This is a genomic window from Streptomyces sp. NBC_00569, assembly GCF_036345255.1.
In the GTDB taxonomy this organism is placed as follows: domain Bacteria; phylum Actinomycetota; class Actinomycetes; order Streptomycetales; family Streptomycetaceae; genus Streptomyces.
In genome coordinates this window covers 9199902-9256774 of the sequence record NZ_CP107783.1, presented here as the reverse complement: position 1 = coordinate 9256774, position 56873 = coordinate 9199902, and the positions used below count along the sequence as shown (strand labels likewise).

At 69.3% G+C, this 56873-nt stretch carries 53 protein-coding genes and 4 pseudogenes (1 of these 57 only partly in view); 28 read left to right on the top strand and 29 right to left on the bottom strand.

Annotated elements, in window-relative coordinates; all coding sequences use genetic code 11:
- The 9 genes from OHO83_RS41830 to OHO83_RS41790 form a co-directional block, all read right to left on the bottom strand.
- Positions 1-253, bottom strand: the beginning of a protein-coding gene (locus tag OHO83_RS41830) for a DUF4158 domain-containing protein (protein ID WP_266676066.1). It extends 422 nt beyond the left edge of the window; only the first 253 of its 675 coding nucleotides appear in the window; the start codon lies at positions 251-253; its stop codon lies off the left edge, out of view.
- A 397-nt stretch (positions 254-650) separates the two neighbouring features.
- Positions 651-1106, bottom strand: a complete 456-nt coding sequence (locus OHO83_RS41825) for a DUF4913 domain-containing protein (protein WP_266666270.1) — start codon at positions 1104-1106, stop codon at positions 651-653.
- A 4-nt stretch (positions 1107-1110) separates the two neighbouring features.
- A complete protein-coding gene (locus tag OHO83_RS41820) occupies positions 1111-5103 on the bottom strand; it encodes a serine protease (protein WP_266666272.1) in 3993 nt (1330 codons plus the stop codon).
- Between the two features lie 15 nt (positions 5104-5118).
- The gene (locus tag OHO83_RS41815; protein WP_266666274.1) at positions 5119-5427 is read right to left on the bottom strand and encodes a trypco2 family protein; all 309 of its coding nucleotides are present in this window, start codon (positions 5425-5427) and stop codon (positions 5119-5121) included.
- A 164-nt stretch (positions 5428-5591) separates the two neighbouring features.
- Positions 5592-6290 (bottom strand): HAD family hydrolase, encoded by a 699-nt coding sequence (locus OHO83_RS41810; RefSeq protein WP_266666276.1) that lies wholly within the window; start codon positions 6288-6290, stop codon positions 5592-5594.
- 82 nt (positions 6291-6372) lie between these two features.
- On the bottom strand, positions 6373-7254 hold the full coding sequence (locus tag OHO83_RS41805) for a hypothetical protein (RefSeq protein ID WP_266666278.1): 882 nt from the start codon (positions 7252-7254) through the stop codon (positions 6373-6375).
- A 110-nt stretch (positions 7255-7364) separates the two neighbouring features.
- Positions 7365-7913 carry a YciI family protein gene (locus OHO83_RS41800; RefSeq protein WP_266676068.1) on the bottom strand — a complete coding sequence of 183 codons (549 nt, stop codon included), beginning with the start codon at positions 7911-7913 and terminating at the stop codon, positions 7365-7367.
- Between the two features lie 187 nt (positions 7914-8100).
- On the bottom strand, positions 8101-8595 hold the full coding sequence (locus tag OHO83_RS41795; RefSeq protein WP_266666280.1) for a carboxymuconolactone decarboxylase family protein: 495 nt from the start codon (positions 8593-8595) through the stop codon (positions 8101-8103).
- Positions 8596-8776: 181 nt separating this feature from the next.
- On the bottom strand, positions 8777-8941 hold the full coding sequence (locus OHO83_RS41790) for a hypothetical protein (protein WP_266666282.1): 165 nt from the start codon (positions 8939-8941) through the stop codon (positions 8777-8779).
- Between the two features lie 215 nt (positions 8942-9156).
- Here OHO83_RS41790 and OHO83_RS41785 point away from each other — a divergent pair, with 215 nt between their 5' ends.
- On the top strand, positions 9157-9501 hold the full coding sequence (locus OHO83_RS41785; RefSeq protein ID WP_266666284.1) for a VOC family protein: 345 nt from the start codon (positions 9157-9159) through the stop codon (positions 9499-9501).
- 57 nt (positions 9502-9558) lie between these two features.
- Here OHO83_RS41785 and OHO83_RS41780 read toward each other — a convergent pair whose 3' ends face one another.
- From OHO83_RS41780 to OHO83_RS41765, 4 genes and pseudogenes are all read right to left on the bottom strand, one after another.
- Positions 9559-10122 carry a dihydrofolate reductase family protein gene (locus tag OHO83_RS41780; RefSeq protein WP_266666286.1) on the bottom strand — a complete coding sequence of 188 codons (564 nt, stop codon included), beginning with the start codon at positions 10120-10122 and terminating at the stop codon, positions 9559-9561.
- A 135-nt stretch (positions 10123-10257) separates the two neighbouring features.
- A complete protein-coding gene (locus OHO83_RS41775) occupies positions 10258-11256 on the bottom strand; it encodes a class I SAM-dependent methyltransferase (protein ID WP_266666288.1) in 999 nt (332 codons plus the stop codon).
- A gap of 234 nt (positions 11257-11490) precedes the next feature.
- Positions 11491-12033, bottom strand: a pseudogene (locus OHO83_RS41770) (GDP-mannose 4,6-dehydratase); the annotation flags it as partial.
- Positions 12030-12221, bottom strand: a pseudogene (locus OHO83_RS41765) (transposase); the annotation flags it as partial. The pseudogenes OHO83_RS41765 and OHO83_RS41770, both read right to left, overlap by 4 nt.
- Positions 12222-12261: 40 nt before the next feature.
- Between OHO83_RS41765 and OHO83_RS41760 the strand changes: the two are divergent.
- The 3 genes and pseudogenes from OHO83_RS41760 to OHO83_RS41750 all read left to right on the top strand — a co-directional run bounded on the left by OHO83_RS41760 (position 12262) and on the right by OHO83_RS41750 (position 15298).
- Positions 12262-13500: an RNA-guided endonuclease InsQ/TnpB family protein gene (locus tag OHO83_RS41760; RefSeq protein WP_266666290.1), complete on the top strand. Its 1239-nt coding sequence runs from the start codon at positions 12262-12264 to the stop codon at positions 13498-13500.
- Positions 13501-13533: 33 nt separating this feature from the next.
- Positions 13534-14589, top strand: a pseudogene (locus tag OHO83_RS41755) (HAMP domain-containing sensor histidine kinase); the annotation flags it as partial.
- Between the two features lie 211 nt (positions 14590-14800).
- Entirely contained in the window at positions 14801-15298 is a 498-nt protein-coding gene (locus tag OHO83_RS41750) for a hypothetical protein (protein WP_266666292.1), read from the top strand.
- A 65-nt stretch (positions 15299-15363) separates the two neighbouring features.
- Here OHO83_RS41750 and OHO83_RS41745 read toward each other — a convergent pair whose 3' ends face one another.
- Positions 15364-15888, bottom strand: a complete 525-nt coding sequence (locus OHO83_RS41745) for a hypothetical protein (protein ID WP_266666294.1) — start codon at positions 15886-15888, stop codon at positions 15364-15366.
- A 56-nt stretch (positions 15889-15944) separates the two neighbouring features.
- Here OHO83_RS41745 and OHO83_RS41740 point away from each other — a divergent pair, with 56 nt between their 5' ends.
- Complete coding sequence (locus tag OHO83_RS41740) at positions 15945-16361, top strand: cytidine deaminase (RefSeq protein ID WP_266666296.1); 417 nt, start codon at positions 15945-15947, stop codon at positions 16359-16361.
- Here the strand turns inward: OHO83_RS41740 and OHO83_RS41735 are convergent.
- Entirely contained in the window at positions 16358-16711 is a 354-nt protein-coding gene (locus OHO83_RS41735; protein ID WP_266666298.1) for a VOC family protein, read from the bottom strand. The genes OHO83_RS41740 and OHO83_RS41735 overlap by 4 nt on opposite strands.
- A 299-nt stretch (positions 16712-17010) precedes the next feature.
- On the opposite strand from OHO83_RS41735, the gene OHO83_RS41730 reads away from it, so the two are divergent.
- The 5 genes from OHO83_RS41730 (at position 17011) to OHO83_RS41710 (ending at position 21883) form a co-directional block, all read left to right on the top strand.
- Complete coding sequence (locus OHO83_RS41730) at positions 17011-17910, top strand: aminoglycoside phosphotransferase family protein (RefSeq protein ID WP_266666300.1); 900 nt, start codon at positions 17011-17013, stop codon at positions 17908-17910.
- A gap of 130 nt (positions 17911-18040) precedes the next feature.
- Positions 18041-18784 carry an ABC transporter ATP-binding protein gene (locus OHO83_RS41725; RefSeq protein ID WP_405603058.1) on the top strand — a complete coding sequence of 248 codons (744 nt, stop codon included), beginning with the start codon at positions 18041-18043 and terminating at the stop codon, positions 18782-18784.
- Positions 18781-19578: an ABC transporter permease gene (locus tag OHO83_RS41720; RefSeq protein WP_266666302.1), complete on the top strand. Its 798-nt coding sequence runs from the start codon at positions 18781-18783 to the stop codon at positions 19576-19578. The genes OHO83_RS41725 and OHO83_RS41720 overlap by 4 nt, the downstream gene beginning before the upstream one ends.
- A gap of 150 nt (positions 19579-19728) precedes the next feature.
- On the top strand, positions 19729-21102 hold the full coding sequence (locus OHO83_RS41715) for a sensor histidine kinase (RefSeq protein WP_266666304.1): 1374 nt from the start codon (positions 19729-19731) through the stop codon (positions 21100-21102).
- 136 nt (positions 21103-21238) lie between these two features.
- A complete protein-coding gene (locus OHO83_RS41710) occupies positions 21239-21883 on the top strand; it encodes a response regulator (RefSeq protein WP_266666306.1) in 645 nt (214 codons plus the stop codon).
- 67 nt (positions 21884-21950) lie between these two features.
- On the opposite strand, the gene OHO83_RS41705 is transcribed toward OHO83_RS41710, so the two are convergent.
- From OHO83_RS41705 to OHO83_RS41680, 6 genes are all read right to left on the bottom strand, one after another.
- On the bottom strand, positions 21951-22328 hold the full coding sequence (locus OHO83_RS41705) for a hypothetical protein (protein ID WP_266666308.1): 378 nt from the start codon (positions 22326-22328) through the stop codon (positions 21951-21953).
- The gene (locus OHO83_RS41700) at positions 22325-22981 is read right to left on the bottom strand and encodes a QcrA and Rieske domain-containing protein (RefSeq protein ID WP_266666310.1); all 657 of its coding nucleotides are present in this window, start codon (positions 22979-22981) and stop codon (positions 22325-22327) included. The genes OHO83_RS41705 and OHO83_RS41700 overlap by 4 nt, the downstream gene beginning before the upstream one ends.
- Entirely contained in the window at positions 22978-23580 is a 603-nt protein-coding gene (locus OHO83_RS41695) for a 4Fe-4S dicluster domain-containing protein (RefSeq protein ID WP_266666312.1), read from the bottom strand. Before OHO83_RS41695 ends, OHO83_RS41700 begins: the two co-directional genes overlap by 4 nt.
- Before the next feature lie 9 nt (positions 23581-23589).
- Complete coding sequence (locus OHO83_RS41690) at positions 23590-25890, bottom strand: molybdopterin oxidoreductase family protein (RefSeq protein WP_266666314.1); 2301 nt, start codon at positions 25888-25890, stop codon at positions 23590-23592.
- Entirely contained in the window at positions 25887-26990 is a 1104-nt protein-coding gene (locus OHO83_RS41685; protein WP_266666316.1) for an MFS transporter, read from the bottom strand. Before OHO83_RS41685 ends, OHO83_RS41690 begins: the two co-directional genes overlap by 4 nt.
- 81 nt (positions 26991-27071) lie before the next feature.
- Positions 27072-28292 carry an MFS transporter gene (locus OHO83_RS41680; RefSeq protein WP_266666318.1) on the bottom strand — a complete coding sequence of 407 codons (1221 nt, stop codon included), beginning with the start codon at positions 28290-28292 and terminating at the stop codon, positions 27072-27074.
- A 121-nt stretch (positions 28293-28413) separates the two neighbouring features.
- On the opposite strand from OHO83_RS41680, the gene OHO83_RS41675 reads away from it, so the two are divergent.
- Together OHO83_RS41675 and OHO83_RS41670 are read left to right on the top strand one after the other, a co-directional pair.
- On the top strand, positions 28414-28635 hold the full coding sequence (locus OHO83_RS41675; protein ID WP_266666320.1) for an AsnC family protein: 222 nt from the start codon (positions 28414-28416) through the stop codon (positions 28633-28635).
- Positions 28632-29348 carry a Clp protease N-terminal domain-containing protein gene (locus OHO83_RS41670; RefSeq protein WP_266666322.1) on the top strand — a complete coding sequence of 239 codons (717 nt, stop codon included), beginning with the start codon at positions 28632-28634 and terminating at the stop codon, positions 29346-29348. The genes OHO83_RS41675 and OHO83_RS41670 overlap by 4 nt, the downstream gene beginning before the upstream one ends.
- A 25-nt stretch (positions 29349-29373) precedes the next feature.
- Here OHO83_RS41670 and OHO83_RS41665 read toward each other — a convergent pair whose 3' ends face one another.
- Both OHO83_RS41665 and OHO83_RS41660 read right to left on the bottom strand, forming a co-directional pair.
- Complete coding sequence (locus tag OHO83_RS41665; RefSeq protein WP_266666324.1) at positions 29374-29547, bottom strand: hypothetical protein; 174 nt, start codon at positions 29545-29547, stop codon at positions 29374-29376.
- 31 nt (positions 29548-29578) lie between these two features.
- Positions 29579-31033 (bottom strand): ferredoxin reductase family protein, encoded by a 1455-nt coding sequence (locus tag OHO83_RS41660; protein ID WP_266666326.1) that lies wholly within the window; start codon positions 31031-31033, stop codon positions 29579-29581.
- 558 nt (positions 31034-31591) lie between these two features.
- Between OHO83_RS41660 and OHO83_RS41655 the strand changes: the two genes are divergently transcribed.
- Positions 31592-32971, top strand: a complete 1380-nt coding sequence (locus tag OHO83_RS41655) for an NAD-binding protein (RefSeq protein ID WP_266666328.1) — start codon at positions 31592-31594, stop codon at positions 32969-32971.
- Positions 32972-33148: 177 nt separating this feature from the next.
- Here OHO83_RS41655 and OHO83_RS41650 read toward each other — a convergent pair whose 3' ends face one another.
- Positions 33149-36337, bottom strand: a complete 3189-nt coding sequence (locus tag OHO83_RS41650; RefSeq protein ID WP_266666330.1) for a beta-glucosidase — start codon at positions 36335-36337, stop codon at positions 33149-33151.
- Between the two features lie 178 nt (positions 36338-36515).
- Here OHO83_RS41650 and OHO83_RS41645 point away from each other — a divergent pair, with 178 nt between their 5' ends.
- The 5 genes and pseudogenes from OHO83_RS41645 (at position 36516) to OHO83_RS41625 (ending at position 41843) form a co-directional block, all read left to right on the top strand.
- Entirely contained in the window at positions 36516-37670 is a 1155-nt protein-coding gene (locus tag OHO83_RS41645; protein ID WP_266666333.1) for an ROK family transcriptional regulator, read from the top strand.
- 224 nt (positions 37671-37894) lie between these two features.
- Positions 37895-39085, top strand: a complete 1191-nt coding sequence (locus tag OHO83_RS41640; RefSeq protein ID WP_266666335.1) for an ROK family protein — start codon at positions 37895-37897, stop codon at positions 39083-39085.
- A 392-nt stretch (positions 39086-39477) separates the two neighbouring features.
- Entirely contained in the window at positions 39478-40455 is a 978-nt protein-coding gene (locus OHO83_RS41635; protein ID WP_266676070.1) for an aldo/keto reductase, read from the top strand.
- 18 nt (positions 40456-40473) lie between these two features.
- Positions 40474-40614: pseudogene (locus OHO83_RS41630) on the top strand (aldo/keto reductase); the annotation flags it as partial.
- Between the two features lie 158 nt (positions 40615-40772).
- A complete protein-coding gene (locus OHO83_RS41625) occupies positions 40773-41843 on the top strand; it encodes an NAD(+)/NADH kinase (protein WP_266666337.1) in 1071 nt (356 codons plus the stop codon).
- 90 nt (positions 41844-41933) lie between these two features.
- Here OHO83_RS41625 and OHO83_RS41620 read toward each other — a convergent pair whose 3' ends face one another.
- Positions 41934-42209: a hypothetical protein gene (locus OHO83_RS41620; RefSeq protein WP_266666339.1), complete on the bottom strand. Its 276-nt coding sequence runs from the start codon at positions 42207-42209 to the stop codon at positions 41934-41936.
- Between the two features lie 393 nt (positions 42210-42602).
- Here OHO83_RS41620 and OHO83_RS41615 point away from each other — a divergent pair, with 393 nt between their 5' ends.
- Positions 42603-43820, top strand: a complete 1218-nt coding sequence (locus OHO83_RS41615; protein ID WP_266666341.1) for an MFS transporter — start codon at positions 42603-42605, stop codon at positions 43818-43820.
- Between the two features lie 618 nt (positions 43821-44438).
- Here the strand turns inward: OHO83_RS41615 and OHO83_RS41610 are convergent.
- A complete protein-coding gene (locus OHO83_RS41610) occupies positions 44439-45356 on the bottom strand; it encodes an endo-beta-N-acetylglucosaminidase H (RefSeq protein WP_266666342.1) in 918 nt (305 codons plus the stop codon).
- Between the two features lie 838 nt (positions 45357-46194).
- Positions 46195-46530 (bottom strand): carboxymuconolactone decarboxylase family protein, encoded by a 336-nt coding sequence (locus OHO83_RS41605; protein WP_266666344.1) that lies wholly within the window; start codon positions 46528-46530, stop codon positions 46195-46197.
- 152 nt (positions 46531-46682) lie between these two features.
- Between OHO83_RS41605 and OHO83_RS41600 the strand changes: the two genes are divergently transcribed.
- From OHO83_RS41600 to OHO83_RS41565, 7 genes are all read left to right on the top strand, one after another.
- Positions 46683-47576 (top strand): helix-turn-helix transcriptional regulator, encoded by an 894-nt coding sequence (locus OHO83_RS41600; protein ID WP_266666346.1) that lies wholly within the window; start codon positions 46683-46685, stop codon positions 47574-47576.
- Between the two features lie 2 nt (positions 47577-47578).
- Positions 47579-48565 carry an aldo/keto reductase gene (locus tag OHO83_RS41595; RefSeq protein ID WP_266666348.1) on the top strand — a complete coding sequence of 329 codons (987 nt, stop codon included), beginning with the start codon at positions 47579-47581 and terminating at the stop codon, positions 48563-48565.
- Between the two features lie 89 nt (positions 48566-48654).
- Positions 48655-49089, top strand: coding sequence for a cupin domain-containing protein (locus OHO83_RS41590; protein ID WP_266666350.1), 435 nt, complete (start codon positions 48655-48657; stop codon positions 49087-49089).
- Positions 49086-49943, top strand: coding sequence for an aldo/keto reductase (locus OHO83_RS41585; RefSeq protein WP_266666352.1), 858 nt, complete (start codon positions 49086-49088; stop codon positions 49941-49943). Before OHO83_RS41590 ends, OHO83_RS41585 begins: the two co-directional genes overlap by 4 nt.
- Positions 49944-50609: 666 nt before the next feature.
- On the top strand, positions 50610-50771 hold the full coding sequence (locus OHO83_RS41580) for a hypothetical protein (protein ID WP_266666354.1): 162 nt from the start codon (positions 50610-50612) through the stop codon (positions 50769-50771).
- The gene (locus OHO83_RS41575; protein WP_266666356.1) at positions 50768-51865 is read left to right on the top strand and encodes a baeRF2 domain-containing protein; all 1098 of its coding nucleotides are present in this window, start codon (positions 50768-50770) and stop codon (positions 51863-51865) included. Before OHO83_RS41580 ends, OHO83_RS41575 begins: the two co-directional genes overlap by 4 nt.
- A 421-nt stretch (positions 51866-52286) precedes the next feature.
- The gene (locus OHO83_RS41565) at positions 52287-52931 is read left to right on the top strand and encodes a protein-L-isoaspartate(D-aspartate) O-methyltransferase (RefSeq protein ID WP_266666370.1); all 645 of its coding nucleotides are present in this window, start codon (positions 52287-52289) and stop codon (positions 52929-52931) included.
- Between the two features lie 5 nt (positions 52932-52936).
- Here the strand turns inward: OHO83_RS41565 and OHO83_RS41560 are convergent, their stop codons facing one another.
- Positions 52937-53389, bottom strand: coding sequence for a YbhB/YbcL family Raf kinase inhibitor-like protein (locus OHO83_RS41560; protein ID WP_266666372.1), 453 nt, complete (start codon positions 53387-53389; stop codon positions 52937-52939).
- Between the two features lie 572 nt (positions 53390-53961).
- Between OHO83_RS41560 and OHO83_RS41555 the strand changes: the two genes are divergently transcribed.
- Together OHO83_RS41555 and OHO83_RS41550 are read left to right on the top strand one after the other, a co-directional pair.
- The gene (locus tag OHO83_RS41555) at positions 53962-54891 is read left to right on the top strand and encodes an NmrA family NAD(P)-binding protein (RefSeq protein ID WP_266666374.1); all 930 of its coding nucleotides are present in this window, start codon (positions 53962-53964) and stop codon (positions 54889-54891) included.
- Positions 54892-55342: 451 nt separating this feature from the next.
- On the top strand, positions 55343-55807 hold the full coding sequence (locus tag OHO83_RS41550; RefSeq protein ID WP_266676072.1) for an MFS transporter: 465 nt from the start codon (positions 55343-55345) through the stop codon (positions 55805-55807).
- Between the two features lie 78 nt (positions 55808-55885).
- Here OHO83_RS41550 and OHO83_RS41545 read toward each other — a convergent pair whose 3' ends face one another.
- Positions 55886-56629, bottom strand: coding sequence for a hypothetical protein (locus OHO83_RS41545; RefSeq protein WP_266666376.1), 744 nt, complete (start codon positions 56627-56629; stop codon positions 55886-55888).
- Positions 56630-56873: the final 244 nt, after the last annotated feature.

Genomic DNA, 56873 nt, shown 5'->3' with positions numbered 1-56873 from the left:
AGTCCACCACGGAGTCGGAATACTCCTCCGCCCGCGGGAAGCGGCCCAAGCGCTGGTAGGACTTCAACGCCAACAGGAGCGCGAGCTGGTGGCTGTCGGAGTCCGTACACTCCGCGGCCCACGCTGCTTCGTCCCGGGTCGGGGCGAAGAGCAGGTACACCTCGTGCGCACTGATCAGGCGCTTGAATCGCGGATACGCGATCCGCTCGATCGAGGTCACCATCGCGCCCGGGCCCAGACGACAGCTCAACATCACCACCAACGACTCTGGGCCGAACGGGTGGCTGGTCGGGCCTTTCAGAGGTTCAAGATCATCCCGCGGACCGTTTCTGCCGTATCTGGGTCACACTCCTGGGCGTGACCGACCAGCGCTGCCCGACCGTCACATGACGCTTGCGCGAGGGCTCACGACCGAGTCCGGGTCCCCCGATGTCCATACCGTGTCGCAGGAAGTGCAGGCGAATCTGTTGGACAGGCCATCGGTGTGGCAACCGCAGCTGGGGCACTGTTCCGTCGTGAAGTAGGCGTTCACGACATACGAGGGTAGTCGCGAATGCCCCTGATGGTCCCGGCAGTTCGTGCGCTTCATGGCGCCGACGACTCCGTTGCCGGGCGGACGAGAGGTCTCGGCAGGAGACAAGACAGGCCGGTCAGTCCAGGGAGAACGGGTCGTTCGACCGCGGTGTCGTGTGTTGATCGAACAGACCGTCCGGCACCTCGTCGATCGGCAGGGGCTCACTCCTGCGATGGCCGTCGGCGCACCCGGCGAACGGCCCCGTGACCGGGTCCATCAGGACGCTCAGATGCGGGTCGACATGGTGGAGCCACCAGTTCGACATGCCCAGCGCGCCGTCCCAGCGCAATGTCTCCCACGCGCGCCACAGGGAGTCCAGCCGGGACAGTGCCTGAGCGTGGGCGTACCAGCTCGGGCACCACACCCGCCCGGATTCGGGGGTGGGTCGGGGGACGAAATAGATGAACCGGTCGGCGACGAACTCGACCACGTTCGGGTAGAACAGCTCTGCCGGCCGGGTGGCGCTCTCCTCGTCCCGCCGGATGGCCTCCAGCGACTCGTCCCTCTCGCCGTCGGGCAGTGGTGATGTCACGGCGTCATGCTCCCTTTCGCAGCTGTACGTCGATTGCCTCGGCATGGCGGCCAAGGCGTTCCAGGACTCTGGTGAGCGTGTTGAGGGCTCGTGTCAGGTCGGCCTGGTGCGCGCTCGGGTCCTGGTCCACGAGGCGGCGGTAGATGCGGACGGCCCGTCGCGCCGGTCGCTGCGCACGGGCGGCCCTGCTCCAGTCGCGGCGACCGCACAGGCTCAGCGCTCTGGCCAGTCGGCACAGGAGCAGCGCGCGCTCGGCCTGCGGCTCGCCGGGGCGGTCGACCAGCGTCAGGCAGGCCTGCTCCGCCTGGAGTGCGGTGCGCCATGCCTCGGCCTCGTTCCCCGCCGACGCCCGCCCTTCGGCCAGCCGTAGGAGCGCGAAGCACAGCGGGCGCTCGTGGCGCGCCCTGTTCGTGCCGAGCAGGCGGCTGCGAAGGCTCACCTCGTGCTCCGCGATACGCACGGCTTCGTGGAAGGAGCTCGTCATCAGCAGGGCGCGGGCCAGCTGCGCGCAGGTGCCGGCCAGTTCCTCCTCATGTCTCGCGTCGCCGGCCGACAGCTGTACGCGCAGCTCGTACGCCTCCCGTAGGGACGTGACCGCGCGGTCGGCCGTCGCCCGGGACGTGGCGTAGCTCGTGCCGAGGTCGTGCAGACACCACGCCAGCCCCTCGCGCCCCTCCTCGGTGACGCGGGCCAGCCGGCGATAGAAGGGTTGCGCCTGGCGCAGCAGGATGCGCTCCGCGACCGGACGGTCGTACTTGCGGTACAGGTCGGAGAGGTCGTGGAGAGCGGTGGCGTACCCCTCGGTGTACAGGCTGGGGGCGTACTCCCCGAGGCGGTGCCGGACGGCGAGGGCCTGGTTCAGGGCGGTGAGCGCGTCCGCCGAGCGGCCCAGGGCATCGTAGGAGCGGGCGAGTCTGAGGGCTGTCCCGGACTGGTTCATCAAGTCACTGGCGCTGAGCGGGATTTCGGTACGGTCGTAGGTCGCCAGGGCGTCCTCGTATCCCTCCACCGCCGCCCGGTGGTCGCCGGCGCTCGCGTGGTAGGTGGCGAGCGCGCTCACCGACTGGGCCAGAGCGGGAACGGGCGTCCCGTACGGTTGGCGGGTCAGGGCCCGGCGATGCTCGACGGCCTCCGCGATGGACTCCCGGGCCGCCGCGGCGTCCCCCGCGTCGGACTGTTCCCAGGCCAGGTTGTGCAGCATCTGCGCCAGAGTGGAGCGGTGGACCCCGGGAAGATCTTCGGCCAGTGGGCGCAGCAGTTCGATCGCTTCCCGTACGAGCGCCATGGCCTCGCCGGGTGGCCGTGTGGCGTTGCTGTAGTCGACCGCCAGTCCCATCAGCGCGCTCGCGAGGTCGGCGGCGTAGGCGTCGGGGTTCTCCCTGGCCAGCCGGCGCGCTGTCCCGGCCGCCTCCTCGCTGAGCGACAGCGCCTCCGAATGCCGTTGGAGGCGCCACAGGTTCGCCCCTCGCTCCGCCAGCGCCTTGGTGAGCAGGAGGGGATCCAGATCGGGGTGCCGGGCCACCAGAGCGCGGGCGCGTCGGACGGCCTCGTCCGTGTGGTCGTCGGACCTGGCGATCTGGTCGAAGGGAATCGCGCTCGGGTCGAGTCGCCAGACCACCTGTGACTGGTTGATGAGCGCCCGCACCAGGCCGCGCTCGCGTTTCTCCCCGTCCTCGCCGCCCTGTGCCGCGAGCGTGCGGAAGAGGTCCAGCGCCTGGCCGCCTGCGTCGTGGGCCTCCATCAGGTGCCTGGTCATGCGCCGGGCCTGCGAGAGCGCCAGCAGCGAGTCGGCCCACTCCGTGCGGTGCGTGCTCGCCCCGTCGACCGCCGTCGTCCTGCGGATCGCGGCCGCGTCGCCGGCCGCCACCCGGGCCGCCTCCCAGTCGCCGACCGCCATGTGGCGCTCCGCCAGGTTGTGCAACGCCCACGCGCGGTCGCGCAGCGCCTGCGGGCCGTCGCCCGTGGCTCGGCACAGACGGCTCAGTTCGCGGGCGACGTCGAGGGCGTACTCACGCAGCACATGGGACTGTTCCGGCAGGGCGTCGGAGTGCGCGCGCAGGGCGGCGGCTGTCAGCGGTTCAGCGGCTGTCAGGCTGCTGGTGGTATGCGGCTCGCCGGTGTGCGCCGGGCGCACCGCCTCGCGGAGCCGGTCGACGAGGATGCGGGCCTCGCGGGTACGGCCCTCGTTGACGTGGGCCACCGCAGACCGGGCCAGTACGGTGAGCGCCTGCACCTGTTGATGGTCCGGGGCTCCGGCGAGCAGCCTGCCCAGCAGCCCCGCATCGTCGATGACCTGCTCGGAAGCCTGGTACTCCGCCAGCCGGTCCGGTTCGAGCCGGCCCCAGTAACGGCCCTCGGGCGGCGGATAGAGATCACGGAGCCAGGCGGCGATCTCCGCGGTCAGCCATGCCGGTTCGTCGGGGAGCAGCCGGGCGATGGTGGCTCGGGCTTCCCGTTCGTCCTGCGCGGGACACAGCACGGCCGCCGCCACGGCCCGCGCCTGCAGCCGCTGCGCCCGTCGGCCCATGCCCCACTCCTCGGCGGAGTCCTGCCAGTACTTCTGCTCGTGCCACAGGAGTTGGGACTCCAGCACGTCCCCGACCGGCTGGGGGACCCGTACATGGCGCAGCAGTGCGGCAAGGGCCGCCATCTGAACGGTCAGCGCCGTCTCGCCCCGCGGGCCCGCATCTCGGACCGCTGCCGGGAGGGTGTCGGAGAGCCGGGCCCAGTCGATGTCCGTCTCACCGGTCACCTCGGCCAGGCGGCCGGAGAGGTCGCGGGCCGCCGTCAAAAACGCGTGCTCCCGGTCGACGGCACCGGTGCTGAGCGCGCGCAGACGGGTCTCGGGGAGGGCGCCGGTCGCCCTGGTCCGCCAGGAACCGAGGGAGCGGGCGAGCAGCAACAGGCGTACCGGATGTCTGGCCTCCTCGGTCTGCTCCCGCAGTTCCCTGACCAGCTCGGGCCGGGTCTCGGCGTAGTCGACGACGAGGAGCAGCGGGTGCTGCACGGTGCGCAGCGCGTCCAGGTCGCGTGGCTTGTGGCGTACCTGCCCGGCCACCCAGCCGCGGTTGCGCAGCCGCGCCATCACCTGTCGCGCCAGTCGGGTCTTGCCCTGACCGCCGGGGGCGGTGATCACGCGGACAGCGGTCGCGCCGTCGGAATCCGCCAGGCACCACTGCTCCAGGTCGGCGAGGGTGTCCTCCCTGCCGTGGAACGACACGACCTCGGTGTCGGCCCGCAGCAGCATGGTGGGGGACGTCACCTCCCGTTTGGGCGGCGCCGACTCCAACAGGCCCGCGAGCTCGGCCGGTTCGGGCTGCGGATCGACGGAGGTCGCCTCGCGGACCACCGCGCGGAAGTCGTCGTGGGCCAGCAGGTCCTCGCTGCGGGTGTACGTCAGCCGGGTCCCGTGGCGCGGCCGGCGGTCCGCGCGCACCACGCCGAGCAGCAGCTTCCCGCGTTCCTGGAAGAGGGCCGCGCCCGACATCCCGGACCATGAGGTGATCTTCGCGGCGGTCTCGTGGTCGAGCCCCGTGGTGTCGAATCCCAACAGGCCCGCGTCGTCGATGATTTCGGAGACCCTGCCGCCGTGCGGCCTGACCCGGCCGAGCAGTTGCTCGCGGTCGCGGCCGCCGTCCGCGGCCCGCTGCTGCCGGGGGAATCCCGTGGCGGTGACCCGCATCTCGGAACCGCCCGTCACGCACCAGCCCCAGCGTTGCGGGCGACGGCCGAGGGCGCCGCGCAGTGTGGCGGGCGTGGACCACTGCGGGTCAGCGGCGGGGATCTCCAACAGGGCGGCGTCCACGACCTCGTCGAGCCGTCGCCACCGCACCACCACCGGGCACCGCGCCGCCGAATCCCGCAGCGCCACGGTGATCTCGGCCCGCGTCTCCGGCGGCGGCAACAGATGCGCGGCGGTCAGGACGAGCCGCGGCGCGATCAGATAGCCGCTGCCGATCCCGGCGCCGCGGACGAGAACGACCTGTTCCTCCTCCATCACCCCACCGCCGTACTAGTCGACGTCGCCCACGGCCACGTCTCCGCCGCCGCGGCGTTCCGGGTTCAGACGCAGGGTCACACGTTGGGCGGACCGCTTCGACCGCTCCTGGCGGCCGTTGGCCTCCACGACGCCGAACCGCAGGGCACCGCCGCCGTTGCGCGTGCGCACCAGCTCGATCTCGAACTCCGCGGTGATCTCGCCCAGCACGAAGCGCAACTCCGATCCCTGGCCCCGGCGTTGCGCCTCCGACAGCTGGGAACGCAACACCTCGATGGCGTCAGCCAGGTCCAACCAGTCCTCGTCGCGCTCCCCGCTCGCCATGCCCCACCCCTCGTCACGACTTCAGCACGGACAGCCATCCTAGCGATCCCGGGGCACGATCACCCCAACGAGCCGCCATCCCCCACGAAAGGCAGATGACGATCCGCGAAACGCAGAACCCCGGCCGCTCCGTCGACGCTGACCGAAGAGGAGGTCACCGCAACTCACGCTTCCTGTACGAGGTCAAGAACGGCCCGCAGCGCGTTCGGGCGTCGGTCGACGGGCAGGTGGTCGACCAGATGGACCCGGCATCCGAGCGCCGAGGCCCCGGCGTCCGCGACGCGATCGTCGCCGACCATGAGGACCTCCCCGGGCGGCAGTCCGAGCTTGTCGCAGGCCGCTTCGAAGAGCCTCGGATCAGGCTTCTGCACCCCGTGTTCGAAGGAGAGGATGTACGCGTCGACAAGGCCGTCGACCCCGTGGTCACGGAAGACGGGCCGCAGGTCCCAGCCGATATTGCTCACCACAGCGACCGGGACGCCCCGCCCGCGCAGAGCGCGGAGTGTCGCCTCGGTGTCGGGATAGGGGCGCCATGCGGCCGACGTGCGATGCCGGTCGTACAGTGCCTCGGCCAGTTCCGCCGACGGGAGGGACGCCTCACGGGCAAGAGCGGTAAAGGCAGCGCGGTGCTTCTCGGCGCTGAGGTCCCGTTCACGCCACAGGCCCTCGAGATGCGCCGGCAGCGCGCGAGGCGGAGCCCCTCCGGGCAGAGCCCCGACCTCGGTCAACCGACCGGCACACGCGGCGAGTCCGTCCACACTCATGTCGAGTCCCGCCTCGGCGACAACCGCTCCCAGCCACTCCAGAACGGACTCGATACGGAAGAGGGTCCCGGAAAAGTCGAACATCACACCTTTGACCATGCCGGTGATCCTCACCTTCCCCGTCTCCGGTGCGCAAGCCCGCCAGTGGGCCAGGAGACGGATGACGCTCGTGGCGACCTCGTCACGACTTCCGGTACGTCACCAGCGGTGTGGCGTCCCCGAGGTTCCTGAGCGCCATCGGCCCGTCGGCAGCCGTCACCACGTACTCGGAATTGAATTCCTCGGGCGGGCAGTACGTGGTCTTCTCGCCCTCCAGGACCTTGGCTCCCCTGGGCTGTACCCGGTCCTCCCAGATGTTGATCAAGTCCATACGGACCTTGCACGTGGGGCCCTTGAGCATCTCGACCGTGGCCGACGCGGGCACGTTGACCTCGCTCTGCCGGAAGGTCACCTGATGACTGCCGTCCTCGGCGCGCCAGGTGCCGAGGAACCGTTCACCCAGCTTCTTGTACGTGGTCGCGATCTCTCCGAAGCCCTTGCCCGCGCGCCAGTGGAGCGTCGTCGTGCTGGCCCACGACTTGGCCGAGAACGTCGCCGACTTCCCGTTCCGGGCGATGTCGACCCGGTCCCAGCCGTCCCAGTTCTTGGCGATGTGGGTGTCCCACTTCCCGAGTCCACCGGTGCCGACGGCGGCGACACTCTCCATCGGTGGCTCGCCGTCCCGGCAGTACTGTCCGAAGTTGGCGCGCACGGTGACGGTGGCGCGGTTCGCCTTCAGGTCGATGCCCCGGCAGGGGTCGGCCTTGGTGGCGTAGACCGTCTTCGACTGCGACCAGGGCTTGCCGCCGGCGCTCCGGTGCCGTTCGAGCAGGCCCGTACCGGCTTGGTAGCGCAGGGAGACCCGGCGTCCGTCGGACAGTTCGATGACCGCCTCGTCATCGGTGTCCTTGACGATCCGCGCCGCGCCGGCCGGCGCGGCCGAGGCGTCGCCCTGACAGGCGGTGATGCCGGCTGTGGCCAACAGCACGGCCCCGGCGACACCGAAGACACACTCGCGTTGCATTTACGTCCTTCGGGCATCGAAATGAACTCTCGGAGAAATGACGCGCGCCGGGCCGGAATCGTTGCACGGCTCGCTCGTCCTCCGCTCGCAGGGCAAGGTGACGTTCGTCATCACCGCCTGCCGCCGAACTGCCAGTTGTGGACCTCGATCTCGGCGTAGAGACCCACGGTCAGAACGGCGCATGCCGTGTCCGGGTCCGGCGCCCGGACGAGCGCCGCCGTACCCAGCCAGGTGGCTCCGTCGTCGGACAGCAGGGGTCCATACGCGATCAAGTCGTCTTGATCGGCGGGCACATCGAGGTCGACAGCCTGCCCCGCACCGAGGCCGAGCACCAGATATCGGTCGCCTTCGGTCGGGCCACCGGGGTAGTCCCACATGGTGCGCCCCAGCCCGTTGCGCCACCGGCGCAGCATCACGTCCCGGTACACGCCCGCCTGATAGCCGGGTTCGTCGAACGCGAACGCGCGTGCCGCGGCGGTGTCCGGCAGGTCGACGATGTGCACACTCCCCGTCGGCTCCTCACCGTCGCTGCTGAGCGTGGGGCCGCGAGCGATCAGCTCTTCGCCGTACTGGTCCATGTAGGACCAGTGGTCTTCCAGCAACTCGTCGCGCAGCGCGAGAGAGTCGAGACGATCGCGGTGGTAACAGAAGAACTCCATGCGCACACTCTCCCCCACGATGCCCTGCGTCATCTCGCGGTCGTCCTCATTCGGCCTGCGAGCAAGACCCTTGAACTGGCAGGTCACCTCATCGGGCAGGTCACCTGATCGGGCAAGGTCAGCCTGATCGGACAGGTCGGCCGGGCCCGGCGGTCGTCCGGAGAGCACCTGCCGGGCCAGGCACACCTCATCGTCCGTGCGGACCGGGTTGTCCCAGCAGGCCGGGCTGGTAGTCGCCGGCCGGCATCTGGATGATGACGTTGCCGCGGTTGAACGCGTTGATGACGGCGATCTGCGACACCAGGACGGCGAGCTGGTCCTCGTCGTAGTACTTGGCGGCGTTCGCCCAGACCTCGTCCGGGACGCCGCCGGCCGCGTCGGCGATGCGGGTGCCCTGGTCCGTCAGCTCCAGCGCCGCGCGCTCGGCCTCGGTGTAGACCGTGGCCTCCCTCCACGCCGCGACCAGGTTGAGGCGCGTCGAGGTCTCACCGGCGGCAGCGGCGTCCTTGGTGTGCATGTCGAGGCAGCCGCCGCACCCGTTGATCTGGCTGGCGCGGATCTTCACCAGCTCCAGCGTCGTGTCCGGCACCGACGACTCGGCGAGCACCTGGTTCGCCGCGATGACGTGCTTCCAGACCTTCATGGCCGTCGGGTTGCCGAACATGTTCAAACGGGCGTTCATCGTGAACTCCTCCGTCGTTGCCGATGCCTGCACCCCTATGACGAAACGGCTCCGCGCGCTGTGACATGGCCGCAGGTGACCTGCGTCTCCACGTCATGCGCCGCGGGAGCGGCCACCGACGACGAGGGTCACGGGATGGACGAGGTTCAAGGACTGAGCGAGTTCACGGGATGAGCGAGATTCACGGGATGAGCGTCGCGATGCCGGCGCAGAGCAGGTCCAGGCTGCGGGTGAACTTCTCGTCCGGAGTGTGGGCGGCCGCGGCGGCGAACGTCCGGGGGAAGCGCTGGTTGAAGGCGGCGATGTCCTCGGCGGTGACCGGCGTCGCGGGTGGCTCGCTCTGCACCTGGAGCACATAGCCGCTTCGGCGTACGGGCGTCGGCCGAGGGCGGCGTAGACGCGTCAGTCGGTTCGTGCGGGCCGATCCCCGGCCGCACCGGCTGCGCGCACCGGGTGAGGCGTATCCATCAAGGGCAGCCACCGTTTCTCCGCCAGGACATCGCCGCCGCAGACACGGCGTCATATCCGGACTCCCTCCCCAGCGGTAAGTACGCTGCACGCATGATCAACGGCGCTCACGTCATCATCTACAGCCAGGACGCGGAGGCGGACCGCGCCTTCTTCAAGAATGTTCTGGGGTATCCGCACGTCGATGCCGGCGACGGCTGGCTCATCTTCCAACTGCCTCCGGCAGAGGTGGCAGTCCATCCCTCCGACGCACCGTCACACGAGCTGTACCTGATGTGCGAGGACGTCAACGCGACGGTCGACGAGCTCTCGGCCAAGGGGGTCACGTGCGCCCCGGTCACGAACGCCGGCTGGGGCCTCAAGACCGGGATCCGGCTCCCGGGCGGAGGCGAGCTGGGCCTCTACCAGCCGCGCCACGAGACGGCACACAACCTCTGAGGCCTCTTCAGGGGCGGGTGGGCAGGGCCCGGTGGCCAGGGCCAGGTGGGCTTCCCGTCAGGCCCGTGGAATGGCGCGTCCCGTGGGGCGGTACTCCATCACCAGCACCCTCCCGTCCAGGTCATGGTGGCTCACCAGCTCAAGGTCGGCCGACCCCACACCGGCGAACAACGGCTCGCGGCCCGACTCCCCCACGAGCAGCGGAAAGGTCGTCAGCCTCAGCCGGTCCACGAGGCCCGCTTCGAGGAGCTGCCGGACCACGGACAGACTGCCCATGGTCCGCATCGGCACATGGCCCTCGCTCTTGAGCCGGGTGACCTCGGAGATCAGGTCGTCCTGGCACACGCGGGTGTCCTGCCAGGAGACCGTCTTCAGCGTCGACGAGAAGACGACCTTGTCCACACCGGGCACCGGGTCCGTGCCGGCGCCACCCGTCTCCCCGGAGAGACCCGCGAGGGCCTCGTAGGTACGCCGCCCCATGAGCACCAGCTGCGGCCCGGCCATCTCCTCGCGGATCCACTCCTCGAGCATGGGTCCGTCGTAGCCGAAGTAGGCGGGCGATGTCGCGCTGCCGGCATACCCGTCAACCGAGACGAACACATCGACGGTGAGTCTCTGCATGGCCATACCTCCGAACGGCTCGCGCCTTCCGTGCCACGCCCGGTCCCATCGGCCGTGGCCTCCAGTAGAGACGTCGAAGCGGCATCGCGTGACTCGACCTGTTCAGCCAACCATGACGCTCGCTCCTGTGGGCCGCTACGAGCGGCTGTCCGTGGGGCGGCGCGCGATCCAGAGCTGGCGCGTGGAGCGCACCACCAGGTCGTCGCGACGGCGTACGTCCGCCGGGCCCCCGTTCACCAGGGTGTCCAGCGCTTCCAGGTCGGCCGGGTCGATGCGGCCGACCAGTGCGCCGCGGATACGGCTGAGCGTGCCATGCGCGTAGAGCCCGGCGCTGCCGCCGGGCTGCGGGCGCAGTTCGAGGCTCTCTGCGCGTTCCTCCTCAAGGGTGAATCCGGCCGAGGCCAGCAGTGCGCCCCAGTCGGCTCCCATGTGGGGTACCTCTTCGTCGTGCAGCGTGGTGAGCGCCTCACGGAAGCGGCCTTCCAGTCCGGGGCGCTCCGGTACCGCGTCGTCGGCGAGAAAACGTGGCATCCCGTCCAGTTCGGCGATGGCCAGGAATCCGCCCGGGCGCAGCGCCTCGAAGACGATACCGAGGGTCGCCATGGGGTCGTTCATGTGGTGCATGGAGGCGGAGGCCCATACGAGGTCCACGTCAGTGACGCCCGGAAGGCCCGTCCCGATGTCCGCTTCCAGCGCGTGGACACGCGAGGCCAGGTTCTTGGCGGCGGCGGTTCTGGTCAGCTGTTCCAGCATGTGGGCGGAGCTGTCCACGGCCGTCACCTGGGCGGAGTGGAACTGCTTCAGCAGAGCGAACGTTCCGGTGCCGCTGCCGGCACCGAGGTCCACGATCCGCTTGACGTCGTCCCCGGCCGCTTCGGCGATGGAGCGCATCGAGGCCTCGATGTAGGGCGCGAACAGTTCGGCATCGAGATCGAGCAGTTCCGCGAGGCCGTCCTGCTCATGTTCATGGGCAGGTGCGCCGTGGCTTTCCTGCGCGTGGGCGCCGTGGGCGCCGTGGCCGTGGGAGTCGTGGACGTGGGAGTCGTGGACGCCGTGGCCGATCTCATGGGACCCGTGCCCGTGCGGCTGGGAGTGTGCAGGGGAACCGTGCGGTGCGGGCGTGGGGTGCGTCATGACATCGACCGTACGCGCCATTTCGTTCTACGCATAAGCCCTTGCCTATAACGCAAGAAGTTCTCCGGCTCGACGGCCTCATGCGCAAGGCATCACGGCATTGCGTGCCCCTCACGCGTTCAGTCGCCCGACGACCGGCCCTCCCCAGCCACCGGACACACCCCACCCCACCCCACACCCTGACCGGACCTGATCCCGGCCCCCGGACTCAGACCTGGATAACCGGCCCCTGGCTCAGACTTGGTAGCGGTCCGTCGCGAACAGCGCGATGTTGTCGGCCACCCACTGCGACGTCCGCTTCAGCCCGTCCTCCAGGGACACCTCAGGCTGCCACCCCGCCCACTCACGCGCCCTCGCGTTGTCGGAGAGCAGGCGCTCCACCTCGCTGCCGGACGGCCGCAGGCGTGCCGGGTCCACGACCTCCTTCGCGTCACGGCCCGACGCGGAGATCAGCGCGGTCGCCAGGTCCCCGACGGAGATCTTCCGCCCGGTGCCGAGGTTGACGGACTGGCCGAGTGCCCGGTCGCAGTCCGCGAGTGCCAGGAATCCGGCCGCGGTGTCGGTGACGTAGGTGAAGTCGCGGGTCGGGGTGAGCGAGCCGAGCCTGATCTCCGTTGCGCCCGCGTGCAGTTGGGACAGGATCGTCGGTATCACTGCGCGCGCGGACTGCCGAGGGCCATAGGTGTTGAACGGCCGCACTATCGTCACGGGCAGTTCGAAGGCGTGCCAGTGCGACAGCGCCATCATGTCCGCGCCGATCTTGGAGGCGGAGTATGGTCCCGCTCGCCGTTGAACTCCCGCAGTTCACCGCCGAAGTCGGCGCAGACGTCCCGCATGATCTCCTCGCAGCGCGTGAGGAGATCGTCGGTGAACACTCCCCGACGGCACTTCGGGGCGAAGACCAAATGCGCGGGCAGGGTGTGGACGACGCTACGTCCCCTGCGTAAATCCCGGTCTGGTCTCATCTCGGTGACCCAGGTCAATGCCAGGCACTAGCCTGGCCGGGTGAAACTGGTGGTGCAGGTCAAGTTGCTGCCGACGCCTGTGCAGGCGGCGGCACTTGAGGCGACCCTGCACGCCTGCAACGAGGCCGCTACCTGGGTGTCCGGGGTTGCCTTCGCCAAGGACGTGAAGCGGAACTTCGCGCTGCGCCAGCACACCTACGCCGAGATCAGGCAGCGGTGGGGGCTCGGCGCGCAAGCCGCTCAGCATGTGATCAAGAAGACGTGCGACGCGTACACCACGCTGGCGGCGAACGCGCGGGCCGGGAACATGGGCAAGCCGTGGTCCAAGCGCTACCGGCAGGCCACCGGGAAACCAGTCGCCTTCCGGCCCGAGGGCGCCCAGCCCTATGACGACCGGATGCTGTCCTGGCAGACCGGGGACCGGACCGTCTCCATCTGGACGCTGTCCGGGCGGATCAAGGAGGTGGCCTTCACCGCCTCCCCTGAGCAGCTGGCGCGCCTGGCCCTGTACCGCAAGGGCGAGTCCGACCTGCTGTACCGGGACGGCATGTGGTTCTTGAACGCCACCTGTGAGATCCCCGAGACGGAACCAAACACCGACCCGGACGGCTTCCTCGGCATCGATCTCGGCATCGTCAACATCGCCACCACCTCGGACGGCGAGATCATGGCCGGACGCGCCCTGAACCGAGCGCGGGCGCGTGAACGCACGCTGCGCACCAAGCTGCAGAAGAAGAACACCCCGTCCGCCAAACGCCGGCTGAAGAAACGCAGGCGCAAGGAAGCGCGGCGGGCCAGGGACATCAACCACAAGATCGCGAAGCATGTGGTGGCCGAGGCAGAACGCACCGGTCGCGGAATCGCCCTGGAAGATCTGACGGGCATCCGCGAACGGGTACGGCTTCGCAAGCCCCAACGGGCCACCCACTCGAGCTGGAGCTTCGCTCAGCTCGGGCAGTTCATCGCGTACAAGGCCAAGAAGGCCGGTGTGCCGGTGGTGTATGTCGATCCGGCGTACACCTCCCGCACCTGCGCCGAATGCGGCCACACAGACAAAGCGAACCGGGTCTCCCAGGCCTGGTTCGCGTGCCGGTCCTGCGGATTCGTTGATCACGCGGACCGCAACGGCTCCCGCAACATCCGCCATCGCGCGGAACAGTTGCGGCGACGCGGGGCGCAGTCAACCGTCCCAGACCCACCCCCGGCACCCGGGCGTGAGACCAGACGCAAGCACAGCACCACAGCCACTGGCGCCCGCTCTGCAAACCCGCCGCTCTAGCGACGGGTCAAGTTGACCAACATCACGCTCTCCGGCAAGCCCACGCGGATGCTGACGACTCGCCTCGGAGACGACAAGGCCCTCCAGGTCGCGCTCCGTTCGGACAGCGTCGAGAAGGGGGTACGCCAGGCGGCCGGGCTGCTGGCCGTGATCGGCGCGGCGGGCGTTCTGCTGGCGGCCGGGCTCGGCTACTGGGTGTCCAGGACCGGACTCGCGCCGGTGGCCAGGCTGACCGCGACCGCCGAACGCATCGCGTCGACCCGCGACCCGCGCCACCGCATCGCACTGCCGCCGGGCCCACCGGGCCGTGAGGACGAGGTGACCCGCCTGGCCACGAGCTTCAACACGATGCTGGGCGAACTGGAGCAGTCGGTGACGGCGCAGCGCCGCCTGGTCGCGGACGCCTCGCACGAACTGCGCACCCCACTCACCGCGCTGCGCACGAACGCGGAACTCCTGGCCCGAGCCGACCGGTTGACCGACGCGCAACGCGACCGGGCGGCGGGCGCACTGGCACGGCAGCTGCGCGAAGTGACGGGCCTGGTGAACGACTTGATCGAACTGGCCAGGGACGAGGAGCCCACGCCGCTCCTCGAAGAGGTACGGATCGCCGCGCTTGCCGAACACACGGTGGCGGCGGCCCGCGCACACTGGCCCGGCACCCCCTTCACCCTCCACATGGCCCCGGATGCCGCCGAGACCGTACGGCCGGGGGTTCCCGCGCGACTGACCAGATTGCTGACGAACTTGCTGGACAACGCGGCGAAGTTCAGCCCGGAAGGGCTCCCGGTGGAGGTGGAACTCACCGCGTCCCGGCACGCGGGGTCGGGGTCGGGGTCGGGGTCGGGGTCGGGGTCGGGGTCGGGCGAGCGTCTCGAACTGACGGTCCGCGACCACGGCCCCGGGATCACCACGGAGGACCTGCCGTATGTCTTCGACCGCTTCTACCGCGCGGAGACCGCCCGCGCCCTGCCCGGTTCGGGTCTCGGCCTGGCCATGGCCCGCCAGATCGCGCGGGCCCACGGAGCGGAACTGACGGCGGAGCAGGCGCAGGGGGGCGGGGCGTTGTTCCGGCTGAAGTTCGGCTGAGGGCCGGTGGCCTCACACGCCGCCATTCGAGCGAGGCCGCAATCCGCTCGGGCCGGTGCGGTGCGTGACGGCCGTGGCAAGAGGGAAGACTGCCTGCCGGACACCGAACGCACGCAGGCTCGGAACACGAGGGGGCTTCATGGCCGCGACGACATCCGCAGAGGGGCTGCGGCCAGAGAGGCTGCCGACAGGGCGTTCGCATCCTCGGCGGGTGACGGGCATCACACTCGCCGCGTTGGTCGCCCTGGCGGTGAGTGGCTGCGGCAGCACGGACAACGCCGACGACACGTCTTCACCCAGTCGTCAGGCCTCGAAACCCACATCGCCGCCATCCTCCTCCGCGCAGCCGTCCGTGTCGGCGGCGGACGGGCGTGATGTCCGCGCCTGCGCGGACGGCAACTGTGAGATCGCGGTGACCGGCCCGGTGACGATCCGTTTCAAGGGCCCGGCCGGTCCGGCGACCCTGTCCGTCACCGAGGTCGGCCCGAACAAGGTGGAGTACACGGTGAAGTCGGGCAGTGGCCGGTCCCAGGGCGGTGCGAGTGGCCCGGGCCAAGGTTGCATCACGGTCCTCCGCAGCAACGGCGGAGGCAACTCCTGCGGTGGCCTGGATGACACCGCTCGACCGAGCCCCCAGCCCGACGCGGTGGTGATCCAGGCGACCACCGGCGAGGACGGCACGGCAATCCTCCACATCGTGTCCGACTGACGACACGAAGCCCCGAGGCCGGCACCGGGTGTTCTACCGGTTCAGAGTGATCGAGTTGTAGGAGGTCAGGTCGACGGACTCGGCGTACTGGGCGTCGAGGAAACGGTGACACATGGGCCGTTGTACCCCTCGCACAGGCTCACACCGGCACCGCCGTACTGGTTGCCGACGAACCAGTGGTTGCCGTACTGGCCAATCAGGTTGTGGGCACCGTAGCTCCGGTACACGCCGGTCGAGTGTGGATCGGCCCACGGGCTGACGTTCTGACCGTAGACGCAGACCTCCCGTAAGGGCACCCCTGCCAGTCTCCGTCGGCGGGCTTCGCCTGCGCCGCGCCGCTCATCGCCACGACGACCACCGCCGCGGTCACGAGCGCGGCGGCACCACTGGGTATCCTGCGCATCTGTTCCCACTTCCAGGCCATCGGCAACGCCAGCCGAGAAGCCGACACCTGGTCCCAGCTCGGAGACATCCACGCCGAGCGCGGCGAAGATGCCGGTGCCCGAGAAGCCTGGACCACCGCCCTGGCCCTCTACCGCAAGCAAGGCCGGTCCGCCGCGGCACACCGCATGACGGCGAACCTCATCCACGACGGCCCCGGCCGACCGCCGGCACCACGGGCCAACACCTCTCGAAGGCAGGGAAATTGACCACGCAGACCGAGCACGTCGACCACGAACTCATCGAGGCCGCGGCTCATGTCGCGCGCACGCGCTGCCGGGGCGACAACCACACCATGGCGGCCGCGGCCCGCGCCCGGGACGGCCGGATCGTCACCGCGGTGAACGCCTACCACTTCACCGGGGGCCCCTGCGCCGAGCTGGTCGTCATCGGCGCGGCTGCCGGCCAGGGCGCCTACGAGCTGGACACGATCGTCGCCGTGGGCGACCGCGACCGCGGCGTCGTCCCCCCGTGCGGCCGGTGCCGCCAGGTCCTCCTCGACTACTTCCCGGACCTCAAGGTCATCGTCGGTGCGGGCGACCGCCTCCGGACCGTCCCCGTGGCCGACCTGCTCCCCGAAACCTACGTGTGGGCCGACCACCAGCTCGACGCAGCAGGCTAGTAAAACTGGGACAGGCAGAACTCGTGCCCCTCGGGGTCGGTCATCACGACGACCACGCCCTCGTCATAGTCGTGCCGCTCGCCGGTGAACCGGCCGCCGAGACCTATGACTTGGGCGATGCCCTGATCGATGTCGTCGACCGAGACGTCCAGGTGCAGGCGCACTTTTCCGGCCCTCGGCTCGGCCACGGGCTGGAAGACCAGGCGGGGCTGCGGGTCGTCGCGATGCCCGAGATAGACCCAGCCGGGCTCGGACGGTCCCCGGGGGCGGTCCAGCAGCACGCTCCAGAACGCTGACACCCGTTCGACGTCAATACAGTCGACGGTCACTCCCACCCACCGGTTTGCCATGGGCCGAGTATTCCTCGGGCTGTGGCCCGCGCTCAATGTCATCAGCGCCTTGTGGACGACTTGTCTCGTGGTCGGGGACTCCAGGGGCACCCCCCCATACGGAAGCGGGGGGTTGCCCCAATGTGGCACGTGGGGCGGGAGCGGCAGAGTGCGGGCATGACCTTCGCCGGCGTCTTCGGCGTAGAAACCGGAGTGGCGGCCGGCGGTATCCACAGCCGGTAAACGAGGTGCGCTCCGGGGACCGCCCCTCGTAGTGTCCCGTGCGCACCATCGACATTCGGCTTGCCCAGGAGGTCTCCGTGTCCCGGAACACCATGTCTGACGAGGGTGACACGCGCACCGCCCAGGCGGTCCTGCGTGAGGCCAACCACACGCATGGCGGGCAGTTCCGGCTGCTTCGACGGTTCGACGACGGAGTCCAGTCAGGAGCCTGGCTCCTCGCCGATGACACCGGCCGGCAAGCCGTACTGAAGTGGAGCCCGGACCTCTCGTGGGCCCCTCAGATCGAACGGGCTGCCGCGGGCGTCGTCAAGATCCGCGCTGCCGGATATCCGACCCCCGCCTGGCTCGCCGCCGGCACCAGCACCGACGGTTTCGGATACCAGATCCAGGAACTCGCACCCGGCCACACCGCACCACAAGTGACCGCGCACGAGGCCCGGTTGCTGATCGGCGTCCTGGAGATGCACGCCGGTCTCGACCCCGACCCGCAGCGATGCTGGTCGGAGTTCGTGACCACCCGCATGGCCGGTGAGGACCTCTGGCGGCAGACGGCGGGGACCGGCCCGACCGGACGGGACCTCGTCGACGCCTGCGAGCGGCTTCTCGCCGCTCACGGACCGGTCACCTTGCCCACCGAGGACCTGGTCCACGGCGACTTCCGCCCCGGCAACATCCTGTTCGACGCGGACCGCGTCAGTGGCGTCATCGACATCGAGGCACTGGGCAGCGGCACCAGAGTCTTCGACTACGCGACGCTGCTGAGCGCCCACGACTTCACTCCCGAGGCTCTTGAGATGCTGTACGACGCCGGTGAGCAAGTGGCCGGACCCGGTGTTCTGGCCTACTGCTTCGCCCAGGTCGCCCTCGACCTCACCGTCTTCGTCCACCGGCGGAACCTTCGACTGGGAATTCAGAACGTGGGCAAGCTCCTCGAGCGCACGCTGGTCCTCCTCCAGCTCGCGGAGGGGAAGGGCTGAAGCCCCCACCGCAGCGGACGCCCCTCCCCTGGGGGAAATCCCCCAGCTCAAGACGGAGGTCAGCCGCGTTCCAGGGGCCCGCGGGCGCGCCTAGCGTCGGGGGCATGAAGGTATCCACCTGGGAGCAGCCATGATCGAGGTCCGCGGTCTCACCAAACGTTACGGCCCCACCGTCGCCGTGGACGGCCTCGGCTTCGAGGTCCGCCCGGGCGCGGTGACCGGTTTCCTCGGCCCGAACGGGTCCGGTAAGTCCACCACCATGCGCATGATCACGGGCCTGGACCGTCCCGACGCGGGCAGCGCCCTTATCCACGGCACGCCGTACCGCGAGCTGCGCTGGCCACTGCGCGAGGTCGGCGCGCTGCTCGAAGCCCGTACGTATCACCCGGGTCGCAGCGCGGCGAACCACCTGGCCGCGCTGGCTGCCGCCAACGGCATCCCCCGCGCCCGGGTCCGCTCCGTCCTGGACACCGTCGGCCTCACCGACGTGGGGCACAAGCGCGCGGGGGGTTTCTCGCTGGGCATGTCGCAGCGGCTCGGCATCGCCGCCGCCCTGCTCGGCGATCCGGGAGTACTGCTCTTCGACGAGCCCGTCAACGGGCTCGACCCGGAGGGAGTGCGATGGATCCGCAACCTGATGAAATCACTCGCCGCCGAGGGCCGCACCGTGCTGCTGTCCAGCCACCTCATCAGCGAAATGGCGCTCACCGCCGACCACTTGATCGTGATCGGCCGGGGCCGGCTGCTCGCCGACACCACCGTCGCCGAGCTGACCGCCGACGGCCGGTCACTGGAGGAAGCGTTCTTCGCCCTCACCGGGAACAGCGCCGAGTACCGGGGCACCGCCCCCGCACAGCCCAGGAGGCAGTCGTGACCGCCCTGCAGACGACACCGACACTGCCCGCGGGGCGCTACGGGTTCGCCCACGCCGCGCGGATGGAGTGGATCAAACTGCGCAGCCTGCGCTCCACCTTGTGGGCGCTGGTGGCCACCGTCGCCGGGATGCTCGTCATCGGCATCGTGACCATGGCCAACACCCACGCCCCCAGCCCGGACAAGGTCGCCACGTTCGACCCGGTGGACAACGTGCTGGCCGGGATCGCCCTCGGCCAGCTCGTCGTCGGCGTACTCGGCGTGCTCATGGTCACCGGCGAGTACTCCTCCGGCGGCATTCGCTCCACACTCGCCGCGATCCCCGACCGGCCCCTGCTCCTCGCCGCCAAGGCGGGCGTCTTCGGCACGGTGACGCTGATCCTCGGCGAAGTGGTCGCGTTCGCCACCTTCTTCGCCGGACGGCTCGCGCTCTCCGACGGCGTTCCGGTGCCCGGCCTCGGCGACCCGGGTGTGCTGCGCGCGGTCGTCCTCTGGGGCGCCTATCTCGCCATGGTCGGGCTGCTCGGTATCGCACTGGGCGCCGTCGTCCGGCACACGGCCGCGGCCGTCGGAGCGCTGGTCGGGCTGCTGTATGTGGTGCCCGGGGTGCTGTCGGGGCTCACCGGGGTCACGGTGGCGAAGTACTTCCCGACCATGATCGCCGGCAACTCGCTCGCCGTCTCCAAGCCGGTGGCCGACGTGCTCTCGCCGTGGGTGGGCTTCGGGGTGCTGTGCGTATACGTACTTGCGGCGCTCGGCGCAGGAGGCTGGCTGCTGACGCGCCGGGACGCGTGACCGCCCCGCAGCAGATACCTACGGCGGTGCCTGCACCAGGTGCGTACAGCAAAGACGCACAGCAAAGTCGTACGCCAGTGAGTGACATACAGCAGAGGCGTACGTCAAAGACCTACACGGACAGGTACTTACGTACAGGAGACTTGGGCCATGCACGAGTCAGCCGGGGAGCGGCCGCCGGAAGGCGCGAGGGGCGAGCCCTCACGTCGGGTCTTTCTGGGCACCGTCCTGCGCGCGCCGTTCACGGCTCGCGCCTGGGCCGAGGCCGCGTACTGCCTGATCGGCTTCCCCCTGGCCGTCGTCGGCACCGTCCTCGTACTCGTGCTGCTCGCCCTCGGCACCGGTCTCACCGCCTCCCTCGTCGGCGCCGTCCTCGGGCTTGCGCTCGTCGTCGCGGCGGTCGGCCTCGCGCGCGGCTGCGCCGCCGTGCATCGCCGGCTCGCCCAGGGGTTGCTGGGCGAGCGGGTGGAGGCGCCTCCGCGGCTGCGACCGAAGGGTAAGGCGTTCGCGCGGCTGGACGCTCGGCTGCGCGATGCGGCGGGGTGGCGCTCGGTGGCGTACGTCCTCGTGAAGCTGCCCGTCGCCGCCTTCGGCCTGTACGCCGTCGGCTGGTGGCTGACCGCCCTGCTCAATCTCTCCGCACCACTGCGCTGGGCGGTCTTCCACCAGCGCCCGGCTGCCGGCGAGGCGGGAATGCCGACGATCACGCCGATCCCCTTCGGTGGTGGCGCCCCGCACAGCACCGGTTTCGCCGGGACCTTCGTGGCGGCGGCGATCGGCGCGGTGACGCTGCTGGCGGCGCCCTGGTTCACGCGTGGCGTCGTCTCCGTGGACCGCTGGCTCATCCGGGCGCTGCTCGGTCCGGGCCAACTCGCCGAACGTGTGCGGAGTCTGGAGGAGAGCCGCGCTCTCGCCGTCGACGACTCCGCGGCCCTGCTGCGGCGCCTGGAGCGCGATCTGCACGACGGGGCGCAGGTCCGCCTGGTCGCGTTGGCGATGAGTCTCGACATGGCGAAGGAGCGGCTGGGCAGGGAGGGGGAACCGGTCGCGGACCCGGCTCGGGTACGGCAACTGGTGGACACCGCGCACCGCAACGCCACCGAGGCCCTCGCCGAGCTGCGTGACCTGGCGCGCGGGATCCATCCCCCGGCCCTGGACGACGGTCTGCCCGACGCACTGTCGACCCTGGCCGCGCGGAGCACTGTGCCGGTGGAGCTCTCGGTGGACGTGCCGCAGCGCCCGACGCCGGCGATCGAGACGATCGCGTACTTCTGCGCGGCGGAGCTGCTCACCAACGTCATCAAGCACAGTGGGGCGCGCCGGGCGGTGCTGCGGGTGGCGCAGGAGGACGGGTTGCTGCGGCTGCGGGTCACGGACGACGGCCGCGGCGGGGCGACGTTCGGCGCCGGGAGCGGGTTGACGGGCCTTCGGCAGCGGGTGCGGACGGTGGACGGGCGCCTTGACGTGTCGAGCCCGAACGGCGGTCCGACCGCGGTGACGGTGGAACTGCCGCTCCACGCATGAGTGACACCGTGACGGAATCCATGGATGACGCTGTGGGTGACGCCATGGATGACGCTGTGAGTGACACCGTGGCGGGGTCGTGCGCAGCACGTCGGCGCCGTCCGTCCCCCGATCGGAGCCGTGAGAACATGCCCCCATGCGCATCGTGATCGCCGAAGATGCCGCCGTGTTGCGGGAGTTGCTTGCCCAGATGCTGGCCGAGCGGGGCCATGAGGTGTGCGCGGCCGTGCCCGACGGTGACGCGCTCCGCGCCGCCGTCGCCGAGCACCGGCCCGACGTCACCGTCGTCGACATCCGGATGCCGCCGACCCACACCGACGAGGGTCTGCGAGCCGCGATCGGCATCCGGCGCGAGCACCCGGGCACGGGTGTGCTGCTGTTCTCCCAGTACATCGAGACGAAGTACGCGACCAGGCTGCTCGCCGCGGGCTCCGCCGGGGTCGGCTACCTGCTCAAGGACCGGGTCGCGAACGTCGCCGAGTTCACCGACGCGCTGTCCCGCGTCGCCGCCGGTGGCACCGCCCTCGACCCCGAGGTCGTCACTCAGTTGGCCGGTGCGAGTCGTCGTGGAGATGACCTGGAGTCGCTGACGTCACGCGAGCGCGAGGTGCTGGCGTTGATGGCCGAGGGCAGGACGAACGCCGCGATCGCGCAGACGCTGGTGGTGTCGGCGGGCACGGTCGAGAAACACGTCGCGGCCATCTTCGGCAAGCTGGGCCTGCCCGCATCGGAGGACGCGAACCGGCGCGTGCTGGCCGTACTGCGCTACCTGGAGTCGTGAGCGACGCCGGTCCACTGGGGTTCGGGCCGGACCCGCAGCCCCCAACTGACGTCGTTTTTGCAGGAGTTCAGCGGTCCTTCGGGTCGAGCAGCCACAGCCCCAGGACCACCAGGAACGACAGGCACAGGAAGGCCGCGCCCCACCAGGCCGTGCCGGTCTCGCCCATCATCCACTCGTTGACGATCACGCTGAGGCCCCAGAGCTGGCCGATGACCACGGTCATCGCCAGGACGAGGCGGGCGGTGAGTTTCGAGGAGCGCTCCGGCTCCTGGTCGGTGCCTGCGCCGGGGCCCGGACCCGTGTGCTGGATCCGGGGGTCGCCGTAGCCGCTGGTCGGGCGGATCTGCGGGTAGCGCTCCCGGACCGGGCGGTTGAGGCGTGGCTGGGCGCTGCCGGGGGTGTAGTCGGGCATCGGGGCGTGGCCTTCGGGCTGTTCGGTGCTCATGTCCGCTGGTTCCTCCCGCCGTTGGCGCCGGTCGCGACGGGGCAGCCCAGCTGGGCCCTCGCCGCGGGCTGCGAGCCGGCGAACTCGCGGCAGACCGCTTCCTGGGGGCTCTCCCCGGAGCGGGCCGTGGCGACCGCCCAGACACTGCCGTCGGCTTTTTCCACGAGCAGCACCTTGGGCAGGCCGCGCGGTGGCGGGCCCGCGGTGACCTCGCCGGTGCGGGCGTCGAAGACACCTTCGTGGCAAGGGCAGTACAACTCGCCCTCGCTGCCGCGGTCCTTGCGCCACAGCACGCCGCAGGCCAGGTGGGTGCAGACGGCGGAGTAGCCGACGAGGCTGCCGTCGGTGAGGCGGACGGCGACGGCGCGGTCGTCCTCACCGGGGTAGCGGAAGGCGATGGACTCGCCGGGGGCGAGCCGGTCCGTGACCTGCTTGGCGTCCGGCGCGCCGTCGGTGTCGCCGTGCCGGTGCAGCACTCCCCCGGCGACGGCGATGCCTCCGACGGCCAGGCCGCCGGAGACGGTGGTGACGATACGGAGGTAGTCCCGGCGCGTGGTGAGGGAGTCGGCGGAGATGCGGTCCTCGAGCGCCGCCCGGGCCGAGTCGTCGTCGGTGCCGTGTTCGGGGACGGGGGGCTGTTCGGTGACGCTCATCGGCTCACGTCCTTCCCGTTGACCTGGACGATCGGCAGCCCGCCGGGCACCGGCCACTGGACCTTGTCGGCGGGAACGACCATCGCCACGCCGGTGTTGACGACGACGTCGCCGAAGGTGAAGGAGTCCGCGACCTGGACGCCGGGCCGTTCGGCCTGGAGATCCTCGAGCGTTCCGTAGAAGAGCGCGCCGGTGGGGCAGACCGTGGCGCACATGGGGGCGAGCCCGTAGGAGGTGCGGTCGTAGCAGAGGTTGCACTTCATCTGCAGTTTGGCCTGGAGGTCGATCTTCGGTACGCCGAAGGGGCAGGCGTTGACGCAGTTGGCGCAGCCGATGCAGCGGGTGGTGTCGGCCTGCTGCACCACGCCGTCGGCGGTCACCAGGATCGCGTCGGCGGGACACACCTCGGCGCACGGGGCGACCGGGTCCTCGCAGTGCATGCACACCGTGGGGAGGGACGCGACGGAGTGGCCTTCGTCGGGGTAGTCGAGGTGGATCATGGATTTGCCGCGGTGCGAGTCGCATTCGCGGCAGGCGGACACGCACGCCTGGCAGCCGATGCAACGGCCCGGGTCGATGAAGATCGTTCTGCCCATCATGGTGTGACCTCAGCTCCTCTCGGCGGTGCCACGGCCCTGCGGGGACGTGGGCGGCAGGGGGTCGGTGCGGGACACCTGGGCTTCGGGGTACGCGACGTGGCCCGGCGCGGTCGGGGGCGCCGGCACCTCGTCGATCTGTTCGGCGGCCTCGACGCGGCAGGCGCAGACCTTGTACTCGGGGATCTTGGACCGGGGGTCGAGGGCGTCGATGGTGAGTGCGTTGGCGGCTGTGGGGACCGGCCAGTGGTAGGGCACGAAGACGGTGTCGGGGCGGATCGCCTCGGTGACCAGGGCGGGGAACACTTCGCTGCCCCGGCGCGTCACGACGCGTACCGGGTCACCGTTCTTGAAGCCGTGCGAGGGGTGCACTTCCACCCATGGGCGCGGGGTCTGTTCGACGAGGGCGCCGAGCCGGCGCGTCTGGTTGCCGGACAGGAAGTGGGCGACGGTGCGGCCGGTGGTGAGCGACATGGGGTGGTCGTCGTCGTACGGGTCCATCGGCGGGTGCCACTCCACGGTCTGGAGGTGGATCTTGCCGTCGGGGTGGTACGACTTGCCGTCCTCGAAGAGGCGGGGGGTGCCGGGGTGGTCGGTGGTGGGGCACGGCCAGGCGATGCCGCCGGTCTCTTCCAGGCGGTCGTAGGTGATGCCGTAGTAGTCGTTGACCGTGCCGGCCGACGCGATGCGCAGTTCCTCGAAGACCTCGCGGCAGCCGGGGAAGTCGAACTTGTCGCCCACGCCGAGGCGTTGGGCCAGCTGGCACATCACCCAGGTGTCGGTGCGTACGCCCTCCGGCGGCTCCTGGGCCTTGTTGTGCTTGACCACCCGGGCCTCGGCGTTGGCCATCACGCCTTCGTCCTCGGCCCAGGTGGTGACGGGGAAGACGACGTGGGCGTTGTCCGCCGTCTCGGAGAGGAAGAAGTCGAACTGGGCGTGGAACTCGAGGCGGTCGTAACCGTCCTTGACCGTCTTGTAGTTGGGGAGGGAGACGAACGGGTTGTTGCAGATGCCGATGAGGCCGCGGATCTCCTGGCGCTGCATCTGCCAGACCATTTCCATCATCGACGTGCCGGCGGTGGGGAGTTCGGATTCCTCGATGCCCCAGATCTCGCAGATCTGCCGTCGGTGGTCGGGGTTCAGGATGGAGCGCCCGCCGGGCAGCAGGTCGGCCTTCTGGCCGTGCTCGCGGCCGCCCTGGCCGTTGCCCTGACCGGTGATGGTGCCGTAGCCGGCGCCGGGCTTGCCGATGTTGCCGGTGGCCACGCAGAGGTTGATGACGGTGAGGCAGTTCTCGACGCCCTGCGAATGGTGCTCGATGCCGCGGGCGTGCCAGGCCATGGCGTTGTTGGCGCCCGCGAAGGCTCTGGCGACCTGGACGACCTGTGCGGCGGGGATCCCGCAGATCTCGGCGGCCCGTTCCGGGGTGTACGTCGCGACGGTGGCCTTGACCTCGTCCCAGCCGGTGGTGTGGGCGGCCACGTACTCCTCGTCGACGAGGTTCTCGCGGATGACGACGTTCAGTACGGCGTTGAAGAACGCGGAGTCTGTGCCGGGCTTGAGGGCGACGTGGATGTCGGCCGTGCGGGCGACGGCCGTCTCGCGCGGGTCGATGACGATGAGGACGGCGCCGCGGTCGCGGGCGCCCCACACGTACTGGGTCATCACCGGGAAGCACTCCCCCACGTTCGACCCGGCGATCAGCAGGCAGTCGGAGAGGAGGATGTCGGAGAACGGGTTGCCGGCCCGGTCGATCCCGAACGACAGCTTGTTGGCTCCGGCCGCGGAGACCATGCACAGGCGGCCGTTGTAGTCGACGTGCTTCGTCTTGAGGGCGACGCGCGCGAACTTGCCGACCAGATACGTCTTTTCGGAGAACAGGCTCGCACCGCCGAGCAGCCCGAACGCGTCATTGCCGTGGGCGGACTGGATGCGGCGGATCTCGGAGACGGTGAAGTCGAGGGCTTCCTCCCAGGTCGCCTCGCGGAAGGGTTCGTCGCGGGAGCGGCGCATGAGGGGGGCGGTCAGCCGGTCCGGGTGGTTGATCTGCTGGTAGGCGTTGATGCCCTTGGGGCAGAGCCGCATGCGGTTGATGTCGTGGTTGCGGGGCTCGACGCCGAACACCTTGCCGCCCCTGTCGACCCGCAGATACATCCCGCACTGGACGCCGCAGAAGCAGCAGTGTGTGGGGACGAGGGTCTCGCCGTTCTGGTCCGCGTGCCACTGGTCGGCGGGGATGCCGCCCGCGTCACGGAAGTTGCGGGTGCCGGGCGGCGCGATGGAGGGGTCAAGCGGGATGTACTGCCGGGTCACTTGAAGCCCTTCTTCACGTCGCTGAGGTATGCGGTACCGCGCAGCACGCGCTTGCAGCGCGGGCAGTACTCGGTCCAGGTGTCGAAGTCGAGCTTGAGGTCGCGCATGGTGCCCTGGAGGTTCTCGACGTACGGGGCGGTGTCGATCAGCTGACCGCAGCGCTTGCAGTGGAAGACCTGTTCGTCCGTGCGGGCCGTGTACTTGAACAGCTGCATGCCGACGGCGGCCGGCCGCTGCACGATGTGGAAGAACTTCCCGAACGGGATGTAGATGAGGGTGAAGACCACCGACACCATGTGCAGGACCGCCAGGAACTCGTAGCCGCCGCCGTGCAGGAAGATCGACGAGAAGGTGAGGAGCAGGCCCGTCACCGAGATGACGATCAGGGCGATCAGCGGGACCAGGTCGTAGGCGAATCGCTGGCCGGTCATGGCGCCGCGGTCCTTCATGCGCCGCCACAGGAAGTAGGAGGCGCCGGGGATCACGAGAACGGCGGCGATGTCCAGGCCGTGGAACATCAGCCAGCCGAGGATGTTCAGCGAGTCGAAGCCGATGATCTTGATGCCCCAGATCCGCATCGCGTAGCCGGGGCCCGCGCCGGACGGGGAGGTGAACGTGAACCACCCCCAGGTCAGGGGGAAGGTGATCAGGGCGGCCAGGATGCAGCCCCAGAAGATCAGCTGGTGGGCTGCCCAGCGGGCGTGCGAGCGGGCGCCGAGGAACTTCTGGAAGCCGAGGTAGGTGGCGATCATCTTCGGCAGCGCGGTGGGCGCCTTGCGGAAGTTGTCGGCCGAGAAGAGGCTGCGCCAGCCCTGCTTGAACAGGCGGCGGGCGCCCGGGGCGGAGATCCACACGGTGTAGCGGTAGGCGACGCCGAAGGCGAGGAACACGGTGGCGACGGCGTACGGCAGGAGCGCCGAGTCGAAGTCCTTGAGCATCCGGCTGCCGAACACGATGGCCAGGATGAGCAGTACGGACACGATGGTGCCGGCGAGTGTGGCCCGCCCCGCGACCGAACGGGGTCCTCGCCCGCCGGCCACGCGGGCGGGCGGTGGCTCGTCCAGGGCGGGGGCGGCGAGGGGTGCGGGTGGCTCAGTCACCCGGCCCACGATAGGGACTTTTATACGTATTATGCCCGTTTTGGGCAGCGCACGAGGGACGTGTCGGTGGCACGCGCACCCCTACGTCCGTTCCGCCCCGATGTTCCGCATGCGGCCGTACGCGTAGACGCAGCCGGCGAGAGCGAGGTCGGACAGCAGCATGAATCCGATGGAGTACGAGTTCTCGGCGCTGTAGACCGCGCCCATGACGAGCGGTGGCACGAAGCCGCCGAGGCCGCCCATCGCGCCGACGATGCCGGTGACGGAGCCGACCCGCGGTTGCGGAGTGACCTGGGAGACGAGCGCGAAGACGCTGCCGCTCGCCGTGCCGAGTCCGGCGGCCATCAGCAGGAAACAGATCGTACCCACGGGGTTCAGCTTCGGGTCGAAGGCCTGGACGATCGCGAAGAGCGCGACGACAGCCAAGGCGCAGGCAGTGACGGTAGCCGGGTGGATCCGGTCGGACAGCCAGCCCCCGATGGGCCGGAAGACGACAGTCACCAGGGCGAACCCGGCCGCCTTGGTGCCCGCGTCGGTGGAGTCGAGTTCGTACCAGGTCTTCAGATACGTGGGCAGGTAGACGCCGAACGCGACGATGCCGCCGAACCCGATCGCGTACAGGAACGACAGCTCCCACGTCACCCTCAGACGCCCCGCCTGCCCGAGCCGGGTGGCGAGGGGGCTGCTGGGGATCGGCCGGTCGGGGCGGTCGGTGATGAGGACCCGGGCGAGCAGCGCGTACACGGCCAGCGCGACGGCCACGACGAGGAACGGGAGGTTCTCACCGTGTTTGGCGATGCGCGGCGTGAAGTAGCCGGACAGGGCCACGCCGCCCATGCCCATGCCGAAGATTCCGAGCGCGAACCCTCGACGGGCGGGCGGGAACCACGAGTTCACGAGCGGGATACCGATGGCGAACGTGGTGCCGCCGATGCCGAGCAGGAAGCCGACACCGAGCATCGCGACGAAGGAGTGCCTGGCGGGGATGACCAGGAGCACAGGGATGATCGTCAGGGCGGAGACCAGCGGGAACATCAGCCTGGCGCCGTAGCGGTCGGTCAGCGCGCCGACCGGTACGCGGCCGAGGGCGCCCACGATGACAGGTACCGCGACGAGGAAGGACTGGTTGAACGAGCTCAGGTTCAGACGTTCCTCGAAGTCGCCGCCGAGCGGGGCGAGGAGGGCCCACGCCCAGAAGGTGAGGGCGAACCCGACGGTGGCCACGGCCAGGTTGCGATAGGCCGCGGCAGGTGGCCGCTCAGCCGTCCGCTCAGCCGTCCGCTCGGGTGCGAGGTGTTCCACATGCCGATGCTAGGAAGGCCTGGGGTGTCCGGCCCGATCTGATGCTCCGATCGATTCGCGCACCTCGCGCCCGCGTCAGCATATGTTGACGCCAGTCGGCCGTCAGCATATGCTGACGGCCATGGAGAGCACACTCGAAATCGCCGAGGGCGCCGCCAGCAGCGACCCGGACACGGGGCTCCGCGCCGTGGCCGCCCTACGAGAACTCGCCGAACGCCTGGAGATCCTCCAGGTGGAGAACGCCCGCAAGCTGGGCTGGTCCTGGCAGGACATCGCGGAGCGGCTCGGCGTCACCAAACAGACCGTGCACCGCAAGTACGGCCGCCTGATGGGGAGTCGATGATGTTCGAACGCTTCAGCCCGGACGCCCGCACCGTGGTGGTCCACACCCAGGAACACGCCCGCCGGCTCGGCCACCACCACATCGGCCCCGAGCATCTCCTGCTCGCCCTCGTCTCCCTGGACCAGCCCGCGAGCGCCGCCCTGCGCGAGCACGGCGTGACGCCGGAGGGCGTGGAGGAGGAGATCGTGCGTCTGGTCGGACTCGGCGCCGGGTCCCACCTGTTCGGCACCCTCAACCGGGACGCTCTGGCGTCCGTGGGGATCGACATCGACGCGGTCCGCGCCAGGATCGAGGAGTCCTTCGGACCGGAAGCCCTCGCGCGCGCCGAGAGCGTCGTCCACAGGGGGCGCCGACCGTCGAGGCGCGGCCCGCGTCGCGCAGTTCCCACGGCCCTCGCCCGCCACTGGCGCCGGCGGCGCGCGGCCCGACGCCCCGTCCTCACGGCGGCGGCCGCCGCCCCCACCGGCCTGTACCGAGCCGCCGACGCTCGCTCCGGGGGGCACATCCGGTTCTCCCCTCGCGCCAAGGAGAGCCTCGCGAACACCGTCCGCGAGGCACAGGCCCGGCACGACCGTCACATCGGCGTCGAGCACCTCGGGCTCAGCCTCGTCACCATGACCGGCGGCCTCGTGCCTTCAGTCCTGTCGGCGCTCGGCGCCTCGGCCCCGGCGTTGCGCACCGCGATCACCGACCGGTACCGGCAGGCGAGCTGACCCCGCCTTCACCCGGGTCATATGGCTACGGCGCCGTCGCCGTGGTCCGGTCGGGGGCGGGCGGGGCCGCCGGGTCGACGGTGAGGACGAGGAACGTCGCGACGAGCGCGCTGGCCCCCGCGAGCCCGGCCGCAAGACGGCGGCGGGCCGTGAGGGTGGGCAGGGGCGTGGGGCCTGCGGGCTTGCGGTGGCGTCCCATGGTGGGTCTCTCCGTTTCGGTCCGGGCCGGGTCAGAACGTGAAGCACTCTGCGTGGATATGGCCCTCGGGCACCCCGGCCCGTACCAGAGCCGTCGTGGCCGCGGCCGTCATGCCGGGCGGCCCGCACACGTACACGTCGTGCTCAGCCAGTTCGGGTACGAGATTGCGCAGAGCCTGCGGTGCGAGCGGGTCGAACGAGGCGTCCGACGGGCCGAGCAGATAGTGCAGGGCCGCCTGCCTGCTGCGGGCGATCGCCTCCAACTCCACGCTCAGGACGAGATGTTCGGCCGTGCTCGCGCGGTAGAGGAGAGTGAGGTCGCCCGGCGCTCCCGGCAACGTCTCGAACAGGGCCCGCAGGGGCGTGATGCCGACGCCGCCCGCGAGGAGCAGCACCTTGCGCCGGGTGCGGCGGTGTGCGGTGAGCGCGCCGAACGGGCCGGTGGCCAGGACGCGCGTGCCCGGCGCGATTCTGCGGACGCGGCGCGTGTGCCGGCCAAGTGCCTTGACCGTGATACGCAGTTCGTCGCCGCGTACCGGCGCCGAGAGGGAGAACGGGAGCGACGTGTGCCAGAGCCCGCCCCGGAGGAATCGCCAGCGGAAGAACTGACCGGGCTCGGCCCGCAGTCCGTCGAGCCCGATGCCCTGCATGACGACGGAGAAGACGCCGGGCCCTTCGCCGCGGACGGCGACCACGCGCAGGCTGTGCCGTAGCGCTTGATGGATGGGCACGACCAGCCGGTACCAGACGAGCAGCACGGCGACGGTCGCGTGCAGGAGGGCCCACAGCCACCGCGTGACGACGGCGCTCGCCACGTCCGGGCCCGCGAGTTGATGCACGAAGCCCAGCGCGGCCCCCAGGTAGGTGAGCAGATGCAGGGCCCGCCACGTCTCGTGGGTGACGCGGCGTCGCACCGCACGGGCGCTGCTCACGCCGGCGGCGACGAGCAGGCCCGTACCGGCGCACGCGGCCGCGAGGGCCGGGTAGCCGAGGAGGTCCACGACGGTGGAGACGAGATCGGTGCCGGCGTGGGTGGCGTACGCGCACACCGCGAGGACCAGATGGGCCGCGCACAGCTCCAGGACATGACGGCCTCCGGTGGCGTGACGGCGGGCGAGACGGTCGGCGCCGACTCCGTGCTCGACCGCGGGGATGCGCGCCATGAGGAAGAGCATCACGAGGACGCCGTAGCCGGCGAGCAGCCCGGTGAGGTGCGCGCCGGTCGCGAAGAGCACGTCGAGGCGCGCCGACGGTTCGGCCTGCACGGCCCACAGGGCGCCGACACCGATGCCGCCCGCGACGATGCCGGCACGCAGCGCGCGGGGCGAGATGCGAACGGACGCGGCGGGGCGGCCGATGCGGGGCCGGCGGGTGGGCCGCGGGGGTATGGGCGGGAGTTCCGCTCCTGGACCCTCGACGTGGCGCAGGTACGCGTTCAGTGCGGGGTACCTGGAGAGTTCGGATGCGCTGGCGGCCTCGGTCGTCACGCAGCCACAGTAGGGGCGGGGACGGGCTAAGAAGGCCAGGTCAGAGCCTTCGCGCTGATCCTTAAGGCGGGCTTGAGGATCGCCTCACGAGTGGTTAAGCCACGGCCCGCCGCCAACCCGGAACGGGCGGCCGCACGACCGCTCCGGAACCGCTGCTCCGCGTTCCCGGCGTCTTCGCCGGGAGGTCACCGCCCCGGACAACAGTGACTCCCGTACCGCACAAAGGACTTCGACTTCTTGTACACAATGTCGGACAGGCCGGGGAACCGACGCCCCTGTGGAGCGAGATACGAACCACCGTCACCCTGGTACAAAGAACACGTCTTCGGCTCCTCCCGACCGTGCCTCACTCATCGGACACGGCTCACGAGACAGATGTGCCGGCCGGACCGGCCCGCGCCGAAGCCCCCGCACCGAGCCTCGACCAGGCATGCCGGGCGCACTGATCGACAGGCGGCTCACAGCAGCCCCCACCCGTGCAGAAAGGCCGACGGTTTGAACCCGCAGACATTTCAGGACGAGGCACCTCCCCACATACCCGCGCCGGGTCAGCGCATTGTGATCATCGAGGACGACGAGGCGCTCGGGCGCTCCGCCGCCGCCCACATCGGCCGCTGGTACGGCACTGTGCACCGCCTGCCGCGACCCGACGACGACACGTTGCGCGAGCACCTCGATCAGTCCGTCGACGCCGTCGCCGTCGTCTCCCGTGACGACATCGTCGCCCTGCGCTATGCCTTGCTGGCCGAACATCTCAAGCCGGGCATCCGGTTGGTCGTGACCCTCTTCGACCGCACGGTCGCCGACGAGGTCTCCCGCACGGTCCCCAACTGCACCGTCCTGAGCATGACCGATGCCATCGTGCCGAGCCTCCTGGCCGAATGCCTCGCACCGAGCTACGCCATGCTCCAGCCCGACGGCGGCGGCGTCATCGCGGTCCGGCGGAAGGACGGAACCACTTCCGTCGAGCACCTCCACGGACGTGCCCTCGTGGCCCATACGCCCGTTCACCCCCGGGCGTCCTTCCGTGCATGGCTGCGCTCCCTCGGGACCTCGGCCAAGGCACTCATCGCGAGCCTGGCCGCTCTGTCGGTGGCCTTCTCGGTGGACATCGCACTCGGCGTCCTCGTCCTGCACGAGCACTGGACCGACTCCGTGTGGAACGCCGCCCGCGCCCTCACCACGATCGGCTCCTCGCCGGCGGCCGAGCACGGACCCGGCTGGTACAAGGTCCTGTCCGCCGTCTCCATGCTCGCCGTCCTGGTACTGGCGGCCATCTTCACCGCGAGCGTCGTCGACCGGTTCACCGGACACCGCATGACGAGCATCCTGGGCGCCCGCTCCATCCCCCGCCGCGGCCACGTCATCGTCGTCGGCCTCGGACAGGTCGGCCTGCGCCTGTCCGCGCGGCTGAAGGACCTCGGCATCAAGGTCGTCGCCGTGGAACGCAACCCCCAGGCGGCATGCCTCCCCCTGGCCCGCTCCCTGAACATCCCCGTCGTCCTCGGCCGGGGCGGCGACCGCTTCCTGCTCGAACGCCTCTCCGTCCTGCGAGCCCGCGGACTCGCCGCGGTCGGCTCGGACAGTCTGGCGAACATGGCCGTCGCGGTCGCGGCCCGGGCCGTCGCCCCCGACCAGCGGATCATCCTGCGCGCCGGAAGCGACGAGGTCACGACGGACTCGCAGTCCCTGTTCCGGATCGGCGCGGTCTGCGACTTCCCGCGCATCGTCGGCGCGTTCGTCGCCGCGTCGGTACTGGGCGCCGAGCCGTCCAGCGTCTTCGTCGCAGAGGACCGCACCTGCGCCCTGTTCCCGGACGGCCAGGTGGTCGACCTCGCCACCTGGGACACACGCCCCGCCGATCCCCGGCATGGCGCGAACGGGAGCGAGACCGGCGGCAGGGCGCCGGACGTCGAGGCATCAGCGGCCACGAGCTGAGGGACCGTCGACTGGCGTTACGTACTCCGGGCCCATGAGGGCCCTCCTGCGCTGTACCCGCCACATCAGGGACATGGCGGGCACAGCCCTCGAACGTATCGGACGTGCCGCCCATGAACAGTCCGCCGACAAGCGCGGGGGCGGCGGCCTCTGTGTGATCGGCCGCCGCCCGCATGGTCAGCGCTTGTGGTGGGGCTGCTGGACTCGGCCGTTGACGGAGGTGACCGTCGGGTCGAGGTTCTTGAACTGGTCGGTGTAGGAGCCCACCGAGATGCCTCTCACCTTCTGGGACTGGGCCAGTTGCTGGAACGAGGCGGTCTTGGACGCCGTGGTGAGGATCCGGATCGCGCTGCGCTGCAGGTCACCCAGTCGCATCGTGTACGCGCCGGCCGCAGGGTAGTTACCGGTCAGGGTGACGGTGTAGGAGGTTACGGGGCTGGTCGAGTCCCCTGCCGTGCTGTGCTGCACGTCCGAGACCGTGACAGCAGCCTTCTGGGTCGCGGTCAGCGCGGAGGAGGCGAGCAGGTCCTGCACGGCCTGGTAGGCGTCGTCGACCGAGGTGAACTTCGGGTGAGCCGTGTAGGTCTGGTTGTTGATCGCGTCGATCGTCGTGGTCCCGGACAGCGGGGTCTTCGACAGGTCCGTCGTGCCGTCGACGGTGGAGGAGACGGTGGTGGTGCCGCCGGCGGCCAGCGTGAGTCCGCCGAGCTGGAAGGTGTAGCTGGTGGACCCGGTGCTCCGGACGGTCTTGGTGTAGGCGGGCAGGCCGTGGACGTCGAGGGTCGGTGCGGCCTTGACCGTGGCGTTGACGATGTCGGAGGCCTTGCCGCCGGGCTCTATGAGGTCGTTGCCGGAATACATGGTGTTGGTGGCGCCGTGCGCTCCGCCCCAGTCGGTCATGACGGTGCCCTTGAAGCCCCATTCGCCGCGTAGCACGTCGGTGAGCAGGTCGTAGTTGCCGGAGGCGTAGGTGCCGTTGACCTTGTTGTACGAACTCATGACGGACATGGGCTGGGCGGCCTTGACGGCGATCTCGAAGCCCTTGAGCTCGATCTCGCGCAGGGCCCGCTCGCCGACCACGGCGTTGCTGGAGTTACGGGCGGTCTCCTGGTTGTTCGCGGCGAAGTGCTTGATGGTCACCCCCACGCCCGGGTTGCTCTGAACGCCCTCGGTGGTGGCCGCGGCCGTGAGTCCGGAGATCAGGGGGTCTTCGGAGTAGTACTCGAAGTTGCGGCCGTTCAGGGGGTCGCGGTGGATGTTCATGCCGGGGGCCAGCCAGAGGGAGACCCCGTATTCGTTCATCTCCTTGCCGACGGCGGTGCCGACCTTGTCGACCAGGTCACGGTCCCAGGTCTGGGCCAGGAGGGTGCCGATGGGCCAGGCGGTGCCGTACTGGTAGGTGGGTGGTGTCGTGGCGATCTGCTGGGTGAGCCGCAGTCCCGCGGGTCCGTCGGACAGGGTCATGCTCGGGATGCCGAGGTCCTCGTGGGCTCCCGTGGTGTATCCGGCGGCTCCGACGGCTGAAGGAGTGGTGCCTCCGACGCTGGAGCCTTCCACGATGTCGGCGAGCTGCTTCACCGTGAGTCCGGCGACGAACTGCTCGATCGAGGTCCTGCCCTTGGCGACGTCGTAGAGGGTGCTGCCGGAGCTGGTCCTGACGTGCTTGACCTTCTCTCCGGTCTTGGGTGCGTAGGGGGCGCCGGTTCCCTCCCAGTCCTTCTCGTCGCGGTCGAGATAGACGGTGGTGGAGGAGATCTTGTCCCCGTCGAGGGCGTAGTAGGGCGAGGTCGAGTCGACGGTGACGTCCTGCTCGCCGTCGGAGGCGGCGCTCGCGGTGTGGAACGAGCGGGGGTCCAGGTTGATGCGCCGGGCGTGGGCGATCTCCTTCTGCTCGTCGGCGTAGGTGTAGAAGTCCGCGGGCTTACTGGTGAGTTCGCTTGCGGGCTTCTGATCGTTCAGCTCGTTGTGGTCCTGTTCGGTCACGACGGGCTTGGCGAGGTTCAGCCTGGCGGCGACGTGGGTGTTGCGGGACGAGTTGCCGACGCGGACGAGGTAGTCACCGGCGTCGAGGACCCATGCGGCCCGGGATTCGCTGTAGGAGGCCAGCGAGGAGGTGTTGAAAGTGACCGTCACGGTCTGCGAGGCACCGGGGGCCAGGTCGTCCGTCTTCGCGTAGCCGGCGAGCTGCTGGTAGGCCTTGTCCGCGCCGGTCTGCGGGGCGGAGACGTAGACCTGCACGGTCTCCTTGCCGCTGTAACGGTGCCCGGTGTTGGTGACCTCGGCGGTGACCGACACCTGCTTGGCGCTCGCGGTCACCTTCTGCGCCCGGATGCTGAAGTCGGTGTAGGAACCGCCGTAACCGAAGGGGTAGTTGACGACGGAAGCGGGGTCGCTCTTGTTGATCGAGCGGTAGAAGGAATCGAAGTAGCGGTATCCGACGTAGATGCCCTCGCCGTACTCCTCGGTCGCGGAGTTGCCGTCGTTGTTGGCGAAGGTCGCGGAGGCCGGATAGTCGGAGTAGCTGGATGCCCAGGTGTCGGTGAGCTTCCCGGAGGGGGCGGTGGTGCCGTTGAGGACGTCGACGAGGGCGTTGCCGCTCTCCTGGCCGGCCTGGCTCATCAGCAGCATCGAGTCCAGGGCCTGCCCGCCGGACGAGTCCTTCTCCGCGGCGTTGATCTGCTGGTAGAAGCTGGTGTCGATGATGCCGCCGGAGTTGATGACCACGACCACGTGCTGGTAGGTGCGGCCCAGCAGTTCGAGGTTGGCCCGTTCGGTGTCGCCGAGGAGGTAGTCGCCCTTGCCGGAGGAACGGTCCGATCCCTCACCGGAGTTGCGGGCGATGACGTAGACGGCGGTGCCGGTCTTGGCGGTCGGCTTCACCGTGTCCGTGGTAAGTGGCTGCTCCACGGAGGCGTAGTCGATCGTGGGGCCGAAGATGCCGCCGGTGGGGGTGCCGTACTTGGTGTCGTAGGCGCTGGTCATGGCGGACCAGTAGGCGTCGCTGGTGGTCACGCTGTAGCCGGCGTTCTCCAGCCCCTGGCGAGCGGTGATCGTGTACCGGTTGTTCACGTTGCCGGAGCCGGTGCCGCCCTTGACGGTCCGGTAGGCGCCGACTCCGTACAGGGCGATGTTGCCCGAAGAGGCGATGGGGAGAGCCTGGCCGTGGTTCTCCAGCAGGACCATGCCCTGCTCAGCCGCCTTCCGGGACAGGGCCGCGTTGGCCTGCTCGAGGGCGGTCGGCTGCGGGTCGGTCGTCGCTGCCTGGGCGGGGATCAGTCCGCCGAACATCAGGGTCGACGCCACGACCGAGGCTGCGGCGGCCACGATCATGGGTCTGTTCCGGGGGTAGCGCGGGGCGAAGGTCATCGACAGCGTCCTCTCTCTGTCCAAGTCCGGCTGAGAGCCGGACGCAAGAGGAGGCTATGGAGCCACTTTTGGCCCGTCAATAACTGAAAACAGCTACGATTCCCGGGTTTTGCGTTAACTCTGCAAAACAAATTCGCCCATCATTGGCTAAATAAAGGGAGGTGCCTATCATCAGCGCATGGACGTGACCTCCGATCGCTCCTCACCACGCAACAGAACCCGCGAAGAGATCTTCCGCGCCCTCCAGGGCGGCAGCATCACGCGCGCGCACCTCGTCGAGACCACGGGCCTGTCTCGCAGCACGGTGAACCATGCCGTCTCGCGGCTCATCACCGAGGGGCGTGTGACGGAGGACGATCCGGCGGTCAAGGGACCGGGCAGCGGCAGCGGCCGCCCCGCCGGCGTGCTGCGCTGCGTGCCCCGCCAGGGCAACGCCACGGCGATCGACTTCGGACACACACACGTCAAGGTCGCCGTCGTCGACGGCTCCGGCCACATGGTCGCCCAGCGACGCGTCGATCTGAATGTCGACCTGTACGCGGCAGAAGCCATGGACGCCGCCGCGGACATGTTGAGGGAACTTCGCCAGGACCACGAAATCGACGCCGGTTCCACCGTGGTTGTAGGGATTCCCGGGCCGCTGGACTCCGCATCCGGTCTGGTGCGCTCACCCACGATTCTCTCCAGCTGGGTCGGACTCGACCCCGGACGGGAACTGATCCGCCGACTCGACCTGCCGGTCCACGTCGAGAACGACGCCGTGCTGGGTGCTTACGGTGAACTGCGGCGCGGCGCGGGCAGGGGTTACACAGACTTCCTGTACGTGAAGGTCTCCCACGGCATCGGGGCGGGCATGGTGCTGAACTGCGAGCCCTACAGGGGTTCGCTCGGCTTCGCCGGGGAGATCGGTCACACACCACTGCCCGGGTACACGGAGCTGTGCCGGTGCGGCAGACGAGGCTGTCTGGAGGCTGTCGTCTCCGTCTCCTCGATCATGGCCCAGGTCGCCCACACTCATCCGAGCCTGCGGTCCGACGCCTCGCTCCAGGGGCAACCCGACGACCCCACGACCCGGCGCATCCTCAACGACGCCGGCCGCATGCTCGGAGGTGTTCTCTCCGTCCTGAGCAATCTTCTCAACCCGGCCGCACTCATCATCGGAGGCGAACTGGGAGCAACCGGTGGCCCGCTTCTGGAAGGTATCGATGCGACGGTGAAGCGCGACGCCCAGCCCGCGATCGCCGCCTCCCTGGACGTCCTGCCGGCCCAGCTCGGGGAGAACGCGGAACTGGTCGGCGCGGCGGTACTGGCCGGTGAACTGGCCCAGAAGTGAGACGAGTTACCGAGATACAGGCGGCATGCACTGTCACACCGACAGACATCGTTCGACACGGACGGACGTTTCACCGGGCACGCTGACGTATCCGCAAGACACCGACACCTCAGACAGGGGCCCGCGGTCGGCGTCCACCGCCACGAACGCGGGCCTGCCCGACCAATCCTGCTCGTCTCACCCCGGCGAAGACGCATGCAGTCACCTGCGCAAGAGGAACGATCATGACCGTGACGCGCGGACCGCGCAGCTCAGCCGCTCTCCTGGAAACTGCCGTCCTGAGTTGCTTTGACACCGCCCCGACCCAGAACCGTGCAGAGGTCGCCCAACGCACCGGCCTGTCGCGGACCGTCGTCACCTCAGTGCTCAACACCCTGGTCGGCCGGGGAACCCTCTCAGTCGTCACCGGCTCACCGGTCAGAACTCCCGGCCGCCCCGCCATCGCCTACCAACTCCGCGCATTCGCCGATCCCGTCGGCTTGATCCGGTTCGAGGAATCCACTTCCGTTCTGACGGTAGTAAGCCCAGAGGGCCCGTACTCGGCTGTCCCGATCGCGGAATCGGCCACTCAGCCCGGCCCCTGGGCCTCCGCAGTCCATGAACTTCTCGACAAGGCCGGCAGCCAATACTCCTCGCCGGTCAGACAGGTGGTCATCGCCGCACCGTTCCCCGTTGCCCAGGACGGCCATCCCGCGATCCCCGCCTCCGCCGTTCGAAACGAGCGTCTTGCCGGGTACTTCCGCACGGTGGAGGACGCTCATACGCGCCTCAGTGCAACGCTCCGTCAGCCGGTCGTCCTGGTCAACGACGCCCAGTTGGCCGGACTGGGCGAGGCCGTCTTCGGTGCCGCCACCGGCGTCCACTCCAGCGTGCACCTGAGTGTGCGTCACGGCTTCGGCTGCGGCATCGTCATCGGCGGCCGTCTCTTCACCGGCCCTGGAGGCACCGCAGGCGAGATCGCGCACGTTCAGATCAGCGCCGACGGGCACGAATGCCTCTGCGGCGGCCGCGGTTGCCTGGCGACCCAGTTGACGAGCAAGCACACGGACCGCGCCCTTGCGACTCTCTACGGACGACCGCTCACCCCGGTCGAGGCGAACGAACTCGTCGCCGCTCGCGACCCCATGGCCTTGGAGTTCTACCAGGACATCGGACACAAGGCCGCCCGCGCACTGGCCGGCCTGGTCACGGTCCTGACGCCTGATGTGATCGTCATTGACGCCGAACTCGGGCCGGCGCACATACCGTTCACGTCCTCACTCGCCGACGGTCTGGCCGAACACTGCCCACCGACTCAGCTCCAGGGCCTGCGTCTCGTACGTGGCAGGCTCGCAGACGCGCAAGCCTACGGCGCTGCAGCCCTGAGGCTGGACGCACCTGGCCAGCTCGGCACGGCGACCCAGAGCCGACTGTGAGCGCCCGCTTCCACCCAGGTGGAGGCCATTCTCGCCTTCGCTTCCTCCATCTCTGGCCCCCGCGCGAACCCGACATCCAGGCACCGACAGATCAACGAGAAAGCGGCGGTGTCACCGTCGGTGGCGGGCTTACCGCTCGGCCCAGGCATGCATGTTGTTCCCCCCTGACAACTCGGCCCCTGAGCATGGGCGCGCAGACGCGATGCCGGAGGCAACTTGGCCGTACGCTTCCCGCGAGACGCACGGCCACAGGGCCCGACCCGGGAACACAAGTGACGGACCGCGCACGCCGCCGCGGCCTCGGCGCCGAGGCCCGCCAGCCCGCAAGCAGCGGCCACTGGCAGACGGACCAAAGTGGTACCAGCCCGAAGACGACGGAGCGGAGAGCACTGATGCACCACATCCACCTGCGTGACCTGGACGTTCCCCGGATCGGTCTCGGGGCGATGGGCATGTCCCAGGCGTACACCGGCGCGGGGACCGACGAGGCGGAGTCCATCCGTACCGTGCACCGGGCCCTGGAGGTCGGCGTCACCTTCATCGACACCGCCGAGATCTACGGCCCGTACACCAATGAAGAACTGCTCGGACGTGCTTTGAAGGGGCGCTGCGACCAAGTGGTGCTGGCGACGAAGTTCGGCCTGGTGTCGCACGAGGGCGACGGGCCGGGAACCCTGGACTCCAGCCCGGCCAACATCCGCACCGCCGTGGAAGGATCGCTCGCCCGCCTCGGCACGGACCACATCGACCTTTACTACCAGCACCGGGTCGACCCGAACGTCCCCATCGAGGAGACGGCGGGCGCCGTGGGCGAGTTGATCGCCGAAGGCAAGGTCCGCGCATTCGGGCTGTCCGAGGCCGGGCCCGACACCATCCGCCGGGCGAATGCCGTCACGCCGGTCAGCGCCGTCCAGTCCGAGTACTCCCTCTTCACCCGTGATCCGGAGGCCCGCGTCCTTCCGGCGCTGCGCGAACTCGGCATCGGCTTCGTCCCGTTCTCGCCCCTGGGACGCGGCTTCCTCACGGGAACGATCCGCTCCACCGAGGGCTTCGACAAGGATGACTTCCGGCGGGACAACCCGCGCTTCACCGGCGAGAACTTCCAGCACAACCTGCGCCTGGCCGACGAGGTCCAAGCCGTCGCCGCCGAGGCCGGCGCCACCCCGGCCCAGGTCGCCATCGCGTGGCTGCTCGCCCAGGGCGACGACATCGCCCCCATCCCCGGTACCAAGCGCGTGAGCCGCCTCGAGGAGAACGCCGCAGCCGACGCCATTCGGCTCACCCCCACCCAGCTGGATCGACTGACGAACCTCCCGCCTGCGGCCGGCGCCACGCACAACGAAGCCCAGCTGAAGATGCTCGAGCGCTGACCCACCCGCGCCCGAAGGGTGCAGCACTTCACCCTGAACGACGGCGTCGAGATGCCGATCATCGGCTTCGGCGTCTGCCAGATCCCGGCCGAAGGAACCGAACAGGCCGTCACCGGCGCCCTCACGGCCGGCTACCGCCTCCTCGACACGGCGGTCTCGTAGGGCACCCGATGAGCCGTACGAGCCAAAAGCGCGTCCGGTCGGCGCGGCGCGCGGCGACCTCGCCGTCGTGACCGCTGCACTCACCGGGGCAACAGTCACAACGAGACGCGGCCGGCCGGATCGGTCGAGGCGCGCGGTCACCTTCGGAGGCGAAATTGTCGGTGAGCCGAGTCGGCCTCGTCGTTCACGGCGGGCGCGCGGAGGCCGTAGAAGCAGGTCGGGTCGTCCGTGCATGGTGCGATGAGAACGCCGTGCGGTCCACGGACATCGATGTGTGGCACAACGGCGGGCCACTTGACGACCGTACGGAGCTCGATGCCGCCGACCATCCCGATCTCATCGTCACGCTGGGCGGGGACGGCACCTTCCTGCGCGGTGCACGGCTCGCCGTGGAGGACGATGCGCTGGTTCTGGGAGTCGACCTGGGGCGTGTGGGATTTCTGACGGATGTGTCGGCCGAGGACGTGCGTTCGGCGCTGGACGCGGTACACGAGGGACGGTTCGAGGTCGACAGTCGCATGCTGCTCGCGCTGCGGGCCTCCCGTCGCCTGGAGGTTCCCAAGGACGTGGAGGACTGGGTGCAGTACGGCCATGGGCGACTGATGCGGCCGCCCCCGGTACACCCGGACCTCAAGGGCGACGACGAGTGGGGTACCCCCTTGAACGTCACCGCGCTCAACGACATCGTCGTGGAAAAGCTCACCAGAGACCGCCAAGTGTCGGTCGGCGTCTACATCTGCGGCCGACTGCTGGCCTCCTACTCCGCCGACGCGCTCCTGGTGGCCACCCCGACAGGCTCGACCGCCTACAGCTTCGCCGCCGGCGGGCCCGTCGTCTCACCTCGCGCCGACGCCCTCGTCTTCACACCGGTGGCCCCGCACATGGCGTTCAACCGGTCCATCGTCGCCGCCCTCGACGAACCCGTCGCCCTGCGCATCCTCGAACGATCCGGGCAGGCAGCCGTCAGCATCGACGGCCAGCTCCGAGGCGTGCTGGATCCAGGCGACTGGATCGCGGTGTACGCCGCCCCACGCCGCCTGCGGGCCGTACGCCTCGCATCGATGGACTTCTACGGCCGCTTGCGCGAGAGGATGAACCTCACCGACGCCCCGGCCGCCGTCGCCGACGGGTGCCCGCCCCGGCTCTGGTCCATCTCCACGCCTCCGCCCGCGGACATCGCCCATCTCGAGATGCTGCCGGTTCCGGATACCTCCCTCGGTCAGTGACGGCCTCGGGCGCCCCGCCGAGGCCTTCTCACGCCCCTCATACAGGAGGCGGCCCGATATCCCTCGCCCCATGCGGCCTCCGGTGATCGTTCAGGCACGGGCGGGCAGGTCCCACGTGAAGTGACGGCTGGGTGCGGCTGGGCTCACCCCGGTGTTGGGCCGCTGGAACTTGTCGCGCCGCCGATCTTCTCCGCGTTGCACGGCTACGCCGACCTCACGCACTCCTTCGCGGGAGGGAGGGCCGGCCGTGGGCAGGTCGTAGGGCCAGCCGTGGGCCGCCGCGTAAAGGGCTTGGGACGCCTCGGCGTCGTGCTTGATCGAGAACAGCAGGTCGAGGAGTTCGGCATTGCCTATGGCGGAGTCCACGTCGGCACGGCCTGCGGCGTCCAGGCGCTCGGCGTAAGGTCTCGACGGCGTTTTCCTGGGAGGCGGTGATGGCCTCGGCGAGCCGCTCGAAGCCGGTCAGCGCCAGGGCGTCCGGGAGTGACTGCCCAGAAAGGCGACGGGCACCACGAGCGCATGACAGGACGGGCGACAACGGGTGACGGAGGTCACCGGCACGTTCTGGTCGATCTTGGAATGCGCGGGTCCCTCGCACTGCTGAGCCTTGTGGGCTTACCCCTGCCCACCCCTGTTCCAAGGTGGCGCCGGGCCATGGTGCTCAGCGCGACAGAGCATCGGTCGGAGACCTTCCCGGTCCCCTCCACGCCCACCCGCTCATGGACCACTGTCCTCTGTCTTCGAAAGGTCTCCTGCACCATGCCGCTGGCCCTGCTGGCCCTTGCTGTTGTCGCGTTCGGCATCGGCACGACCGAGTTCGCGACGATGGGGCTGCTGCCCCAGATCGCTGACGGCATCGACGTATCAGTGCCGCATGCCGGCAACCTCGTATCGGCCTACGCGCTCGGTGTCGTCGTCGGCGCCCCCGTGCTGACGGGCATCGGCGCGCGCGTTCCCCACAAGCGGCTGCTGCTGCTCCTGTCCGGGCTGTTCGTGGTCGGCAACATCGCGTCCGCGCTCGCTCCCAACTTCGGACTGCTCTTCGCCGCGCGCTTTCTGGCAGGTCTGCCGCACGGAGCGCTGTTCGGTGTGGGTGCCGTCGTCGCTTCCCGGCTGGTCGCCCCCGAACGTGCCGCACGTGCCGTCTCGAAGATGTTCCTCGGGCTCACCATCGCGAACATCGTCGGTGTGCCGGCGAGTACGGCCCTCGGGCAGCACCTGGGCTGGCGGTCCGCCTACTGGGCGGTCGCCGTCATCGGCATCGTCGCCCTCGCCTCGCTGGCCCTCTTCGTTCCCCACCAGCCTCGCGGCCGGCAGTCCGGCATCCGGCACGAGCTGCGGGCGATGGGCAACAAGCAGGTCGCGATCGGCCTGGCCACGGCCGTCGTCGGGTTCGGCGGGTTCTTCGCCGTCTACAGCTACCTGGTGCCCATGCTGACGAACGTGACGGGCATCTCCGACTCCTCCACCACGCTGGTCCTCGCGCTCTACGGCGTCGGCATGACGCTCGGCACCGTGGTCGCGGGCCCGCTCACCGACCGTGCCCTCAGGCCCACGCTGTACGCGGGGCTCGCTCTGCTGGCCGCGGCGCTGGTGACGTTCTACTTCACCGTCCACAGCACGGTGCCCGCGCTGGTGACGATCGCCTTCATCGGTGCGATGGGTTCTCTCATCACCACGCCCGTCCAGATGTTGCTCATGGCCAAGGCGCAGAACGCTCCGACGATGGCGGCCGCCTCCAACCACTCCGCCTTCAACCTCGCCAACGCGGGCGGTGCCTGGCTCGGTGGCCTGGCCATCTCGGCGGGCTGGGGCTGGACCTCACCCAACCTGGTCGGGGCGGCTCTCGCCCTGGCCGGTCTGGGCCTCGCCTTCACGGGAGGCCTCATGGACCGGGGCACCCGGCGCTCGGAGGTGGTCACCTCGTCGCGTGCGGAACACCCGACGGAAGCCGATCAGGTCACCGCGGCCCAATGAGCGCGTGCAGGCTTGTTGCCGTGGCCGTGACAGCGGGCACGAGTTGCCGGAACTGTGAGCGCCCGACGGGATGGCTCCCGGCATCAGGCCCTCCGCACTGAGCAGATCGGGCACCAGCCACACCCGAATCGGCCGTCCTGATTCAGCACGCCGATCGCGGCTCGCGCAAGCCCGTCCCACCGTTCGATCCATCTCCTCCCTCAGACCGTCCCACGCGCAGGCCCGTCCCCTCGCTCAGGAAGGTCCCCTTGTCCGCCACCGACCCCGCGCAAGGCCTTGTCTCCGGCTTCGTCTCCGCTCCGCGCCTCGTCGACGAAGACCTCGCCCCCGCCGGCAGGCGAAGGCTTCTGCGCTGTCCTGGCCGATGAGCACGAACCCGCCGTTCCCGGGCGTGACGCTCACACGCCTGTCGGCCGATGTCGTGGCCGGACTCGTCACGGACACGATCCGGCCGTCGGCCTGACCCGCATGGACCGGAAGGTGCGGACGACATCGACGTGGCCATGACGCGCCACCGTGCCCCCGACATCGTTGTCGAGAGCACGGCTGCACGGGTCGCGGCCCTATGCGATGCGGCAAGCACCGCGGGGGCACCACGCGCCGGGGCGTGCGGTCGCCTTACGGCGTGTGGACAGCGTCACTGCCGTACAGCTCCCTGGTGAACGCGGAAACGTCGGCGGTGCGATCGGCGCCGTCGAGGTTGTACGTCAGATAGACGCCGTACCCCTCACTGACGGTGCGGCGGGCGAGGTCGGCTGCCGTGCTCTGCGAGGTCCGGCCGATCTCGACAGCCGCCGGTGACAGCTTCGACTTGGGCAGTGCGATGCCGGGGACCTGCCAGCTGCCGTAGTACGGGTTCCAGGCGTAGTCGAATGTGGACGAGACGTCGACACCGCCGTAGGAGAGACGCGTCGCGGCCGGGCCGATGTTGTAGAGACTGATGATCTTGTCCGGCATGTTCGCGCGCAGCGCCGTCACCAGGTGCACGAACGAGCTGTCATTGGGCTGACCGGTGCCGTTGTTGCCGTACTCGGCGTACTCGTCGTCGAAGTCGATGCCGTCGAGGCCGTACTTGGTCACGGTGTCAGACAGTTGCTTGGCGAACGCCGAAGCCGCTTGCTGGGACGGGAAATTGGCGAAGCCCGCGCCCTGGTGGTTGCCAAGCACCGAGAGGACGACCTTGATGCCCTTCTGCTGCAAAGGCCGTATCTGCGTGGCGGCGTTGTCGAGGACGCGCTGCACGTTCTCGTTGAAGGACAGATACGCCGCCTTCGTGCCCGTGTCGTAGTTGATGTTCGCCGCGAAGATCACGGCAACGTCGAAGACGTTGCCTCCGCCGTTGGCGAGGGTGTATTTGCCGACGTTCAGCATGCTGTTGTTGTTCACCTCGACGTACGCCACCGAGGTCGGCCCCTGCTTCGCGGGCGCGGGAGCGGCTGTCGCGCTCGTCATGGTGGTCGTACCGAAGGCCAGGGCCGCGACGGCCGAGAGCGCGAGCGCGGCCGTCCGGGCTCTGCTCCGTACCAGAGTGAACATCGTTGATCGGTCTCCCATCGCATGGGGCGGCGCCCGACCTGTTCGGAAGCGCCGAGTGAGCCCTCCGAGTCTTCCGGTCCCGTGACGGAATCCCGGGAATCGTGCAAGAACTCTTCACGACTCCCACGCACGTCGCCCCGCAACCCGGCGCACCGTCCTGTCTCGGACCGTCGTCACCTCAGTGCTCAACACCCTGGTCACCCGGGGCACCCTCTCAGTCGTCACCGGCTCCCCGGTCAGAACTCCCCGCCGCCCCGCCATCGCCTGCCAACTCCGCGCATTCGCCGATCCCGTCGGCTTGATCCGGTTCGAGGAATCCACTTCCGTTCCGACGGTAGTCAGCCCAGCGGGCCCGTGCTCGGCTGTCCCGATCGCGGAATCGGCCACTCAGCCCGACTCCTGGGCCGCCGCAGAGCCCATGGCACTTCCTGCCGTCGTGACCTGCTGGTCTTCGATCTGTCTCAGTGTGGCCGTTGGGCTTGTGTCTCACGGCCACAGCCAGGTCTTCTCCGCGACGCCGGCCGCTCAGTAGCCAGCTAATCCACTCGCACCGAATCTCGCACCGAATCCCAGAGAACGACATCGGACCGCCGGCGGTGTGTCTTCAACACCAGCCGCCAGATCGGCGGCGCCCTGGCCGTCGTCGTCTTCGGCGCCCTGATCGCCGGCACGTCCGGATTCGAACCCGGGCTTCGTATCCGTCTCGTTCCGGCCGCTGCCATCGCGCTCCTGGCGGCGCTGGCCACCAGGAGCCTGGGCGCCGCCCGAGGCCGCGAGCTGTGATCGGGGAGGCCGTCGCCGACCATCCGGCCGACGCGGCGGCCGCGCCTGGGGCGCTTCAGTCCTGCTGCTCGACGATGCTCTTCAGCACGCTCGTCGCTCCCATGCCGTTGGGCCAGCCGGAGTAGAACGCCAAGTGCAGCAGGGCCTCCTGCAGCTCCTCGTCGGTGACGCCGTTCTGGCGGGCGAAGCCGAGGTGGAACTGCAGCTGATCCATCTTCCCGAGCGCGGTCAGAGCGGAAATGGTGACGAGACTGCGGTCGCGTTTGGACAGGCCCTTGCGCTCCCAGACCTCGTCGAAGAGGACCCTGTCGGTGTAATGGACCATCCCCGGGGCGAAGTCGCCGAAGGCGTTCTTCCCGCCGGTCCAGCCGGTGCTTGTGTTCTCAGCCATGGTCTCTCCCTGCCTGCGTCGACGTCCGTCGGTCGATCTCTGTAGGTGCAATGCCAATGGCAGCGCCAGACATGTCGAGCGAGGGAGTTCCTGGTGAGGGGCGTACTGGCAGGGCATCCCTCACAGCGGCTTCGCGCTTTAGCGTGGAACGCATGGACGCCAGGAACGAAGCACGGGAGTTCCTCATGTCCCGTCGAGCGAACCTCACTCCCGAGCAGGCTGGACTGACGGTCTCCGGGCACCGGAGGGTGGCGGGCCTGCGCCGCGGCGAGGTGGCGATGCTCGCGGACGTGAGCCCGGAGTACTACGCCAAGATCGAGCGCGGCCACTTGGCCGGCGTCTCGGACGCCGTCCTCGAGTCGGTCGCCCGGGCGCTGCAGCTGGACGACGCCGAGCGCGAGCACCTCTTCGACCTCGCCCGGGCAGCCAATGGCGCGGCCCGGCCCGTGCGCAGGCGCAGGCCGAAGGAGTGGGTGCCCAGGGACAGCCTGACCCGTGCGCTGGACGCCATCGCCCTCGGGCCCTCGTTCGTGCGCAACGGCCGGATGGACGTCCTCGCCACCAACGCCCTCGGGCGCGCCTTCTACGACGAGGTGTTCGACGGTCCCGGGCAAGAAAACCTGGCGCGCTACTGCTTCCTCGACGAACGGGCCCAGGCGTTCTACCCCAACTGGGAGGCGGCCGCGGACGTCACCGTGTCGATCCTGCGCACCGAAGCCGGCAGGGATCCACGGGACAAGCAACTGCACGACCTGATCGGCGAGCTGTCCACGTGCAGCGACGCGTTCCGCACCCGATGGGGAGCACACAACGTGCGCCGCCACGGATCAGGCACCAAGGAGTTCCACCACCACGAGGTCGGCGACCTCACTTTGACGTACGAGGGGATGGAGCTGACCGCCGAGCCCGGACTGTCCTTCCTCATCTACACCGCCGAGCCCGGCTCGCCCAGCCAGGAGCGCCTGCAGTTGCTCGCGAGCCTCGCCGCCACGTCCACCGCAGGACCGCCCCGCAGCGGGCACCCGACCACGATCCAAGAGAGATAACCATGCATACCAGAACACTCGGACACGGTCTGGAGGTCTCCGCGATCGGGCTCGGCGCGATGGGCATGTCCCAGAGCTACGGCCCCAACCCCGGCAGTCGTGGCGACATGATCGCGGTGCTGCGCTCCGCGGTCGACGAGGGCGTGGCCTTCTTCGACACCGCCGAGGTCTACGGGCCCTACGTGAACGAGGAGCTGGTCGGCGAGGCGCTCGAGCCGATCCGCGACCAGGTCGTGATCGCCACCAAGTTCGGATGGGACATCCAAGACGGCCAGAGCGTCGGCCTCAACAGTCGTCCCGAGCAGATCCGCCGCGTCGCGAAGGAGTCTCTGAAGCGGCTCCGCACCGACGCGATCGACCTGTTCTACCAGCACCGCGTCGACCCCGACGTGCCGATCGAGGACGTCGCAGGCACCGTCGGCGAGCTGATCGCCGAGGGGAAAGTCAGGCACTTCGGCCTCTCCGAGGCCTCGGCCGCCACCATCCGCGCCGCACACACCGTCCACCCCGTGACCGCAGTCCAGAGCGAGTACTCGCTGTGGACACGGGACCCTGAGGCTGAGGTGCTGCCCACGCTCGCCGAGCTCGGCATCGGGTTCGTGCCGTTCAGCCCGCTCGGCAAGGGCTTTCTCACCGGCACCGTCGACACGTCCACGACGTTCACCGACGGGGACATCCGCCACCGGGTCCCACGCTTCAAGGCGGAGAACCTGGCCTCGAACCAGGCGCTCGTCGCCCATGTCCGGCAGCTCGCCGAAGTGAAGGGCGCGACGCCGGGCCAGATCGCCCTGGCCTGGTTGCTCGCGCAGCAGCCGTGGATCGTGCCGATCCCCGGCACCCGCCGCTCGGCACGCATCCAGGAGAACGCCGCCGCGACGGCTGTTGCGCTGTCCGCGGACGAGGTGGCCGACCTCGACGGCCTTGCCCAGCGGGTCGGCGTCAGCGGCGATCGCTACAACGCCGAGCACATGGCTTACGTCAATCGCTAGGGAGGCTGCGCAGCCTGACCGGCTGGACCCAGGACGCCGTTGGCGTACCGCGCACGGCGGGACGCGCTGAAACACAAGGAACGAACGAAATGACTGTCAACGGATTTGACCAGATCTTCCCGCTCGGGGAGAAGAACGACGCCTTCGCGCAGTACTTCACCGGCCAGAGCTACCTGGCTCCGCTCGCCTCGGGGAGCGTTCCCGTCAGCAATGTCTCCTTCGAGCCGGGCTGCCGCAACAACTGGCACATCCACCACGGCACGAGCGGTGGCGGTGACCAGATCCTGCTGTGCACGGCAGGCAGCGGCTGGTACCAGGCCGAGGGCGAGGATCCCATCAGCATGGAGCCGGGAACGGTGGTCCGCGTCCCGGCGGGCACGAAGCACTGGCACGGCGCGAAGGCGGACTCGTGGTTCTCCCACGTCGCCTTCATCACCCCGGGCGAAGACGTCAGCAACGAATGGCTCGAGCCCGTCACCGACGAGGTGTACGGCGAGCTGCCGAAGAACGGAGCAAACGCATGACCATCCTGGACGAGACCTACACGCTGTCCAACAGCGTCGAGATCCCCAAGCTGGGGCTCGGCACCTGGTTCATCGACGACGCCCAGGCGGCCGAGGCGGTCCGCGCAGCCGTGGAGATCGGCTACCGCAACATCGACACCGCCCAGGCCTACGGCAATGAGCGCGGCGTCGGCGAGGGCGTGCGCACCGCCGGCGTGCCCCGCGACAAGCTGTTCGTGTCGACCAAACTCGCTGCTGAGATCAAGGACCACGACCAGGCCGTCGACGCGATCGACGGGTCACTGGAGAAACTCGGGATCGAGTACATCGACCTGATGCTCATCCACAGTCCGCAGCCGTGGAACGACTTCCGCGGCGGCGACTACGCCGAGGGCAACCGCGAAGCATGGCGCGCGCTCGAAGAGGCGCATCAGGCCGGCAAGATCCGCTCCATCGGGGTGTCCAACTTCCAGCAGCAGGACCTGGAGAACGTCCTGCAGGGCGCGACCGTCGTGCCGCACGTGAACCAGCTGCTCGTCCACGCCGGCAACACCCCCTGGGAGCTCCTGGACTACTGCGAGGGCAAGCAGATCCTCGTCGAGGCGTACTCGCCGATCGCACACGGAGCGATCCTGCAGAACGCCGAGGTCCAGGCGATGGCAGTGAAGTACGGTGTGTCCGTCCCGCAGCTGTGCATCCGCTACACCCTGCAGCTGGGCACGGTGTCGCTGCCCAAGACGGCGAACCCCGAACACATGCGCTCCAACGCCGAGGTCGACTTCAAGATCTCCGGCGATGACATGGACGCCCTGCGGAGCCTGCGCAACGTGGACTACGGCGAGCACAGCATGTTCCCCGTCTACAGCGGCAAGTGACGCCAGATGAGCGCCTCAGGCTGGAAATCGAGCGTGAGCTCGGCCGTGGATGCGACCGGAGGCTTGCCGCTCCCGAGAGCCGCCGCAGGTCATCGTGCAGGCGGGCACTTCGTCACCGCAGGCTTCGCGCCCGGCGCGCTGCAGGAGCAGGTCTATCGCCACGGTCACCGCCATTGACGCGGCTCCGGTCCAGGCCCCTGTGGTGTATCCGGATTCTGCGGGGTAGGCCGTTGTCGTACCGGTGTGGGCGGCAGTCACCAGGCCGCCGAGTGCGCTGCGGACAGAGAATCCCACGCTACGGACGACTTGGTTGAAGCTCATCGCGCTCGAGGTCTCTTCTTTCGGCGTGACGGCGAGGTTCGCGGCTGGCATGGCGGCAGAGAAGATTCCGCCGCCCAGGCCTCGCAGCCCCATCATGGCGAAGGCCAGCCGCAACTGGCAGTACCACCGCGAAGACAACCCGATGGCCTCCGGATGGGTGGGCCCTGCTGGATCCTCACCTCACGAGCGCGCCGCTCGGTCTGTCGAATACGGCCCAGAAACCGGTATGCACGTTGGGCAAGGCGGCCCCCACCACGATCTGGTACTCCCGCGCAGACTGCCTCTCCGTCCGGCTACGGAGCTCGGGCTGCTTGGCGGCCTGCAGTCCCGGCCCGCGGCTCGGCGATGCTGGACGGCCTGGTCGCCGCCACCATGCTCACGATGGGCCAGCTTCTGCCGGCGCCTGACCGCCCCGCATTCCGCACCACTTTGCGCTCGTCAAGCTCCATCGTCCCCGGGGCGCGCATCATGAAAGAAGGGGAGACCATCGACGAGGAGTGGCGATGAGGCTGTCGTTCCTTGAACCCCTCTACGCGGAGCCGGGCCCGTTCGCCTCCGTGTACTTGGACACCTCCCGAAACGTCGAGCATCCCGAGCAGGCGATCGCGCTGCGCTGGAGCCGGCTGCGCGAGAGTCTGTCCCGTCAGGGCTCGGAGCGGGCGCTGCTCAACGTACTGGAGGAGGTGGTCGGCGCCGACACAGAGGTGCCAGGGGTGCACGGTCAGGCCATCTTCGCCGCCCACGACACGCTCGTCCTGGACGGGGAGCTGCCCAGGCCGCCCGAGCACGACTCCGCGCGCTACAGCACCCTGCCGGACGCAATGCCCCTGGTCACCCAGCACCTTCCAGAGATCCCCTACATGGCCGTAGTCGTCCACTACGGCGGCCTTCCGACCGCCGAGACCCACGGCTGGGTAACTCTGGAGGCGGAGACCGGCACCTGGCCCGCGTCCACCGTCACCCCGGGTGAGCGGCTGCACCGCAGGGTGGCGGTGGCGACCTGGCACCGCATCTCTCTCCGGCTCGGTCACCGGCTGGACGACCGGGCGCGGCGCGCCCATGCCGACACTGTCGTGGTGGGCGGGGACGAGTGGGCGTGCAACGTCCTGATCCGCCGCCTGCCGCACACCCTGCGCGACAAGGTCGTACGCGTGGGCGGCCGGACCCCCACCGACACGGGACGCGCTCTGTTGGAGCCGCAGCTCGACGGCGTCTTTCGCGGTCGCATGGCCGCGCACGACCGGGAACTCGTGGACACCTTCATCGGCCGGCGTGCTCTGGACGGACCCATGACGGACGGGCTGGCCGCCACCGTCGCCGCCCTCCAGCGTGCCCAGGTCGCGGCACTGCTGCTGAACCGACCGCCAGGCTCTTCGCTGCGGCTCTGGGCGGGCTCCCAGCCCACTCAGCTCGCCCTGACCGAGGCGGAGCTGATGTCCTTCGGCGTGCGGGCCCCGCGCGAGGAACCGGCCGACGTGGCCCTCGTCCGGGCCCTCGTCGGCACCGGTGCCGAGCTGGTCGTCGTGCCGGAGAGCGAGCTGAGACTGTACGAGGGCTTGGGCGCCCTGCTGCGGTACACCGACCTGGGGACCCCGTCCTGACGCCGACGCGCTGTGCCTCCCGGATCACGGGGCGCCCCTTGCGACCGACCGCCCCGGATCGCGCCGCGCGCGGAACATGCCGACACTGGGCTGGAGCGGCAGCGCGGCGTATGAGCGGCGGATGGGTACATGGACAGGAGCAGGAGCGGCGCGGAGGAGACGGACGTCTCGATCACACCGCCGAAGACCTGCGCGGTAGGCGTGCCAGCGGTGGCCAACCCTGCGGTACTCCTTGGACTGCCAGGGCTGTGCCCGGCCGGAAACGGACCCCCCTCACCGGCACCGCAACGAGGCCTGCGAGAAGGCACCAAGCACGTGAGCAACGAGGCGACATCGGGCGGCGAGCACGATCACCCCTCGCGGCTTCTGGAGCGCACCACGAGCGGGTCCACCGGCGCCACCGCCACGGCGCCGCGGTCCAATGGTTCATAAAGGGACCTCCGAGGACCTGGTCCGCGCGGCACGCGCCGTGGGCGTGACCGACGTCCGTCTCCTGGAGGCCGTACGGAGCGTTCCCCGAACGGAATTCGTCCCCGCGGACGAGGTGGCATCCGCGTACCGGGACACGCCCGTTCCGCTCCCCCATGGGCAGGTGACGACCCAGCCCTCGCTGGTCGCCATGATGGTCTCCGCTCTCGGCCTCACCGGAGACGAACAAGTCCTGGAGGTAGGGACCGGATACGGCTGGCAGACCGCGCTGCTGGCCCGCTTGGCCGCGTACGTCGTCAGCGTCGAGCGCTGGCCCGACCTGGTCGACGAGGCCCGCCTGCGGCTGGCCCGGCAGGGCATCGGCAATGCCGACGTCGTACTCGGCGACGGGACCCTCGGCATGCCGACCCGTGCCCCGTTCGACGCCGTCATCGTCTGCGCGGCCTTCCCGCGAGTGCCTGAGCCGCTCGTGGATCAGCTCCGCACCGGTGGCCGGCTCGTCCAGCCGATCGGGCAGGGCGGGCAGGAGCGCGTCGAGCTGTACGAGCGGCGGGGCCACAACCTGGTGCACCGCAGCATGGTCACCGCGGCCCGGTTCGTCCGGCTGTACGGCGCCCATGGCTACGACCAGCCGTGACGCGCTCAGCGCTGATACGTCCCGACCAGGGTGCCGGAGGCCAGCTCCCTGCCCTTCAGGGCACGGTGCACGTCCTCGACGCCCGGGTGGTCGTGCAGGGGCAGCGGCTCGGACAGGGCGTACAGGCGGAAGACATAGCGATGCGGCCCGTGTCCCGGTGGAGGCATCGGCCCTCCCCAGCCCACGCGGCCGAAGTCGTTGGGCCACGGCAGACCCGCCTGCGGCTTCTGGCCCTCCGCCGCCCCCGTGGTCCCCGGATCGATGCCGGTCACCAGCCAGTGCAGGAAGGTCGTCCCCGGCGCGTCCGGGTCCTCGCACAGGAGGACCAGCTCCGTGGCCTCGTGGGGGACCCCCGACCAGGTCAGGGGCGGTGAGATGTTCTCACCCTCCCCGCTGTACCGACGAGGAATCACCATTTCATCGTCGAACGCGGTGCTGCTGAGTTCAATTCCGCTCATGCGCGCCGCCATACCCGCAATGGCGGCACCGGCACCGGTTCACACTCCCAAAACCCCCGCTCGGCCGAGTCCACCCGGGCCGCCCCCGTTATCTTCTTCGCGGTCCTGCAAGAGGGCCGCTGGCCTCCGGGCCCGGTATGACTGTGTCCCCCTGTCCGAGATGATCTGCAGGTGGTGTCGCCGGGCCCGAGGGGGGAGACGCTCCTCGAATGGATCCTCCAGGCCGAGCAAGGCGCCCCGAAACCGATGAGCGGCTTCGCCGTGTAGCTCCGTCAGGACCTCGACGCCGTCACCGCTGGACTCATCCTTTACTGGAAGGAGCTCAGGCGTCGTCGAAGGTCACGTCAACAGGGCCAAAACGCTGAAGAGGGCCATGTACGGCCGTGCATCGTTCACGCTTCTCCGAACTCGGATCCCCAGGAAATCGTGACGAGGGCGTCCGGGTCTGATGCAGGTTCGGGTGACAGGTTCGGTCACGCGGCCTGGAGGGCCGGTGTGGTCATGACGATCTCTTCTCCGGGCTGGACGTCACCCCAGTTGCGCCCTGGCCATGCCGTCCGCAGGCTGCCCCCATGGACTACAGCCCGGAAGCAGGCGTGCGGCCCATCCTGGTGACCGGTGCTGCGGGCAGCGTCGGGGCCGTCGGCAGGACCGTCGTCCAAGGTCTACGGCGCCGGGGCCTCCAGGTCCGCGCTCTGGTGCACCGAGATGACGACCGTGCCCAGGCGCTGCGCGCGACGGGTGCCGAAGTCGTGGTCGGGGATCTGACGCGTGCCCGTGATGTCGCCGACGCCCTAGACGGCTGCGGTCGGATGTATTTCGGCATGGCCGTGTCGGCACAGTATCTGCTGGCCGCCGTGACCACAGCGGCGGTCGCGCGCGCCTACGGAAGGCTGGAGGCGTTCGTGAACATGTCACAGCTGACCGTCTCCGAGATGGACGCCACCAGCGGCTCCGAGTCGCATCAGCATCGTCAGCAGTGGCTGGTCGAGCAGGTTCTCGACTGGTCAGGCCTGCCCATGGTCCAGGTCAGGCCCACCGTCTTCATGGAGAACCCGCTCTTCCAGACCGTGTTTTCCTCGATCGCCAAGGACGGCACCATCAGGTGGCCCTTCGGCAAGGCGAAAACCTCCCCGATCGCGGCCGGTGACGTTGCCGCGGTCGTCGAGGAGATTCTGGCCAATCCGGCCGGGCACATCGGCCGGACCTATGAGCTGACCGGTCCCCGATCACAGGACATCGCCGCTTTGGCCGCCGAGATTTCCGATGCTTTGCACCGCACGGTCGGCTACACCGACGTCCCGTTGCAGGAATGGCTCGACAACGATCTCGGGGCGCTGGGACTGCCGGACCATGTCCTCCAGCACATCTCCACCATGGCTCGCCTACACGCGGCCGGCCGCTATGACCGCCAGGCGGACGGCATGGCAGACGTCACCGGGCGGTCCGCTGCAGGAGTAGCCGATTGGGTCCGCAAGAACCCCGACCTGTTCACTCGCTGAAGCCGCTTGCCGTCAGAATCTGGACGACCGAACTCTGACCTGACACGAGCGTGGCGGCGACGAGCGTCACTCCGATGAGAACGGTGGGAGAGGGTGCTGACGTCCTCGGCGACCAGGCGCATTGTCGTCGGGGTGAACTTTCCCGATCTGCCGCCGACGGCGAGCCGGGCATGGTGAGTATCCGGGATGCCAGTTGGCGGATTTCGTCACCTTCGCGGAGTTTCGATCGGTACAGTCCGGCCGCGCCGTTGAACGCGTCGGGTCGCGCGTAGGAGCGGGCGAGTTCGTCGATATCGCCGTCTGCTCCGTGACAGTAAGGAGTACCCCGCGGGGCACTCCCGAAGCGGCCTGGACGGCGAGTCCTTGAACGACCTGACGAACCCGCTCCGCATGATGATCCTGGCAAAAGCACCGATCAGCGACAGACCAACGCCGCTGCAAGGAGTGGCTCATCGACCGGGTCGGCCGCCGCACACTCCTTTTGACCGGTGCGAGCGCGATGACCGTCCTGCTGGTCTCGATCGGCCTGGTTTTCCGCAGCACCCACCCCAACGCGCCTCTGCTGCTGGCACTGATCCTCGGATATGTGGCGTTCTTCGCGGTTTCCTTCGGCACGATCACCTACGTCATCATTTCCGAGATCTTCCCGACGCACATCCGCGGCGTAGCCGCCTCCATCGCCACCTTCGGCCTCTGGGGCGGCAATTACCTCGTATCCCAGTTCTTCCCGATGCTCGTCGAGGGCATCGGCTCCTCCAGCACCTTCTTCATCTTTTCCGGCATCTCCCTGCTCGCTCTGCTCTTCGCTGTCGCCCTCGTACCGGAGACAAAGAACAGAAGCCTGGACGAGATCGAGAGGCGGCTCTACGGGAACCGGCATCCGGTGGACATGGATCGTGCAGCCACGACCGTGTGACGGAGACGTCAGACTGCACCGTCCAGCCGCAGCGGCAGATCGATGGCCCTGCGGCTGGACTCACCCTGACTCAGATCATCAGGTCGGGTTCTCTTCGGCCGTGAACGCCTCGGTCTCATAGCGCGCCATCACCTCGCGGCGCTCCTTCAAGTACTGGGCTTCGACGTCCTCGGGCGTGACCCCGACCTTCGCCATGATGGGGTTCAGGACCCACTCGCTGAAGCGTTCGTCCGTCTGAGTGAACAGTCGGCAGTCCGCTTTCAGGTCTGCGCACAGCTTGGCCCGGCTCGCGTCGGTGATCGTCTCTTGGATGCGCTCGCGCCAAAAGTTGTGAACCAGGTCATTACGCCGCTTCAGGCTCCTGGTGAGGTCGTTGCCGACCTCTGGGTAGGCGCTTGTGTGCGCCTCGACGCGCTTGATGAGTCTCCCCATCATGTCCTTGAAGCCTTGAGCCCAGGGGTCGCGCGTGAGCTGCTCTCCCTGCTCTCTCGCCGTAACGAGCTTGGTGAGCGCGAGAGCGTTGACGAGAGAGTGTTCGAGGACGTTGGCCTTGTAGATGGCCAGCCCGAAGAGGGCGTACAGGGTCTTGTGATCCGTGCCGTTGTCGTACTCGTCGTCTGACTCCGGCTCCTCGCGCCAGGTCGGCTCATGCCTGACCACATTTTGTCCATCCGTGTCGTCCAGTGTGCTGGTGGGGCGAGCCAACTCGTACTGAGTTTTGATGACTTGGCTGCCAATGCCCGAGAGCCGGCCGCCCCTCAGGGGCGGAGGCGCCTGACCGTAACCCAGGGCACGCCCCCTAACATGGCGACTGGCGCTCACGTGGTCATCATCTCGACGATCAGGGCGCCAACGGGAGACCGTACGACGCTGCGCCTGCCAGACGTCGAAGCCGCGCTGACAGGTCTTCACGAGCGGGCGTAGTGCCTGAGGTTGGGGAGCCCTCGAACGTGGGCTTCGCCTGAGAGACGGCGGCGACCGGAAAGTCAGGCTCGCTCGGCTGGAGTTGTGCCGGCCGGCGCACCTTGTGCGGCTGGGTGGACCGGCCGGACGAGCCATTGGACGC

Coding starts and splice junctions, on each gene's coding strand:
- OHO83_RS41820 (WP_266666272.1), bottom strand. CDS start 5,103: ATGGAGGAGGAACAGGTCGTTCTCGTCCGCGGCGCCGGGATCGGCAGC.
- OHO83_RS41815 (WP_266666274.1), bottom strand. CDS start 5,427: ATGGCGAGCGGGGAGCGCGACGAGGACTGGTTGGACCTGGCTGACGCC.
- OHO83_RS41810 (WP_266666276.1), bottom strand. CDS start 6,290: ATGGTCAAAGGTGTGATGTTCGACTTTTCCGGGACCCTCTTCCGTATC.
- OHO83_RS41805 (WP_266666278.1), bottom strand. CDS start 7,254: ATGCAACGCGAGTGTGTCTTCGGTGTCGCCGGGGCCGTGCTGTTGGCC.
- OHO83_RS41800 (WP_266676068.1), bottom strand. CDS start 7,913: ATGGAGTTCTTCTGTTACCACCGCGATCGTCTCGACTCTCTCGCGCTG.
- OHO83_RS41795 (WP_266666280.1), bottom strand. CDS start 8,595: ATGAACGCCCGTTTGAACATGTTCGGCAACCCGACGGCCATGAAGGTC.
- OHO83_RS41785 (WP_266666284.1), top strand. CDS start 9,157: ATGATCAACGGCGCTCACGTCATCATCTACAGCCAGGACGCGGAGGCG.
- OHO83_RS41780 (WP_266666286.1), bottom strand. CDS start 10,122: ATGCAGAGACTCACCGTCGATGTGTTCGTCTCGGTTGACGGGTATGCC.
- OHO83_RS41775 (WP_266666288.1), bottom strand. CDS start 11,256: ATGACGCACCCCACGCCCGCACCGCACGGTTCCCCTGCACACTCCCAG.
- OHO83_RS41735 (WP_266666298.1), bottom strand. CDS start 16,711: ATGGCAAACCGGTGGGTGGGAGTGACCGTCGACTGTATTGACGTCGAA.
- OHO83_RS41725 (WP_405603058.1), top strand. CDS start 18,041: ATGATCGAGGTCCGCGGTCTCACCAAACGTTACGGCCCCACCGTCGCC.
- OHO83_RS41715 (WP_266666304.1), top strand. CDS start 19,729: ATGCACGAGTCAGCCGGGGAGCGGCCGCCGGAAGGCGCGAGGGGCGAG.
- OHO83_RS41710 (WP_266666306.1), top strand. CDS start 21,239: ATGCGCATCGTGATCGCCGAAGATGCCGCCGTGTTGCGGGAGTTGCTT.
- OHO83_RS41705 (WP_266666308.1), bottom strand. CDS start 22,328: ATGAGCACCGAACAGCCCGAAGGCCACGCCCCGATGCCCGACTACACC.
- OHO83_RS41700 (WP_266666310.1), bottom strand. CDS start 22,981: ATGAGCGTCACCGAACAGCCCCCCGTCCCCGAACACGGCACCGACGAC.
- OHO83_RS41695 (WP_266666312.1), bottom strand. CDS start 23,580: ATGATGGGCAGAACGATCTTCATCGACCCGGGCCGTTGCATCGGCTGC.
- OHO83_RS41675 (WP_266666320.1), top strand. CDS start 28,414: ATGGAGAGCACACTCGAAATCGCCGAGGGCGCCGCCAGCAGCGACCCG.
- OHO83_RS41670 (WP_266666322.1), top strand. CDS start 28,632: ATGATGTTCGAACGCTTCAGCCCGGACGCCCGCACCGTGGTGGTCCAC.
- OHO83_RS41665 (WP_266666324.1), bottom strand. CDS start 29,547: ATGGGACGCCACCGCAAGCCCGCAGGCCCCACGCCCCTGCCCACCCTC.
- OHO83_RS41650 (WP_266666330.1), bottom strand. CDS start 36,337: ATGACCTTCGCCCCGCGCTACCCCCGGAACAGACCCATGATCGTGGCC.
- OHO83_RS41645 (WP_266666333.1), top strand. CDS start 36,516: ATGGACGTGACCTCCGATCGCTCCTCACCACGCAACAGAACCCGCGAA.
- OHO83_RS41640 (WP_266666335.1), top strand. CDS start 37,895: ATGACCGTGACGCGCGGACCGCGCAGCTCAGCCGCTCTCCTGGAAACT.
- OHO83_RS41635 (WP_266676070.1), top strand. CDS start 39,478: ATGCACCACATCCACCTGCGTGACCTGGACGTTCCCCGGATCGGTCTC.
- OHO83_RS41615 (WP_266666341.1), top strand. CDS start 42,603: ATGCCGCTGGCCCTGCTGGCCCTTGCTGTTGTCGCGTTCGGCATCGGC.
- OHO83_RS41610 (WP_266666342.1), bottom strand. CDS start 45,356: ATGTTCACTCTGGTACGGAGCAGAGCCCGGACGGCCGCGCTCGCGCTC.
- OHO83_RS41605 (WP_266666344.1), bottom strand. CDS start 46,530: ATGGCTGAGAACACAAGCACCGGCTGGACCGGCGGGAAGAACGCCTTC.
- OHO83_RS41600 (WP_266666346.1), top strand. CDS start 46,683: ATGGACGCCAGGAACGAAGCACGGGAGTTCCTCATGTCCCGTCGAGCG.
- OHO83_RS41595 (WP_266666348.1), top strand. CDS start 47,579: ATGCATACCAGAACACTCGGACACGGTCTGGAGGTCTCCGCGATCGGG.
- OHO83_RS41590 (WP_266666350.1), top strand. CDS start 48,655: ATGACTGTCAACGGATTTGACCAGATCTTCCCGCTCGGGGAGAAGAAC.
- OHO83_RS41585 (WP_266666352.1), top strand. CDS start 49,086: ATGACCATCCTGGACGAGACCTACACGCTGTCCAACAGCGTCGAGATC.
- OHO83_RS41580 (WP_266666354.1), top strand. CDS start 50,610: ATGCTGGACGGCCTGGTCGCCGCCACCATGCTCACGATGGGCCAGCTT.
- OHO83_RS41575 (WP_266666356.1), top strand. CDS start 50,768: ATGAGGCTGTCGTTCCTTGAACCCCTCTACGCGGAGCCGGGCCCGTTC.
- OHO83_RS41565 (WP_266666370.1), top strand. CDS start 52,287: ATGGTTCATAAAGGGACCTCCGAGGACCTGGTCCGCGCGGCACGCGCC.
- OHO83_RS41560 (WP_266666372.1), bottom strand. CDS start 53,389: ATGAGCGGAATTGAACTCAGCAGCACCGCGTTCGACGATGAAATGGTG.
- OHO83_RS41555 (WP_266666374.1), top strand. CDS start 53,962: ATGGACTACAGCCCGGAAGCAGGCGTGCGGCCCATCCTGGTGACCGGT.